Raw genomic sequence first — 57,671 nt, forward strand, 5'->3', positions numbered from 1 at the left:
ACCAGCCCCACAAACCCACCGGCGACCTCCTCCCTCAAGGAACCCATGTCGCGCCGGAGTAGGGCAATCTGTGCGAGACGAAAATCCATACGATCCACTAAAGGCTGCATGGCACTGAGGTTCGTCAGTGATAGCCCAATCTGTCCCAAGCGGACATTGAACATATCCAGCCTGGCGTGCAGGCTTGACAACTGACTAACGTGCTCAGATTCTTGAGTCCGAAGCAAACCGCAAAGTTCCTCGTAGAGCTCGTGCAGCTGACACACCGCGGCCGCAGTTGAACCGCGGGATGCCTGACCTTGGCGAGCGAGAAGCCACGTAAGCACCGCAACTATCCCCAGTAGCAAGCAGCAAAAAACTGCCAGCAAGACGACAGGCGCCTCCTGCGTGCTCATCACGTTGCGCCTCCTTTCCGCGTTCCCCTGCTTGTAGGTCGGCATGAGCGGCCAGGGCAGATCACAACTCGTTCCGAGGTTGGTGACAGCCTCATACCGTGACGTGCTCGGTGGGATCACCAAAAAAGGCAAGCGTCGACTTCTTTGCCAAGAGTTGACTATCCGAGATCGTCCACGTATGACCAGAAGTGACAGCCGATCGTCGAGAAACGAAATTGAAACGATCGCTGGAATATACTCCGCCCCCCCGCGCCGCCACCTTTTCGAGAAACGTCGTGTCCACCCGGCGCGGCAGGTCTTCGAATTGGATGTCGAGCGCATCTTCTCGGGAGGTCACAATGGTTCCGCCCTGGACCAGTTTGGTGAAACGCTTCTCCGCGTAGGGAAAACGCAGCAGTGTGGTCCCCGACGAGGCAAGGTGAGCGTAGTGAGCCCACTTACCTACGACGGTTGCATCGGTGAAGTGGAAGGCATTGACGAGATCCTCGAGATAGTGCACCCCATAGTAGTTGTCGTCGTCCATCTTCGCGACATACCTGCCCGATGACGCACCCACACCCAAGTTCATGCAAGTCCCAAGCGTCACGTCCCCCTTCGCCCTTACAAACACAACCTTGTCTAGGCCAGCCTCCCTCATCCGCCCCCGAACGTTGTCTTCGTTAACGTCGAAACCGTGAAGCACGATCACGACCTCCTTATCCTTCAGGCTTTGAGACGAGGCGAATGAAATGACATTCTCCATCATGTCGGGACGCCGCGTTGGAATAACCATCGAGACCGACCGATCGGGCACCTTTGTTGGGATTCCAAGGACGCTCAGTACCCTATTGACTCGCTGACCATAGGTATGCTCACGCATGACACGCCGATGAGCCTTTAGCCCTATCCGAGCACGCAGCTCTTCATGCTGCACCAAACTGGCGAGTAACTCATCGGTCTGCCCCTCACTCTCCGACACGAGTACGTCTGCCCCAAAGAATGGAGCGACCGAGGCTGCCGGCCCCGAAATGACTGGCGTCGCGGCAGCCGACAGCTCGAAGAGCCGTCGCGAACACATGGAAGGGGAATCCGTCACCGTGTTGACGTTGAGGAACACCTTGTACTGGGTGTAAGCGGCAAGCATTTCTTCGTAGGGCAAGGATCCCACGATGTGTTCACGAAATTTCTCAGGGAAATGATAGCGCTCGTCCTCATTCTGCATGCGCGAGTAGATTTCGAGCCCGTGCTTGCGGGCTGGTCCTAAAATATATTCCATTTGGCCACGTCGCTCGCTATGTTTCTCATTGAAGTAGCTACCTGCGAAAGCCACACCGTGCGACCGACCATCCCCCGACTCGACTGGGTTGTGGATACGTGGCTGCGCGGCGAACGGGAGGACCTCGACCCGGTCGTGTCCAAGGTCACGGCGATAGTCCGGAATTTTTTGGGCATCGACGGTGAAAACAAAGTCCACCAAGCGCGCGGTCTTGATAAATCGGTCGTAGTTCGGAGGGTCTTCCTTGTTCCACAGTACCGTTGGGATGCCTATAGACTTGGCGAACTCGAGAAGGTCGACGAGTGCCTGACTGACACCCTTCTGTCCCGTCATTGCCAGGCGCCAGGCGCCCCGATTGCCTTTCCAGGCCGACTCCAAAAAAATTAGGTCTGGCTTTTCATCAACTATTTGCTGTCGCCAGTCGACAGGTGAGAGAAGGACCTGCCTCCATTCGTACTGTAGGGCGAGCTCGGAAAACGGGTCTAGAATCACCGCTGCTGTGATGTCTGGACGCGCCACCGGCCCGTCTGGAACGTGCACTCGACCTTGCACCTTGACGTGATGTTCAGAAGCGCCCTTCGCGGCTGACGCTGCCTCGCTTTGCTGATCTATCTTCCGCGTCTCGCCAGCACCTGGCTTCCCCCGGAGCACGGCTCCCTCGATGGTCTCAGCTACCGCAGCCCGGATATCGTCCAAAGACAGCCCGACTCCACTTGTGGGCTCTACTGGCTGGGTTTGGGCGACGACCCGGCCCAATCGCCTCTCCAAGCTGCGCAAGCGCCTGACCGCGTCGACCTCATCACGGCGGGACCGGCCCCAGATCCTCTTTGTCTGCAGTGCGCTGGCACTAAAGGCGGCCACAGAAAGCGAAATTAGGGCCAGAGACAGGGGTGCACTACGAAGACTAGGAAGGCTCACCGCTGCCCCTACGAGCGACAGAGCGCCAATCACGACGAGAACGACTCCGGCCGTCAATTTGCCAATCAATCGAGGGTTTCCGGTATAATTTTTCATTTACTTCCTTTGATTGTTGTTTAATTCCAATTTCTCAGCACTATCTATTGCGTGTCGCGGATAGATCTTCTATACACCTCTGCAATCTGGCTGGCCGCAGCCTGCCACGATCTCGTGGTTAAAGGCTCTTTGGGAAGAGAACGTGGGCCAACCTCCATTCGACCGTCAACAAACTCGCTCATCGCACCGGCGAGTTCTGCCGGTTCTCCCGGCCTGCAGAACCTTACTTGCTTGGTGAGGCAGCCTATCGTCTCAACTATAGGAGGCAGAGACGTCGTGATCAGGGGAATCCCCATGGCGATAGGTTCCAGCACCTTAAGAGGTGGAACAACGTCGGTCACCCGGGTCATTCTTCGCGGCATCACGACCGCATCGCACAGCGAGTAGTAGGCAGGAACGTCTTCTATAGGTACTGACCCCACGAACCGGACCCTTTTCTGCAAGCCAAGACGTCCGGTAAGGCGCCATAGGCGCTCACTAGACTTTCCCTTAGCGCCGATGATGACAGCGGACGCATCCCGGCCTCGCCGGCGGAGCAGCCCCATGGCCTGAACAAAGTCCTCAAGGCCCTCATATTCGACGATCGAACCGACGTAGCCGAAGATTGGTCCCGCTTCCAGGCCAAGTGACGCCATGAGGTTATGATCCTTTTCGCGTGACCTGAAGTGACGCGCGTCGACGGCGTTCTTCACCACATCGATCCTCTCGGGGGATACTCCCCTCAGAATGAGCCAGCGCTTCATTCTTGTGGACAGCACGATGACGCGAGTCGCTCCACCGGCCGCTTGCACCTCCATCTCTTCGCAGAAGTGGTACTCGTCGCTGTACTCCCATTCAGGGTCGCGGGCTGAACGCGATAGGTGCCACAAACCGCGCATCTCGTACACGCAGGGGAGACCGAGCTGCCGGGCTGCCTGAATACTCGCCAAACCTTCTGCAAAGTTGGAAGCCGCATGGATGACAGCGGCTCTATTCTCTCGCGCGTGCCGCGCCAGCAACCCCGCGTAAGCTTCCACGTAACGGACGAAACCCCGATCCTCGAAAGGCGCAAGACGGTGATACGCGATGGCCTGGTCGCTACTCGGTCCCGAATCGTCATTCGCCCACCCGAATCCAGGTCGTGTCACGGCGGAGACATCCCAACCCGAGGTGCGTAGGGCATTGCGCAGATACTCTGAACGTACGGTGTAGCCGTTCTTCACATGGGGCTGCGATTCGTGAAGGACGTACACGACCCGGTCCGTCCCCGAGGGCCTAGAGGAATCTCCCCCTCTTAGGGGATAGCCCCCTCTGATTAGCGAAGCCCGTTCTCGCTTCACGTCACGGTCCCGAACCATCCTCTGCAGCTCGTCCCGCTTGGTCTGGACCCATTTGTCCTGAGGTCGAGCCGTGAGGTAAGCCTGTGCCAGACTCACCAAGTCTTCAGCGGTCTCGGCCTCGACCGGTCGCTGCACTTCAGCCCGGATCGAGTCGAGCACCTCGTCCGTCAGCGGTTCTGACGACAATCGGTGAGGAAGCAGATCATACCGCCTGGCCAGCACTGCAGCCTGCAGCCAGGCCGCCCGTGCATCCGGATCCGTGGACGGCGGAGCGGGCGGGTCGTCGCCCTTGCGAAGAGCAATAACCATCTCCAGTTGCGCTCGCAGGTGACGGTCAGCGGTATGGGGGACAAGCGATGTCAAGTCTGCGGTTGAGATGAGGCCCCAGACTCTGCGACTTTGGGCTATGCCCAACCGAGAACCCCTCACCGAACGCAGGAGGGCCGCCGTGCGGCTAGAAAACTCCGCCACGGGAGGGTGGATGGCGTCCTCAATCTTCCCGAGGAGCTGGACAGCCTCCGCGTTACCCGGATTCAGGTCGAGAGCGTTCTTGACCGCCTCGTAGGCCGCGCGTCCATTATTCTCATTGACGAGTGTGGTGGCGTAGGCCAACCAAACCCGATGATTGCTCGCGGCTCCGCTGCGGAGCAGGACGCGCAGTCCGTCCGCGTCCGTAGGCCATTGAGAGGCCTTGATAGACCGTTTTGGACGCAGCCAACTATCAGGTGACCTCACGATGCGACATCTCGCAGGTTCCTAAACAGCCCTAGGTACACGTCCCATCACCGCCAAGCGCCTCGGGTGTCGACGACCGGGACCTCGCGTCCGGGCCCGGCTAGCTCCTTGAACTCCTTGTGATCGACGAGGAGCACGATGACGTCGGCGCGCTTGAGAGCGTCGGAAAGCGGGGCGAGCTGCACATTGGAGAGATCGGCGAGCCGCGCGGGCAGCGCCTCGACGTTTGGTTCCACCGCGAGCACCGTGCCCGTCGGCAGCCGCTCCGCCAGACTGTGCGTAATGTCCAGGGCCGGCGACTCCCGCATGTCGTCGATGTCGGGCTTAAAGGCGAGCCCCAACGCCGCGACCGTGGGCGCCTCACGACCCTCGACGTGAGCAGCCACTTGGTTGATGACGTACTCGGGTTTGCTGTCGTTCACCTCCCGCGCGGTTCGGATCAACCGCGCCTGCTGGGGCACGGAGGACACGATGAACCAGGGGTCCACGGCAATGCAGTGCCCACCAACGCCTGGACCCGGCTGCAGGATGTTGACGCGAGGGTGCTTGTTGGCCAGCTCGATGAGCTCGAAGACATCAATGCCGACCTTTTCAGCGATGATCGACAACTCGTTGGCGAAGGCGATGTTGACGTCGCGGAACGAGTTCTCCGTCAGCTTGGCCATCTCTGCGGTGACGGCGTCGGTGAGGAAGATCTCGCCGTGGCAGAAGCTCGAGTAGAGTTCCTTCGCCCGCTCGGCAGCCTGCTGCGTGAGCCCGCCAACAATCCGGTCGTTCTCCACCAGCTCGATCATTACGCGGCCAGGTAGCACCCGTTCGGGGCAGTGCGCAACGTCGACGTTGGACGGGTCACCCTCCGCGTCGGTCGAGAGCTCCGGGCGAGCCGCAGTGATCCGGTCGGCCACGTGCTGCGTGGCACCGGGTGGCGACGTGGACTCGAGGATGACCAGCTCGCCACCCTTGAGTTGCGGGATTATGCCGTCGGTAGCGGCATCGATGTAGCTGAGATCCGCGCTGTAGCCCTCAGCGAAGGGCGTGGGCACCGCGATGATGTAGACCTCGGCGGCCGGGGTCTCCTTCTGCGCCGACAGCGCGCCCCGGCTCACCGCTCCCGCGACGTGGGTGCTGAGGTCAGGCTCGACGAAGGGGATACGTCCGGCGTTCACCGCGTCGACGTGCCTGTCGCTCACGTCGACACCGAGCACCCGGTATCCGTGACTGGCCAGAATGGCGGCCGTGGGAAGGCCGATGTATCCGAGGCCGATGACGGCAACGCTCTGCGACATGAAAGAACGGACCTCTCAGTGGGGATGGGGATCGTTGAACTCTACAGAAACCGAGCACTCCCTCGACCGTCCTCAGGTAAAGACATGGTCAATTCCGGCGCCGTAGGCGACCACCCGGCCGTTGGCCAGCAGCTCGGCATCCGGGGCGTCCCAGGTGTGACCGCGCCCTCGCCGCACCTGGATGAAGTTAAAGCGGTCCGCGGCGTAGATCGCGCCGCCGCCGGCTAGGACCGTCCGGAGGAAGTGGGTGTCCTCCCCGGTGGTGCGTGCAGCGAAGGGCTCGGCCCGGAGTAACTCGCGCCTCGTCATGACCGTCGGCCCCATGACGAGGTCGGTGAAGCGGTTCTCGTAGTAGCCGAAGCGCACGATCAACGCGCCCGTGGACTGCAGGAACATATGGTGCGCCCGCTTGCCCACCACGTCGGCGCCGGAGAAGTCGAGCGCCCGGCGCAGGTCGGCGAGGTAGTGCGGCCCGTAGAGGTCGTCGTCGTCGAGCTTGGCGACCAGGTCGCCGTCGGCGGCCCGCACACCCCGGTTCAGGCACTCGCCGAGCGTCAGGTCGGGGTCGGCGGCCAGGAGGGTCAGGTCCGTGATGCCGAGGTCCCGCGCTCGCGTGGGCAGGTCCTCCGGTGCCTCGAAGCCGTGGGTGACGAGGACCAGCTGCGGCGTGACCTCCCGCTGGCCGGCGACGGACCCCAGGACGTGGTCGAGCTGGTGCGGACGGTTAGTCGAACACACGACGCTGACCGAGGGCTCGGTCGAGGTCGCGTCCTGAAGCCCAACCCGTTCTAGCAGCTCGTCGACCCGGCGTGCATAAGTGTGGTCGGTGAGCACCTTGCGCGCCGCCAGGTGCCCCATACGGTCGCGCCATTCGTCGTTGCCCACCAGCCCGCGCAGCACCAACTCGGCCTCACGGTTGTCGCGGACCGTGACCATCTCCTCGGGCGCGAAGTAGGCCTCGATCGCCGGCGTGGGCGTCGACACGACCGGCGTGGTGCAGGCGCTGAGCTCGAAGATGCGTCGGGGGCACATCGTGGCGCTCTCCGGCACCGAGCTGACGTTGAGGAAGACCTTGAAGTCGCGGTACGCCGACAACATCTGCTGATAGCTCAAAGCACCCTTGACTCGATCGCAGACGTCCTCGGGGAACTGGTATCGCTCGTCCCCGCCATGGAAGCGCGAGAAGATCTCCAGGCCGTGGCTCATCCGGGGTGAGACGCGGCGGGCTGCCCCGAGGAGCAGGTCCATCTGCTCGCGTCGCTCGGGGAAGCGGTGGCGGTAGTACATCCCCGCGAAGGCGATGTCCCGCGCCGGGAGCCCGCGCGGACGCATCGGGTTGTGGATCCACGATGCAGCGGCGAAGGCCATCGGCGCGACGCGCTCGTGGCCCAGCTCGGCGACATACCGCGGGACGCTGTCGGCGTCGCTGGTCAGGACCCAGTCGAAGAGGCGGGCCGTGTCGAGGAAGTCCTCCAGGTGGACGGGGTCCTCCTTGTTCCAGAAGACCGTGGGTATGCCTCGTGCCCGGCAGTGCGCGACCAGCTCGCGCAGCGGCTCGCTCGGCGCCTTCGACCCGGTCAGCTGGTACTGCCACGCCCCGCCGTTGCCGTTCCAGGCAGACTCCACAAAGAGCAGATCACGCCCCTCCACCTGCTGGCGCCACCGGTCGGGCGTGAGCAGCGTCTGGTCCCACTCCCATCGCAGGCACAGCTCGGTGAACTCATCGGCGATGACGCCCACCCGCAGCGCCCGACGCGGCGCCCGGTGGGTTGGCAGGTCCCATTCGCGGGGCTGGTATGCCTCAGCCACCACGGGGGTCGCAGGAGCCGGGATACGATGTGCGGGCGGGATGTGACGGCGTGCCCGGTGGCGTCGCCACTGCGCGATGCCACCCCGTCGTAGGTGCCAGAGCTGGGTGCGTAGTGATCGCAGGCTCACGCGCACGACCCCAAGGCCCAGGCCGGGCGCCGGCATACCGGCCCTCAGGACGGACCCGATGGCTGCTGGCCCGCGTGCTCGCCCAGCACGAGGTGACGCATCTCCTCCTCGTCCACCTGCCGGCTGGTCGGCAGACGCACGAGGTAGAACACGACTCCCAGGACCACCCAGATCCCGAGCGCCACCCACGAGGGCGTGCTCAGCTGCGCCGGCGATCCGGGCAGCAGCAGGAGCCCGAGGAACAGCAGCCCGGTGAGCACCCCGAGACCGCTGAGCACCTTGCGGGCGGTGGACCGGGTGTCCGGGTCACCCAGGTCGCTTCCGGACCACTGCCACAGCCGGTATGCCGCCAGGCACGTGTAGGTGTAGGCGATGGTGACGCCGACGGAGGTCATATCGACCACCCACAGCAGTGCCTCGCGGCCGAAGAGCGGCGCGATGAGGCACAGGCCGGCGGCGAACCACACGGCATGACTGGGCGCGCCTGCCCCGTTGACCTTCGCGAAGAACGGCGGCAGCACCTTGGCCCGCCCCATGGCGAAGAGCAACCGGCTCGCCGAGACGTAGAAGCCGTTGAGGCCGGTCGAGACCCCCATCACCACGGCGATCGCGAGGAGGACCAACCCGACGGGACCGAAGAGCGTCTCGAGACCGTCGGCGGTCCCCCACGCCGGCGCCTCGGCGACCATCTGCGGCCAGGGCTGCGCGACCGCGGTGGCCACCACCATCGCGACGTAGATGCCCGCGGCCGACACGATGGCCAGCACGATGAGACCGAAGGCCTTGGTCGGGGAGAAGTCGAACTCCTCAGCCGCCTGCGGGACGTTGTCGAAACCGACGTACGCCCAGGGCGCGATGGCGACGATCACCAGGACGGCCGCCAGCGGTGACACGCCCTCGGGGAAGCCCGGCTCCAGGTTGGCCAGCGGCGTGTCGGGGTGCAGCCACGTCGCGACGAGGATGCACGCGACCGCCGCCAGCATGACGAGGCAGAAGGCATACTGCACCCGACCCGACAGCGTGCCACCGCGCGCGTTGAGCAGCGCGAAGAGGACCAGCGCCGCCGACGCGACGACGACCTCCCCCAGATAGACCTGCCATCCCGCGACCTCCCACAGCGGCACCCACTCCACGACCGGGGGCAACAGCCGGCGGAAGAGCAGCGCCAGCGCCGAGGCGTTCAACGCGATGATCGAGATGTAGCCCAGCACCAGCGCCCACCCCGCGACGAAGGCGTGGGTACGACCGAAGAAGGTGTAGGCGTAGGCATACTCGCCTCCGCTCACCGGGAAGTGACGGATGAGCAGCCCGTAGCTGACGGCGATGACGCACATGAGCGCGCCGCCGATGACGAGGCCCAGGCTGGCGCCCAGGGGTCCTGCCTGCCCCAGAAGGTCTTGTGGCAGCACGAACGCGCCCCACCCGATGGCTGAGCCCAGCGCCACCGCCCAGACCCACTGTGGCTTGAGCGTTTTGCTCAGCTCCTGCCGCTGCGCGGGAGACCCCGCCTGCTCCACCATGCTGGAAGTGTAAAGGCAAGGAACACAATCCGCGGGGACGTCGACAGAATGGCCTCACCCGTCCTGGGTCTCCAGCCGGAAGCCCACCCCGCGCACCGCGGTGATCCGCACCGGGGCGTCCGCCCCCTCGAGCTTGCCCCGCAGGCGACCGACGGTGTTGTCCAAGGTCTTGGTCGACCCGAACCAGTTCTCGTCCCACACCTCGTTGATGAGCGTCTCCCGGCTGACGACGGCTCCGCGGCGTGCGGCCAGGAGGGCCAGCACGTCGAACTCCTTGGTGGTGGTGGGCACGTCGACCCCGCGCACGAGCACGCGTCGGGCGTCGACGTCGATGTGCAGACCCCCGTCGGCCGGACGGGGCTCGGCCCGCGGGGGGTCCGGAGCCCGGTTGATGGAGCTGCGCCGCAGCAAGGCCCGGGTGCGTGCCTGCAGCTCGGCGAGCCCGAACGGCTTGGCGAGGTAGTCGTCGGCCCCCGTGTCCAGCCCGACGACCCGGTCCAGCTCGCCGTCCCTGGCCGTGAGGATGATGATGCCGCCGAGGTAGCCGGCCTCCCGCACCGCGCGGCAGACGTCGATCCCGTCCATGTCGGGCAGCCCCAGGTCGAGCAGGACCAGGTCGACCTGTGGATCGGCGGCCACCACCCGGTCGACGGCCGGTTGCCCCTGGTCGAAGCGGTCGACGGCATGGCCGTCTCGCTCGAGGGTGCGCACCAGCGGGGCGGCGATCTTGTCGTCGTCCTCAACGACCACGACCGTGGCCATAGGAGGAATCCTAGGCAGCGCGAGGCTCATGGTGACGGCACCGGGGTATGCCGCGGGTGTCGCGGCCCGGGTGGTGCGCGGTCCGTCGGACCACGGCGCTCCACGCCTCACGCGCATACCTCCTCGGTCGACCTTCTCCGATCGGGGTCGGTGGCGGCAGTCGATCCCCGCGTCATCCGCGGCACACCCTCCTCAGCGCAGGAGGACGGCTCAGCAGCTGGGCTGCGGGGTGTCGCCGCCGTCCCTGACGGCGACGCCCCGCAGCAGACAGGGGCTCTGTCGCCGTCACGGAAGGCGACAAAGGCCCCGGGGCCTGGCCCGGAGGGGGACCGGCCCTGGCCTGACGGCTGTCCCAGTGCCGTCAGGTTGCGGTGGAGCTCGCGTGAGCGAGCAGTGCCGTGGCGCCGGCGGGGCCCGTCCTACGGACCTGCTGTGACGCCACGTGTCCAGCTGCGTTGCGTGATGTCTCCGACCTTACGCAGCGCTTCTCCACGGCTGATCCACGCCAGATCCTCATCTGGTCCACAAGGTCGCCACGGTCGACCTGACTGACTCCGCGGTGACGCTCAGGTCGCGTCGTGGCGGTCCGCGGCGGGCGCGTCCACGGGCAGCTCGAACCACGCGCGGGTGCCGGTCTCGGGCGCCGGCTCGAGGCCGACCCGCCCGCCGTGCGCGGTGACGACGCGGTGCACCGTGGCCAGCCCGATCCCGTGCCCCGCGGCCCCGGCCACCCCCTCTCCCCGGGCCCGGACGAAGGGGAGGAAGACCTCGTGCTCGTGGCCGGGGGGGACGCCGGCCCCGTTGTCGGTGACGCAGATGCGCCACCAGCCGGGTCTGGCGACGGCGTGCACCCGCACCTGGGGCGGGACCCCGTGCCGGGTGAACTTCAGGCTGTTGTCGAGCAGGTTGAGCAGGACGGAGTAGAGCAGGGCGGGGTCGGCTCGCACGACCGGGAGGTCCTCGACCACCACCTGCGCGTCCGCCTGCCGGACGAGCGGGCTCAGGTCCAGCAGGACCCGGTCGACGACCTCGCGCAGGTCGACGTCCTGCCACGTGGGCCGACCCCCCTCCTGCGCGACCGAGAGCACGTCGTGGATCATCGCGGCCATGCCCCGCGCCGCGTCGGCGATCCGCTCCACGGCGGCCGCCAGCTCGGGGTCCTCACGGACGGCCGGCTCGCCCGCGAGCACCTCCGCGTTGGCCCGCACGGCCATGAGCGGGTTGCGCAGGTCGTGGCTCACCTGGGCGGCGAAGTGCGAGAGCGCCACGTTGGACCTAGCCAGCTCGTCGCGCGTCTGGGTCAGCTCGTCCAGCGACGCGCTCAGCTGCCGGGTGCGCAACCGCAGCTCCAGGATGTCGGTCGCCCTCGCCGCCAGGAAGCCGAGCGCGTCCCGCTGGGCGTCGGAGGTCCGCCGGGGGCGGTGGTCGAAGACGCACAGCTGGCCGACGAGGACGCCGTCGGGGCTGCGCATGGGGGCCGTGGCGTAGAACCGGATGCCGGGCCGCGCGACCACCGTGGGGTGGCCCGCCAACCTCGGGTCCCGGCGGGCGTCCGGCACCACGACGGCGTCGTCGATCTCCACCTGGGAGCACAGGGACTCACCCAGGGCGCACACCGACGGCTCGGTCCCGGTCGCGGCGATCCGGTGCTCTCTGGTGGCGGTGAAGATCGTCACCGCCGCGCCGGGCGCGCCGAAGATACTTGCCGCCAGGTGCGAGAGCGACTGGAGCTCGTCGCTGGACGGGGCGCCGACGAGCCCGTAGCGGTCGGCCTCGTCCGTCGGCACGCGCCCGTCCGGTTCCGAGGCTGTCATGACCGCTCGCGGGTCAGTCCCGGATCATCCCCGCGCCGACGGTGACGCCGGAGGCCTGGTCGATGAGGATGAACGACCCGGTGATGCGGTTCTGCTCGTAGAGGTCGACCATGAGCGGCTGCTGGACGCGCAGTCGCACCCGCCCCATCTCGTTGAGACCGATCTCCTGCGCGTCCTGGTCGCGGTGCAGCGTGTTGACGTCGAGCCGGTAGTCGATCTCCTTGACCAGCGCCTTGACGGTGCGGGTGGTGTGCTTGACCAGCAGCTTGGCGCGCGGCTTGAGCGCACCCGGCGACATCCAGCAGACCATCGCGTCGAGGTCCTGCGTCTGCTCCGGCTGGTTGTTGACGCGGGCGATCATGTCGCCGCGGCTCACGTCGACGTCGTCGGCGAGGCGCACGGTCACCGACATCGGGGGATATGCCTCGTCCACCTGGGTGTCGAAGGCGTCGATGGCCTCGATGGTGCTCGTCATGCCGCTGGGCAGGACGATGACCTCGTCGCCCGGCTTCATCACGCCCCCGGCGACCTGACCGGCATACCCGCGGTAGTCGTGGAACTCGTCCGACTTGGGGCGGATGACGTACTGCACCGGGAAGCGGACGTCGCGCATCTCGCGGTCGGAGCCGATGTAGACGTGCTCGAGGTGGTGCAGCAGGCTGCTGCCGCCGTACCACGGCATCTTCTCGCTGCGGGTCACGACGTTGTCGCCCTGCAGCGCCGAGATCGGGATGACGGTGAGGTCGGGCACGTCGAGCTTGCGGACGAAGTCGGTGAACTCCGCCTCGATGCGGCGGAAGGTCTCCTCCGAGAAGTCGACCAGGTCCATCTTGTTGACCGCCAGCACGAGGTGCGGGACCCGCAGCATCGACAGGATGACCGCGTGCCGCCGTGACTGCTCGGTCATGCCCTGGCGGGCGTCCACCAGCACCAGGCCGAGGTCGGCGGTGGAGGCGCCGGTGACCATGTTGCGGGTGTACTGCACGTGGCCCGGGGTGTCGGCGATGATGAACTTGCGCCGCGGGGTCGCGAAGTAGCGGTAGGCCACGTCTATGGTGATGCCCTGCTCGCGCTCGCTGCGCAGACCGTCCGTGAGCAGCGCCAGGTCGGTGTAGTCGAAGCCCTTGTCCTTGGAGGTCCGCTCGACGGACTCCAGCTGGTCCTCGAAGATCGCCTTGCTGTCCAGCAGCAGGCGCCCGATGAGCGTCGACTTGCCGTCGTCCACGGAGCCCGCGGTCGCGAAGCGCAGCAGGTCCATCCCTGTCTCGGTGCCGGTACCCATCAGAAGTAGCCTTCCTTCTTGCGGTCCTCCATGGCGGCCTCGGAGAACTTGTCGTCGCCGCGGGTCGCGCCGCGCTCGGTGATCCGGGAGGCGGCCACCTCTTCGATGATCTTGTCCAGGTCGTCGGCGTCCGACTCCAGGCACCCGGTGAGCGTCAGGTCGCCGACGGTGCGGAAGCGGACCTGCCGCTCGGTGACGGTCTCCCCGTCGCGCAGCGGGTTGTACTCGCTCTCGGAGAAGAGCATGCCGTTGCGCTCGAAGACGCGCCGCTGGTGGGCGTAGTAGATCGACGGGATGTCGATGGCCTCGCGCCGGATGTAGTCCCACACGTCGAGCTCGGTCCAGTTCGACAGCGGGAAGACCCGCATGTGCTCGCCCTCGTGGATGCGGCCGTTGTAGAGGCTCCACAGCTCGGGCCGCTGGTTCTTGGGGTCCCACTGGCCGAACTCGTCGCGGTGGGAGTAGACGCGCTCCTTGGCGCGGGCCTTCTCCTCGTCGCGGCGGCCGCCCCCGAAGGCGGCGGTGTAGCCCTCCTCCTCGATGGCGTTGAGCAGGGTGCCGATCTGCAGCCGGTTGCGCGGCGTCTTGCCGTCGTCGACGACGACGCCGTCCTTGATCGCCTGCTCCACCGAGGCGACGTGCAGGCGCAGCCCGAGCCGCTCCACCCAGCGGTCCCGCGTCGCCAGCACCTCGGGGAAGTCGTAGCCGGTGTCCACCTGCAGCACCGGGAAGGGCACCTTGGCCGGGTAGAACGCCTTCTCCGCCAGCCGCAGCATGACGATGGAGTCCTTGCCGCCGGAGAACATCAGCACCGGCTTCTCGAACTCCGCCGCCACCTCACGGAAGATATGGATCGACTCGGCCTCCAGCTCGTCGAGCTGGGAGAGTCGGTAGTTGCCGTCGACTGTCACTCCTGCGCCTTTCCCCTACGGATGCTGCGGGCTGCACGATATCGGACATCGCCGCAGCTTCTGGCATTGTTACGCCGCCGACCCCACCTGGCCTAGGGTTGCGGCGTGACCACGACCCTCCCCTCGTCGCCGATCTTCCCGGGTGTCCCCACCCTCGACGACCTGGAGCTGCTGCGCCATGGCCTGCTCCCCGCCGACCTCGTGGACGTGCCGGCCGGGCCCGTCACCCTGGTCGACGCCGAGGGGGTCCCGGTCGCCGACGTGGACGCTCAGGGTGGGCTCACGTGGCGCTCGTCCCGCTCCTCCCGACCGTTCGAGACCTGGCACCTGACCGCCGCCGACGTCGACCTCCCGGCCGTGGTGATCGACGACCCAGATGCCTTGACCGGGATCCCGGAGGGCACCCGCACGGTCGTCGTGCTCGCCTCGACGGACGGGGACGACAACCAGCGCGACCTCGACCTCGTGCGCGCCGCCCGGACCCAGTCGCAGGATCAGGGGTATGCCGTGTCCGTCGCCCCGGTGGGCCGCGGCGCTGCGCGGCGCGCCGACAAGGTGTCGCACCTGCAGCAGGTGCTCGGCGGCCCCGACCAGGTCCGCGACCTGACCTCGCCGGCGAGCGGCACGGCATACCTCGACGGACGTGGTGGGGTCGTCGTCCTCCTGACCGGGCTGTCCGGCTCCGGCAAGTCGACCCTGGCGCGGGCGCTGCGCGACCGGCTCGTCGAGGACGAGGGGCGCACGGTGTCGCTGCTCGACGGTGACGTCGTGCGGCGTCACCTGTCCGCCGGGCTGGGCTTCTCCCCCGAGGACCGGGAGACCAACGTGCGCCGGATCGGGTGGGTCGCCGCCGAGATCGCGCGGCACGGCGGCACCGCGATCGCCAGCCCCATCGCCCCCTTCGACGGGACCCGCCGTGCGGTGCGCGGCATGGTGGAGGGCCGCGGCGGGCGGTTCGTCCTGGTGCACGTGGCGACGCCGCTGGAGGAGTGCGAGCGCCGGGACCGCAAGGGGCTGTATGCCCGGGCCCGCGCCGGCGAGATCCCGGACTTCACCGGCATCAGCTCGCCCTACGAGACACCGACCGACGCGACGCTGACCCTGGACACGACCGACCGCGAAGTGGACGAGCTCGTCGACCAGATCCTGGCGGCGATCGCGCCCGCCGACGACCACCCGCTGACCTCCGAGGGGACACCATGACGACCGACGACCACCAGCTCGCCCGCGAGCTCGCCGACCTGGCCGGGGAGCGCCTGCTCGCCGTCCGCGCCGACCTGCACGCCCAGGGGGTGGAGGGTCGCGACCTCAAGGACGCCGGCGACGCCGCCTCCCAGGAGCTGCTCGCGGCCGCGCTGGCCGAGCGGGCGCCGGGCGACGCCGTGCTGAGCGAGGAGGCCGCCGACGACCACGCCCGGCTCACCGCCGAGCGCGTGTGGATCATCGACCCGCTCGACGGGACGCGCGAGTTCAGCGAGGTGCCCCGGGACGACTGGGCGGTGCACGTCGCGCTCTGGCAGGCCGGGGAGCTGCTGGCCGGTGCGGTCGCGCTCCCCGCGCGGGGCGTCACCTACGGCACCGACCCCTCGTCGCTGCTCGACCTGCCGGCCCGTCCGGCGGGCGACCCGCCGCTGCGGCTGGCCGTGAGCCGCTCCCGTCCCCCGGCCTTCGCCGAGGAGCTCGGGCGGACGATGGGGGCCACGACGGTCCCGATGGGCTCGGCCGGCGTCAAGGCCATGTCGGTCCTCGACGGGTCGTCAGACGCCTACGTGCACGCCGGCGGGCAGTACGAGTGGGACTCCGCCGCGCCGGTGGCGGTCGCCGCGGCGCACGGCCTGCACACGAGCCGCGTCGACGGCAGCGCGCTCGTCTACAACCGGGAGAACCCGTGGTCCCCCGATCTCGTGGTGTGCCGCCCCGAGGTGGCGGCCGAGCTCATGGCGGCGCTGGCGACGATGGACCTGGGCTGAGGGGTCAGGGCCAGAGCAGCGGCGTGAGCAGCACGGTGGCGATGACGACCATGAGCGTCAGGACCCACCCGAGCCGCGCGTAGTCGGTGAACCGGTAGCCGCCGGGCCCGTAGACCATCATGTTGGTCTGGTAGCCGATCGGGGACAGGAACGAGGCCGAGGCCGCCACGGCCACGGCGATGGCGGCACCTCGCGGGTCCAGCCCCACCGACTCCGCCGTGGCCACCGCCACCGGCAGCATGAGCAGGGCCGCGGCGTTGTTGGTCACGAGCTCGGTGAGCACGATGGTCGCCAGGACGAGCCCGAGCAGCACCCCGAGGGTGCCGAAGCTGCCGAGCGAGGCCACCAGTCCACCCGCCAGCGCCTCGGCCAGGCCGGAGACCTGCATCGCGCTCGCCAGCCCGAAGGCGGAGGCGATGACGAGGATGACCTCGAGGTCGACCGCGCGCCGGGCCTCCTGGGCGGACAGGACCCCCGTGGCGATGAGCGCCACGGCGCCGAGCAGCGAGCCCTGCAGGATCGGCATGACCCCGAAGGCCGCCAGCCCGACGACCAGCGCCAGGACGGTGACCGGGATCCACGCCCGTGGCGTCGCGGCCGGGGGCGAGCCGTCCAGGCCGGCCACGAGCAGGAAGTCGGAGTGGTCGCGCCACCGCTTCCGGAAGTCGGGGTCGGACACCACGATGAGGGTGTCACCGAGCCGGATCGTCTGGGCGCCGAGCTTGCCGTCGACGAGGTGGCCCGACCGGTGGATCCCGACCACCGCGGCCTGGTAGGTCGACCGGAAGTCCGACTCGCGCAGGGTGCGGCCCACCAGCGGCGACTGGGAGCCGACGACGACCTCGAAGTACTTCGCGCTCTCGCTCTTGAGGTCGAGGACGTGCTCGAGCTCGGCCGAGCGCAGTCCCGGCATGAGCTGGGCGTCGACGACCTTGCTGACCGAGCCGACGAAGTGCAGGCGGTTGCCCCCGCGCAGCACGGTGTCGGGGCGCACGGGGGCGATGACGGTGTCCCCCCGGTCCACCGACACGAGGAACAGGCCGGGCAGGGACCGCAGCTTGGCCTCCTCCACGGTGCGGCCGTCGACCGGTCCACCCGGCTGGACGATCATCTCGATGGAGAAGCGGCGGCCCTCGCTCTGCAGCTCTTCCCGCGCGGAACGGCGGGCCGGGAGCAACCGCGGCGCGACCGCGACGAGCACCAGGAGCCCGAGGATCGCGATGGGCAGACCCAGCCGCCCGATCTCGAAGAAACCGATCGCCTCGAGGCCGAGCTCGGTCATCTGCCCCGACACGACGAGGTTGGTCGAGGTGCCGATGACGGTGAGCAGTCCGCCGAGCACCGCCGCGAACGAGATCGGCATGAGGAACTTGCTCGCGGACCGCCCCCGCCGCTCGCACCAGGCCGTCACCTGCGGGATGAGCATGGCCACGATCGGGGTGTTGTTGAGCAGTGCGGACGCCCCGACGGTCGGGGTCAGCACCCGCAGCAGCGGCAGCCGGTATGCCCCCCGGTCACCCAGGGTGCGCTGCATCACCGGGGCCAGGGCACCGGTCTTCTCGATGCCGGCGGCCACGACGTAGAGCGCCGCCACGGTGATCGGCGCGGGGTTGGAGAAACCGGTGAAGGCCTCGGCCGGGGTGATCACCCCCAGCACGAGGAGGGCGATGACCCCCCCGAGCACCACCACCCAGGGGCTGGTGCGCTGCCGCACCAAGGCCAAGAGCACCCCGAGAAGGACGACGACGGTGATCCACGCATCGACAGCCATCACCGACAGACCCTTTCACGACAACCGCTCCACCCGCGCGCGGCTTCACGACGTGGCCCGCAGAGCAACCATGAGCATACGTGCCCGTCACTCAACGGGCTGAGTCAGCGTCAGACGGCAGCACCCGTGAGATAAAGGGGTGGACCTCGACTACATCTCAGTTATCGATGTCCAGCATGGGATCGCTGACGACGCCATTGAACTGGTCCGTGCTGCCCTTCACGACCTGTCCGCTTGCGGTGAGCTTTCCGCCGATCGACAGGGGGGTGGACCGGTTTGACCACGACAGATGGCCGGTCGCACCCCGGCCCGTCGACGTGCCGATTCTCGTCTTGTCCCCCGCGAGGTGCTCCGTCACCGTCAGAGTCACTGCCGTACCGGATCGCTCGCAGGTCGCGTCGTACCACCTGCCCGGCTGAACGGTGACCCAGGACCTGACGAAGACGGCTCCCCTGGACCCAGAGACACGACACGTCAGACGATCATCATCGACCTGCAACTTGTATTGGGACTCGCCCCACGTCCCTCGCTGCATGATGTTGTTGCCGTTGTCGATCTTGGATCCCGTGGACACGCGGTCGAGGTTGAAAGACGCGCCGAAGGCAAAGTCCTTGGTGCCTGGTGCCAGAGGGTCACCACTCCTCGCCTGGTGCCTCACTCTCACGACGGCCCTCGGCATAGAGCTGCCCTGCTGGAATGCCGGTAGGCGTACTGCGACGTCGCCAGCGCGGTCTCTATCGACCCGTGCTGTTCCCCCATCGAGCTTGGCGACGTCCACGGTCACGGGTAACGTGCCGATGTTGGACAGTCCGCTCACCGGGCGACCTGATTCGGGGGACCCATTCACCTCAACGTGAACGTCACGCACAGGGGGGGTCGCTGCGCTCACTGAGCTAGCAGATGCGCACGTCACTGCGAAGAACAGAGCAGCCGATACGCGCACGATACGAGAAACCGTCACGGGGTCTTCTCCTTGATTGAAGTTGCGTCATGCTAGCCGCGAATTGCTGGACCGGCCACCGGGCGCGGCTCACCCCCTCTGGTCAGTCACCCACATGCCGGTCAGGCCCCGGAAGTGCGCGATGAACTTCTCGTGCTCGTGCGCCGGGTAGTGGCCGCGCACGGTGTCCACCAGGAGGCGGTCGAAGTCCTCGGAGGCCACCCAGTCCATGACCCGCTCGGGTAGGTGCGCCAGGTGCTGCTCGCACCACTCCCAGTAGCGGTCGGTCTCGAACTCGGCGTCCGCGAGCTCGCGGTAGGCCTGCATCTTCTCGGTGTAGGTGCGGTCCGGGTCGTCCCCGATGGCGAAGTAGTCCCGCGGGTTGCGCACGCCGATCGCCGACTTGCGGCCGGTGACGAGGCAGTAGGTCGACCACCGGACCAGGGCCGTGATGGCCCACGGGAAGTAGTAGTGCAGGGAGGTGATCGCGACGTCCGGGCAGGCGTTCGCGTAGTCGATGGGGTAGACCTCGTCACCGGCGACGAGCATCTCGGCGGAGTTGAACTCCCAGCCGAAGAAGGCGTTGACGACCTTGCTCACTGTCTCGGCCTCCCACCCGGCCTGCGGAGAGAGGAAGTCGTGGGTGACGGCATACCTGTTGTGCATCGGCTCGTCGGGCCGGAAGTCCATGACCATCGTCTCCGGACCGATCGTCAGGGCCCGGGCGAACTTGTCGTAGTCGACCGTCGCCTGCAGGTGCATGAGCATGTTGCCGGACTCGTCGTAGGCCTTGTGCAGCCCCTCGACGTCCTTGACCTTGGAGACGCCGCGCCAGCCGCCCCCGTCGAAGGGCTTCATGAACAGCGGGTAGCCGATGTCGGCCGCGATGGTCTCCAGGTCGAACGGGTCGTTGTACTTCGCGGCGGTGTAGGCCCACCGGACGTTGTCGATCGGGTTCTTGTAGGGGACCAGCACGGTCTTGGGGATCTTCATCCCCAGCCGGAGCATGGCGACGTAGGCGCTGTGCTTCTCCATCGACTGGAAGGTGAACGGGCTGTTGAGCAGGTAGGTGTCGTTCATGAGCGACGCCTTCTTCAGCCACTCGCGGGGGTGGTAGTACCAGTACGCCAGGCGGTCGATGACCAGGCCGTGGCGCACCGGGTCGGTGAGGTCGAAGGGATGGATCCGCACGCGCTCGCTGCTGATCGAGTGCGTCGCGCCGTCGGCCTGCACCGGGCCCACCAGCGACATGATCGACTCGAAGGCGCGCGGCCAGTCCTCCTCCGCGCCGAGCAGCAGACCGATCAGGTGGGTGCGCACGTCGTTGGCCATGACCGGAACGTTAGCGCCTCCCGCAGGCCCCGTCACGGAGCCCGTGCACAGCGTCCGCGACAGGTCGGCGACACTGGCACCGTGACCCCTCCTGGACCTGGCCGGCTGCTCCGCGTACTCGCCGACGCCGAGGCGGTGACCTGGTCGCTCCTGCTCATCGGGATGGCGTTGAAGTACCTCACCCGGACCACCGACCTCGGGGTGAGCATCGCCGGCCCGATCCACGGCTTCGTCTTCCTCGCCTACTGCGTGGTGGTCGTGGTGGTGGCCGTCGACCAGCGCTGGGGCGCCAGGACGCTCGTCCTGGGGCTCTTCAGCGCGGTGCCGCCCTTCGTCACCATCCCGTTCGAGCAGTCCGTGCGCCGTCGGGGGCTGGCGCCGGCCGAGTGGCGGCTGCGGGAGGACGGCGTGGCCCGCACGCTCCCCGAACGCGCCCTGCACGGCGTCCTGCGGCGCCCGCTGGTGTGGGCGGCCGTCGCTCTCGTGGCGGTCACCGTCGTGTTCGTGGTGCTGCTGCGCCTCGGGCCACCGGTCGGCTGACGGGCGCTCCCGACCGGTCCGACCTCAGCAGAAGCGGGGCAGGTGGTGGGCCAGCTGCTTGCGCCACCAGGGCCAGTCGTGGGCGCTGTCGTGCCCCCACAGGTCGAGCTCGTGGGGGATGCCCTTGTCGGCCAAGATGCCCGCCATCCGGTGCGCGCCGGGAAGCGACTGGGTCGGGTGGACCTCGAAGGCTCCCTGCCCGACGACGAGCAGGATGTTGGCGTGCTGGCGCACCCACTGCAGGTGCTCGCCCTCCATGCCCGCGACGTAGGCCGTGGGGTTGGAGAAGTAGGTCGCCTCGCCCAGCTCGCCCCACCCGTGCCACGAGCTGGGGTCGAAGTTGCCGGACAGGCTGATGCCGACGCCGAAGACGTCGGGCCGCTTGAGCGCGAAGTTGACCGCGTGGAAGCCGCCCATGCTCGCCCCGACGGTCACGATGCGGTCGTGCCCCGGTGAGTCCTCGTCGACGAGGGGCACCACCGTGTCCAGGATCCAGCGCTCGTATGCCCCGTGCCGGCGCGCCCGCTCCTCGGTCGGCAGGCTGTTGTCGCTCCAGGTCAGGTGGTCGAAGGAGTCGACCGCGTAGAGCTTGATCCGTCCGTCGGTCAGCAGCGGGGCGACGGCGTCGAGCATCCCGTTGTTCTCGAAGTCCCACGCCCGGCCGGCCTCGGAGGGGAAGACCAGCACCGGCCGGCCCCAGTGGCCGTAGCGGATGACCGCGCCCCGTCCGACGCCCTCGGTGTCGAGATCGATCTGCTCGCGCTCCATGGCTCTCCTCACCCGGCTCGACCGCCGGCCGACCCGACGTGGGGGCAAGCCTGCCACACCTCATACATCTCGCACCGGCGGTTCACAGCAGGCACATAGCCCCGGGCGGCGGAATGGACTCACACCACCGCACACCGCCCCCGAGGAGCACCCATGAACGCCCTGATCCTGCCCGCCGTCGACCTGCTCGCGATCGTCCTGCTGACCTTCGCGATCTACCTTCCCCGGCACCGACGCACCGAGCTGGTCCCGGCCTTCCTCGGGGTCAACGTGGGGGTGCTGGCCGTCAGCATGGCGCTCACCTCCTCAGCCGCGACGGTCGGTCTCGGCCTCGGGCTCTTCGGCGTCCTGTCGATCATCCGGCTGCGCTCCAGCGAGCTCAGCCAGCGCGAGATCGCCTACTACTTCGCCGCGCTCACCCTGGGTCTGCTCGGTGGCGTCGGGGTGACCAGCCTCGTGGTCGGCATCGGCCTCATGGCGCTCGTCGTGCTCGCCCTCGCGGTCGGCGACCACCCGCGGGTCGCCGGGCCGCAGGAGGAGCTGCAGCAGCAGCTGGTCGTGCTCGACCGGGCGGTCACCGACCCCGACGAGCTGCACGACCGGCTGGGGGCGCTGCTCGGCGGCGAGGTCGTCACCGCCCGCACGGTGCGCCTGGACCTGGTCAACGACAGCACGCAGGTCGAGGTCGGCTGGCGGGCGTCCGGCGGGACCTCGTCGACGGTGCAGGCCCCGGCCGGCGCCTCCGTGACCCGCGAGGCGGTCGCCCGATGAGCCCGCTCGCCAGCCTCTCCCCCATCTCGCTGACGGACCTGGTCGCCGAGTCGGCCCTGCTCACCCGGGTGGACCGCAAGTACCTCCTCACCACCGCCCAGGTCGACGCCGCCCTCACGGACCTGCCCGCCGGGACCCGCGTCCTGGAGATCGAGGGCCTGCGCCGGTTCGACTACGCCTCGACCTACTTCGACACGACCGACCGCGCCAGCTACCGCTCGACGGCGACCGCGCGCCGCCGCCGCTGGAAGGTGCGCACCCGTTCCTACCTCGACACCGGCACCTGCTGGCTCGAGGTCAAGACCCGCGGCCCGCGCGGCACCACGGTCAAGACGCGCCAGCCGCACCCCGTGGGTATGCCGTCCGCCCTCACCGCGGACGCGGCCGGCTTCGTGGCGCGCACACTGCGCGACCAGGGGGTGCCGCTGCCCGGGGACGGCTGGGACGCGGCGCCCGCGCTCGACACGGCATACCGCAGGACGACGCTCGCCCTCGCCGACGGCGCCCGAGCCACGATCGACACGGCGCTGCGCTGGACCTCGCCGGACGGCACCGAGCTGGCGCCCGAGGGCGTCGCCATCGTCGAGACCAAGGGCGGGTCCACCCCGACCTCGTTGGACCGCGCGCTCTGGGCCGCCGGCCACCGGCCGGTGCGGATCAGCAAGTTCGCCAACGGCCTGGCTCTGCTCGACCCGACCCTGCCCGCGCACCGCTGGCACCGCCTGCTCTCGACCACCGGCCCGCTGGCCGCCTGACCCACCACCCACCGAAGGAGAACCACCATGAGCACCACCCGCACCCGCCTGCGCACCACCGCCGCCAGCCTCGCCGTCGCCGCCCTGATCGCCGGCTGCGGCGTCCAGGGGACCACCGGCACCACCGCCGCCGGCAGCACCGTCAGCACGAGCACCTCCGACAGCGAGGGCTCGACCGAGGAGACGAGTGGCACGGCCGAGGAGAGCGCCGCGGCGCCCGAGGACGACGAGGCCGCCGGCGAGGACACCGAGGAGGCGATCGGCACCGTCGGCCTCACCACTCACGCCGACGGCGACGAGGCCGACTACGACGCGGCGAGCGCGGTGTCGGTGGAGCTGGCCGACGACGGCGGCAGCAGCAGCGCCGGGAGCGGCGTCGAGGTGAGCAGCACCGAAGAGGGGACCGACCTGGTGACGATCGCCGAGGCCGGCACCTACGTCCTCTCCGGGACCCTGACCGACGGCCAGGTCGTCGTCGACGTGCCAGAGGAGGACGACGTCACCGTCGTGCTCGACGGGGTCGAGATCACCAGCTCGCTCGGGTCGGCGCTGCAGATCAGCTCCGCCGAGGACGCCACGGTCGTGCTCGCGGACGGCTCGGACAACGCCCTGACCGACCCCGAGACGTATGCCCAGACCGAGGCAAGCGTCGATGAGGAGACCGGCGAGGAGGTGGACGCGCCCAACGCGGCGCTCTACTCCACCGCCGACCTCACCATCGCCGGCACCGGGGCGCTGACCGTCGAGAGCTACGGCGCCGACGGCATCACGAGCAAGGACGGCTTGGTGATCCTCTCCGGTGAGATCACCGTCAACGCCGTCGACGACGGGATCCGCGGCAAGGACTTCCTGTCGATCCAGGGCGGCACCCTCACCGTCACCGCCAACGGCGACGCGTTGAAGTCGGACAACACCGAGGACGGCACCGGCATCATCGCCGTCTCGGGTGACTCGACCGAGATCACCGTCGCGGCCGGTGACGACGCCGTGAAGGCCGAGAACGTCATCGACCTGGTCGACGGCACCCTGACCGTCACCCAGTCGCTCGAAGGACTCGAGTCGGCCCGGATCGTCGTGGAGGGCGGCACCACCGAGGTCACCGCGAGCGACGACGCGCTCAACGCCGCCTCCGACACGGTCACGCCGAGCGTGGAGATCAGTGGCGGCGAGCTCACCCTCACCTCGGACGGTGACGGCCTCGACTCCAACGGCACGGTCACGATGACCGGCGGCACGGTCGTGGTCAACGGACCCACGATGGACGGCAACGGCGCCGTGGACGTCGACGGTGACTTCCTCCTCTCCGGCGGCACCCTCACCGCGGTGGGCAGCGCCGGGATGATGATGGCACCTTCCACCGACAGCGAGCAGGCCTCGATCGCCACCGCCCTGTCCGGCTCGGTTGCGGCCGGCGAGACGCTCACCGTGACGGACGCCGACGGCGCCGTCGTCGCCGAGGTCGCGGTGACCAAGGACACCGCCTCGCTCGTGCTGTCCACCGCCGACCTGGTGGCCGGAGAGACGTATACCGTCACCGCCGGCGGCACGGAAGTCGCCACGGCGACGGCGGGTGAGTATGCGCAGATGGGCATGGGCGGAATGGGCGGCGGCTCCCGGCCCTGAGTCCCCCGCAGGACCGACGGTCTCCGCCATTGACCTCACGGAAATCCGTCTGCAGGATGACGCCCCGGCCTGGTGACCACACCAGACTGGGGCGCGTGCAGTCACAGGATCACGTGCGTGTCGTCGAGGGAGATGCAGAGGGACACTCTGGCCGGACCCTAGGTCAGGCCGAGCTGGTCACCTCGGACCTCGCCGTGATGCGGGTGGGTAACAGGGAGCCCGCCCCGACCCTTCCGCTGCATGTCGTGCCCGCCCCTGTCGCGGCAGGGGGCGACAGGGACGGGCACGACCGCATCGACGTCGTCGAGGTGCTCTCCGCCGAAAACGGCGAGAGTATGGTGGCGCTCCGCCTCGCTCACGCCGTCCCCGGCTGGACCGAGCCGGAGCCGACGGCGGCCGGTCTGGCCACGCTCACCTCGAAGCCGTGGTGGTGCAAGCTCTTCCCCTCGATGTGCTAGACCCGTCATCTGCGTTGATGACGAACCACGGAAGGAGTGGTCGTGACCGGCACTGCTCCTGAGGTACGACGGACCCCGGCGCAGCAGCACTGGCGACGAGCAGGTCAGGCGGCGAACGTGCTGGCCGTGCTGACGGCCGGGCTGCTCGACCTCGGGACCGCCGGAGTGCTGTCCGGTCCGCTGCGCACCTTCGGCGGCATGGAGATCTCGGGTCTGGCCATGGCGCCACCCGTGCTCGTCATGGTCGCTCTCCTCTTCGTCAGGAGGCGCTATCCGCTACCGGTCCTGCTGGCGACCACCGGCATCTCGATCGCCGCCATGCTGGTCTTCACCACGGCGCAACCGCTCTTCTGCGTCCTGGTCGCCCTGCACGCAGCATCGCGACGGGGCAGCCTGCGCCGTTCGCTGCTCGCCCTCGGGATCGCCCTGACCACGGTTCCCATGGTGGTGCTCGCGGTGCACAGGTCCTACGACGACCCCACGCCGCTCGACTGGATCTTCCCCGGCGTGTTCTTCATCGTCGTCGTGATGACCGCTTGGGGGGTCGCGACCCGCGACCGACTCTCGCACGAGCGCAACCGGGACCTGCACGGTGAGATCGACGTCCGCGCCGAGGAGGCCGCGCACGCCGAGCGGCAACGCATCGCCCGCGAGCTGCACGACATCGTCGCCCACTCGGTCAGCGCCATGATGATGCAGGCCGCCGGCGCCCGCGCCATGAGCCAGTCCGTCGCGAAGGACGCACCGGACGACGCACGGCTCGACACGGTCCAGCGCGCCCTGGGCACGATCGAGTCGACCGGGGCGCAGAGCATGCGCGAGCTGCACCGGCTCCTCGGCGCGCTGCGCGAGGACCAGATCCACGACCACCTGCCCAGCAGCCTCGACCTCGACCACGCCCCCAGCGCCCAGCCCGGGCTGGACGACATCGACGCCCTGGTGGAGGTGCCGCGCAGCAGCGGTCTCATCGTCGAGGTCCACCGCTCGGGACACGCGCGGACGGTCGACCCGTCGGTGGGCGCGGCGGCATACCGGGTGGTGCAGGAGTCGCTCACCAACGCGCTCAAGCACGCCGGGCGCGGTGCGCTCGTGGACGTCTACCTCGCGTGGCAGGACACCGAGCTGCAGGTGCAGGTCCGCTCCCGCGCCAGCCACGGGATGCGTCCGGCGACGCCCAACGGCGGCACCGGGCTCCGCGGGCTGCGCGAGCGGGTGGGGCTCGTCGGCGGGAGTTTTGAGGCCGGGTGGTCCGGTGAGGAGTTCATCAACACCGCCGTCCTGCCGGTGCGGCCGCCCACGAGCGGCGGCCCGGCCGAGCGGCCGGCACCCGGCACGGCGGGGCGGGAGTGAGCATCACGGTCGTGATCGCCGACGACCAGCAGGAGGTCCGCGAGGGCCTGGAGATGCTGCTCGGCGTGCACGGCGACATCGAGGTGGTCGGCCTCGCCGCGGACGGCGACGAGGCGGTTGCGCTGACCGAGCAGACCTCGCCCGACGTCGTCGTCATGGACATCCGGATGCCGGGGACGGACGGCATCGAGGCGACCCGCCGGATCGTGCAGGAGTGTCCGGAGAAGGGGGCCGTGACGACCGTCCTCATGCTCACGACCTTCGACCACGACGACGCGCTCTACGGCGCGCTGCGGGCCGGAGCGTCGGGCTACATGCTCAAGGACGCCGCCCCCAGCCGGCTCCCCGACGCGATCCGGCAGGTCGCCGCGGGTGAGTCCTGGATCGACCCGAGCGTGGCCGGCAAGGTCATCGAGACCCTGCGCGACACGGCACCGCGGGACGCCCGGGGGCTGCCGGACCTCGACCTGCTCTCCCCGCGCGAGCTCGAGGTGCTGAAGCTCATGGGTGACGCGCCCTCCAACACCGACCTCGCCCGCCAGCTCTACGTCTCCGAGGCGACGATCAAGACGCACATCTCCCGGCTGCTCATGAAGACCGGCAGCTCCGAGCGCGCCCAGCTCGTGGCCCTGGCCTACAAGACCGGCCTCGTGCAGCCCTGACCCTTCTCTGAGAGCCGCGCGGCGTACCAAGTTCGTCGCCTCGTGCGGGAGGACGGGGAGCCCTGACCGCCGCCCCGCAGGAGATCGTCCGGCCTGCGCGCTGATCCGCAGGAAATACGCCCTGACCTGCGAAAACGCCGTTTGCGAGGCTTCCGTGAGCGCCGACATACTCGTCCGGTGCCCACCCGCATCGGACTCTTCGGCACCGGACGCCTCGGCTCGGCGATCCGGCGGCTCGCCGACTCCCGGGACGACGTCGACGTCGTCTGGGCGGTGCGGAGCAGCGACCCCGAGGCACGGGAGGCGGTGGACGTCGCGATCGACGTCAGCACCGGCACGGCCGTCGCCGCGCACCTCGCGTGGGCGCAGCGCAGCGGCACCGATCTCGTGGTCGGCGCGACCGGCTTCGACCCCGCGCTGCTCGACACCGAGCTGGGCGTGCGGGTGCTCGTCGCACCGAACTTCTCCCTCGGGGTCGCCCTCGCCCGCCGCGTGAGCAGGCTGCTCGGGGGGTATGCCGCCGCGCACCGCGCCGCGGGCATACCGGTCGACCTCGCGGTCACCGAGACCCATCACCGCCACAAGGTCGACGCACCCAGCGGCACCGCGCTCTCCCTGCGCGACGCGCTGGCCGACGCTGCCGGTGCCGGCGCAGCGGACGTCCAGACCACCAGCCTGCGACTCGGGGAGGTCGTGGGCGAGCACGAGGTCACCCTCGCCTCCCCCACCGAGACGATCACCCTCCGGCACACCGCGCACGACCGCGACCTCTTCGCCACCGGGGCCCTGACGGCCGCACTCTGGCTCACCGACCGGCCCGGACCGGGCCTGTTCACCCTCGACGACCTCGCCGAGGACCACCTGAAGGAGACAGCATGAGCACCAGCCTCACCGCAGCACCGTTCACCGGTCTCGGCGTCGCCCTGGCGACGCCGTTCACGACCGGGACCGACGCCGTGGGCGGCTCGCGAAAGCCCGCTGTCGACCACGACGCCTTCGGCCGGCTCGTCGAGCACGTGATCGCCGACGGGCGGGGGATCGACTGGCTGGTCGTCCTCGGCTCCACCGGCGAGGCCGCCACGGTCACCGACGTCGAGCGGCACGCGCTGGTGCGCCAGGCCGTCGAGCTGGCCCGCCGCGACGACCGCCGCATCCCGGTCGTCGTAGGGGTCGGGCACAACGACACCGAACGCACCTGCGAGCTCGCCGGGCAGGCTGCGGCCGCCGGTGCCGACGCCCTGCTCGTCGTCACGCCGTTCTACAACAAGCCCCAGGTCAGTGGCCTGGTGGCGCACTACCGCGCCGTCGCCGACGCGGCGCCTGGGCTGCCGATCATCGCCTACAACGTGCCCGGCCGCACCGGCTGCAACATCACTCCCGAGGCGCTGCGGGCGATCTGGGAGATCGACCAGGTCGTCGCGATCAAGGAGAGCTCGGGCGACCTGCGCCAGATCGCCCGGATGTGCCAGGAGGCGCCGCAGGGCCGTGCGGTGCTCGCCGGGGACGACGACCTCGCGCTGGCCGGCATCGCCGTCGGCGCGCAGGGGCTGGTCTCGGTGTGTGCCAACGTGGTGCCGACCGAGACCCGGCGCCTCGTGCACGCCGCGATGGCCGGTGATCTGCCCCTCGCTCGCGAGAGCGCTGCGCTGCTGGCACCGACGATGGCGGCGATGTTCGCCGAGACCAACCCGGTGCCGGTCAAGGCCGCGCTGGCGTGCCTCGGCCTGGCCACCGCACAGGTACGGCTGCCGCTCTCCCCCGCCGAGCCGGACACCTGGTCGCAGGTCCAGACCGCGCTCGCCGACCTGCAGACCTCCCGCCGCAGCGACTCGGCGTCGATCGGACGGCTGCCGGAGCGGGTCGCCGTCCCGCACGACACCTCGGCGCTGGCGTCGTGAGCACCGTCGGCACCATGGAGTCCATGACTCAGCAGGACACGACCGACGGCACCTCGCTGCGCCAGGTCTTCGCCGAGGGCAGCGGCATCGACCCGACGGTGGAGCATGTGGAGCAGCTGCTCGCCGGGCTGGAGGACGGCTCGATCCGGGCCGCCAGCCGGTCCGCGGACGGCGACTGGACGGCGCACGGCTGGGTCAAGCGCGGCATCCTCGCCGCCTTCCGGCTCAGCGAGACCGTCGAGCTCGACTGGCCGGGCGGCAGCGTCGACAAGTCGCTCGTGCCGGCGCGCCGGATCACGGCGGGCGACGGCATACGCCTCGTGCCCGGCGGGACCTCGGTCCGCCGCGGTGCCCACCTCGCCCCGGGCGTGGTGGTCATGCCGCCGAGCTACGTCAACGCCGGGGCGCACGTCGGTGCAGGCTCGATGGTCGACAGCCACGTCCTCGTCGGCTCGTGCGCGCAGGTGGGTGCAGGGGTGCACCTGTCCACCGCCGTGCAGCTCGGCGGGGTGCTCGAGCCGGTCGGTGCCCGCCCGGTCGTCGTCGAGGACGACGTCTTCGTCGGGGCGCAGTGCGGGCTCTACGAGGGCGTGGTCGTGCGTCGCGGTGCCGTGCTGGCACCGGGCGTCACGCTGACCTCGGGGACGACGATCTACGACCTGGTCGAGCAGCGCGAGCTGCGCGGCGAGGTGCCCGAGCGCGCCGTCGTCGTGCCCGGCTCCCGCCCGGCGCGCGGCGACTACGCCGACGTCCTCGGGCTCTCGCTCTACGCCCCCGTGATCGTGAAGTACCGCGACGCCGCGACCGACGCCGCCACGGCGCTCGAGGAGTCGCTGCGGTGAGGACGGCCTCGCGGGTGGCGGGCCAGGGCCTGTCACCCATCCGACGCATGGCGCTCGGAGCCCCGCCGGACGCGATCAACCTCGGGCTCGGCGAGCCCGGGTGGCCGCTGCCGACCGGACAGGCCGTGCGTCCGGACGAGGGTCCGGCCGACCTGTCCTACGGGCCCAACACCTCCGACCCGGCTCTGGTGGCGGCGATCGCCGGCTACGCCCAGGCCCGCGGTTCGGACACGGTCGGTCCGGACGGGGTCATGGTCACCGCCGGCAGCCAGGCGGCGCTCTTCGCGCTCTTCCAGGCGTATGCCGAGCCCGGATCGGCCGTGCTCGTGCCCGACCCCGGCTTCGTCGCCTACCCCACCCTCGCCCGGCTGTGCGGCGCGACGCCCGTCGGCTACCCGCTCCGCCCGGACGGCGACCTCGACGCCGAGGCGCTGCTCGCGGTGCTGGGCGAGCACGGGCATACCTCCCTGGTCGTGCTCAACCACCCCGCCAATCCGACCGGCGGGTTGGCCTCTGCCGACGCGCTCCAGCGGGTCGCCGAGGCGTGCGCGGAGCGCGACGTGCTGCTCGTGAGCGACGAGGTGTATGCCGAGCTCTGGGTCGACGAGCCGCCCGCCTCGCTGCGTGATGTCACGGACACGGGCGTGGTGCTGGGGTCGATGAGCAAGGCCTTCGGCGCGCCCGGACTGCGGATCGGCTGGGCGACCGGCGAGCCCGAGGTGCTCGCGCCCGCCCGGCTGGTGCACAACGCGATGACCACGGCCCCGTCGCGGCTCTCCCAGCGCGCGGCGCTCGCGCTGCTCGGGGCCGCGGGCGAGGTGCTGCCCGCGGCGCGCGAGCAGCTCCGCCTGCGCTGGGACGCGGTCGAGCGACTGGCCCCCGGGGGAAATGGACATAGCTTTCTGGGCGACGGGCACCACATTCCTATGTCCAGAACGGCGACGAGGGCCGGGTTCTACCTCTGGCTCGCCCTGCCCCACGACCTCGACGACGACTCCACCTCGCGCGACGACCCTGCTGTCACCGAGGCGTTCGCCCTGCGCCTGCGCGACGAGGCCGGGGTGACGACGATCCCCGGGACCGCCTTCGGACCGCGAGGAGCGGGTTTCCTCCGCGTGAGCCTGGGTGGTCCGGTGGACGCGCTCGAGGAAGGACTCCGGCGCCTGGCGCCCTGGTGGAAGGCATGATCTTGACCGCTGCGACGACTGACCTCTTCGCCTTCGACGAGGCGAGGCTCGACGAGCTGGCCACCTCGCACCCTGGCCCGTTCTTCGCCTACGACCTGGCGGCGGCACGCGAGCGCTTCGACCGGCTCCGCGCCGCCCTTCCCGCGCGGGTCCGCCTGGCGTATGCCGTGAAGTCCAACCCCGGGTTGCCCCTGCTCGAGGCCTTCGCCGGCCGGGGCGCGTGGTTCGACTGCGCGAGCGCCGGTGAGGTGTCGGCCGCGCTGGCCGCCGGCGGCACCGGCGCCGGAATGGTCTTCGCCGGCCCCGCCAAGACCGAGCGCGACCTGCAGGCCGCCCTCTTCGCCGGGGCCCGCGTCCAGGTCGACGGCATCGAGGACATCGCGCGGCTGCACGCCCTGCACACCGGCGAGACCCCGCTGGCGGTCAACGTCCGGGTCAACCCTGCCGGGGGTGTGTCCGAGGTGGCGAGCATCATCGGTGGTGTCGGGCCGAGCGCGTTCGGGGTGGACGAGGAGGTGCTGGAGGCCTTCGTGACCGAGGCCGCGCGCTTCGAGCGGGTCGAGATCCGCGGGCTCCAGGTCTTCTCGGCCAGCAACGAGCTGGACGCCGGGCGGCTGCTGGCCAACCACCGGACGGCGCTGCGCATCGGGCGACGGCTGCAGGAGCTGCTGGGCCGCGAGCTCGACCTCGTCGACCTCGGCGGCGGTCTCGGGATCCGGTATGCCCTGACCGAGCCCAACCTCGACGTCCGGGCGGTCGGTGCGGGCCTCGGGCGCATCCTCGGCGAGAACGACTGGTTCACCGGCGAGCTGTTGCTCGAGCCCGGCCGCTGGCTCTCCGGACCCACCGGCGTCTATGCCGCTCGGGTCGTGCGCACCAAGGTCTCCCGCGGCGAGCGCTTCGTCATGCTCGAGGGCGGCATCAACCACCTGCTCCGGCCGCTGCTGACCGGGCAGTCGTTCCCCACCCTGGCCGTGCGCCCCGGCGAAGGCGTCGTCGACGGCGAGCGGGCGACGACGACGCTGGCCGGGCCGCTGTGCACCTCGCTGGACCGGGTGGGCACGGGTGACCTCCCGGTGGACCTGCGCCCGGGAGACGTGGTGATGTTCGGGCAGACCGGCGCCTACGCCTACACCCAGGCCATGAGCCACTTCCTGTCGCACGCCCTCCCGGAGCAGCACTGGGTGTGCTGAATGGACGGGCGGTGGCCCCGACCCCGCTCTGATTGACCGCCGGCCCCATTCGATCTAGCCACAGATCGCAAGTGCGGGTAGCCTATCGCTTGAATTACTAGGGCTACCCGGGCAACGCTCGGCTAGTTCAGAGGAGAGTCGTGACCCCTCACATGTGGCTGGTTCCCGTGCAATCTGATCCGGGCACTCTGCGCCTGACCTCTGAGGTGCTGCGTCATCAAGGGTCGGAGGTAGATTTGCTGTCCCCTGATCGGCTTCGCCTGCAACTCGAGCAAGGCCTACGGCAAGCCACAGTGATCCACGGGGGGCCCGTCACGACACCACTGCTCGATGTACAGCGATGGTTGCAAGAGTTCGACGTGCCAACGACCGTCTTGGTGGAGTCCATCTCTGACCGACATAGGTCCACTCTTCGCAGGCGTGGAGTCTGCGATGTCCTGAGCCTCCCCGCGTCTCGAGAAGATCTTGAGACCATGGCTGAGCGGCTGGCACGCATGGCCCCTTCGGCGAAAAGTCCACGCTCTCTTCACGTTGGGGACCTTGAAATCTCGCCTGATCGTCACATCGCCACCGTTGCGCATATCCCTCTTCATCTGACCAAGTCGGAATTTGCGATCCTCCAGACACTCGCGCTCCAAGCGGGTCGGGCTGTGGCAAGGTCCGACATCAAGCGCGCGCTCGGCGAAGACTATTCCGCACGGGCCCTTGAGTCACACATCAGCCGGCTCAGACTGAAACTGCGCAACGCAGGGACTGCTAACGTCATCACTCCGGTCAGACACAGGGGCTATCGACTGGAAGCGCGGTAGCGGCGACCTAGCCTACGGGGAGGCGGGCAGCCTCCAGAGCGGCTGTCGTCGTACCCGTGAGGGACTCGATGCGCCGCCGTTCACTGTCCGTGACTTTGTGGTGCCATTCTCGCGCGACGAGTTCAGGGGACCGATGAAAATTGTGGAGCGAAGAAGCCGCCGTCGATGCGCCCCCCTTTGCATTCAGATCGGCTTCTACGCCCGCACCCAAGGCCAAGCCAACCCGATCGAACAGTGTGCGAACACCCGGCATCCCGGCGCCAGCCAACTCTTCGTGAGAGACCACGACGGTGCTGGGCTCGCGGCGCAGATCTGCCAGAGCTACGCCGTATAGTGCATTGTAGAACCACGCCATTGCCGCAACCGTGTCGTCGTTCGACGGCGGAGGGCCGAGGGCCTCCGACAATCGGTTGCCTTGGGCGAATGAGGACAGTGCCAGGGCCAACTCATCCAGGTCTGGTGACCATCCCATTCGCCTATAACTCGCCAATGCGGCACCTGGGTGACGATAGACGAGAATAGCCTGCGCGCCGGTGACCCGCCTTATGGTAGGAATGGACAACATGGCGAATGGGTCCTTCACGACAACCCGGAAGGCAGGCAGGGGAGCCAACCACTGGCTCCGCCCGTAGCGACTATAGACGGCCAGGTTTAGTCCTGCGTACGACGATCTCAGGGCAACCCGTTGCCGAAGACTGGGCTCCTCTAAGCGTGTCCATCGGGAAAGAGTTCCCGCGAGGCCGTACTGCCGCCCTCTGGGGTTCATTGGCTCACGCCCGGTCAAGGCTGCCTCGGGGGACGCCGCCAGCAGACGGGCCAGCCAAGTTGTCCCAGACCGTGGCATGCCGGTCACCAATAGGGCGGTTCTGCCAGATCTTCGACGAAGCGAAGCGGGCCGCTGACCGCGCATGACTACCGCCTACTTCCTGGAACTGGAGGATGACATGCTACCTGAGAGTCGTGCCATTGCAACGCGAACGGCTCAATCGCTAATGGGAATCAGCGATTTCAACCCCGCAACGTCGCATTCCTTCTTGTCGTGAGCGATGAAAAGAGACTGCGACCACGTGTGTATCGGCGGACTCTCAACTGCGAGGGTATGAGCGAAATCGACATCAGTAGCCCCCTACTGTACCTGCCCGCGAGACGAGGAAAATCTTGTTTCAGGCGGTAAACCCACTCCAGCCCAAGGCGCTGCAAAACCAGTGGGGCCCGTCGTTCTTCACCTGCCAAGAAGCCGAACCAGCCACCGCATGTCACAACGATGGAGGGCGGAAGTTCCGATCGGTTCTGAACGCTCCACACGGCCTCGAGCGGCATCCCCAGACCTAGAAAGATAACGTCGGGCCTCGCCTCGCGCAACGAGTCCAGCATTTCGAGGTCGTCAGAGAAGTATCCATGGGAAGTAAAAACGGTGTGCGCTGGCGACTTTTCTTGCAGGACTGACGCTGCAGAATCAGCGAGACCCGGGGGCCCTCCTATCAATGCTACGCGAACAGGGCGCTCTAACGTCTTCGCCATTTCGCGGAGAATAGATATCCCGATGTCTGTTGTGGGCGCCCGTTCGATGACTCTAGCTCCGCCAATGCGAGCCAACAGTACGATCGCAATTCCGTCAGCGTAGACAAGCGAGGCCGCGTCCATGGCTTCACGAAAATGCGGATTGGACAGCTCCAACAGTCCACCGACATGGAACGCGAAGGCAAGTGAGGCCGGCCTTCTTGGCGACTGAACGATCTCCCGCACGACGTCCGCCGCGCGAAGGTCTGCCACACGCACCCCACCTACGCGTACCGAAGGCAGGGGCCCGCTTCGCCGCGAACTGAGAGACCTCGACTCTGATTGCCTTCGCACGCACCCATGCTAGCGGGACTGCTGCACGATCAGGTGACAGTGGTTAGTCACGCAACCTGATCGGCTGGTGTGGTCATGATGGTCTCGTACTCGATGGGGGTCAACCGGCCGAGAGCGGCTTGGCGTCGGCGGCGGTGGTAGGTGTCAACGGCCAGTTGGAAGTCCCCGGTTTTGGCCAGGTGGAAGTCCCCACCCTCTGCGGGTTGATCAGGGGGTGGGCAGCTCACCTCCTCGGCGTTGACGTGCTTGGCGCATGCGGTAGGACTGGCCGTTGGTGAGCACGGTGGTGGCGTGGTGCAGGAGGCGGTCGAGCATGGACACGGCGGTGGTGTGCTCGGGCAGGAACCGTCCCCAGTCCTCGAAGGAGTGGTGGGAGGCGATGCCGAGGGATCGGCGTTCGTAGGCGGCGGCGACGAACCGGAACAGCAGCTGGGCGCCGGTGTCGTCCAGGGGTGCGAAGCCGATCTCGTCGACGAGGACGACGTCGTTGCGCAGCAGGGTCTCGATGGTCTTGCCGACGGTGTTGTCGGCCAGGCCGCGGTAGAGCGTCTCGACCAGGTCGGCCGCGGTCAGGTACCGCACCCGGTGGCCGGCGAGGACGGCGGCGTGACCCAGGGCGATGAGGGTGTGCGACTTTCCTGTGTCGGCGGGCCCGATGAGCGCGACGTTCTCCCTGGCCCGGACCCACTCCAGGGACGTCAGGTACGCCCAGGTCGGGGCCGGGATCGAGGAGGCGGCCAGGTCGAAGTCCTCGATCGTCTTGAGCACCGGGAACGCCGCGGCCTTGAGGCGTGCTCGCTCGTTGGAGGCGTCCCGGGCGGCGATCTCGGCCTCGACCAGTGCCCGTAGCACTTCCTCGGGCGACCACCGTTGGGTCTTGGCCGTGACGAGCAGCTCGGGGGCGAGCTGTCGCATCGCGGCCAGCTTGAGCCGGCGCAGCCCCGCGGTCAGGTCCGCATCCAGCACCGGCACGGTCGAGGCGCTCACGAGGACACCGCCTTCGGTGCCGGGGCGTACTCGGCCAGCGACCGTCCCGCAGTCGTGGGCAGGTCGAGGACGAGAGCGTCCCCGGCCGGGCGCGGGGTCGGGAGCCCGGTGCCGGCGGCCAGGATCGAGCGGACGTCGGCCGCTTTCCACCGCCCGAACGCGGTCGCTCGCTCGAGCGCGGCGACCATCGTGGCCTGCCCGTGGGCGGCGGTCAGGGTGTTGAGCTCGGCCAGCTCGGGACCCAGGCGGGTGTGCCCGGCCCCGGCGGCACCGGCGATGAACGCCTGCGCGGCCGGGCCGAGCGCGCAGAACTCTTTCTCCGCCGCGGACCGCGGGCGGATCGCCCGCACCGGTGCCGCGGGGCGGGCACCGCCGTAGTGCTCGTCCAGGACCGAGGCCTCACCGGGCGCCACGAGGGGGTGCTCGGCGTGCACCTGCCCGGTGCCGGGGTCCAGGACGAGCACCCGGGTGCCATCGACGAGCACGCCGACCTGGGTGCCGATCAGCGCGGTCGGAACCGAGTACCGGGCCGAGCCGAGGCGGATCGTGGACAGCTTGTCGACCTTGCGGGTGACCGGCGCCGGCCCGATGACCGGGCGCAGCGAGGGCAGCTCGGTGAGCAGGTCGACCTCGGTGGCCAACCGGTCGGATGGGACCGCGCAGGTCTCGGAATGGACCGCGGCGTTGACCTCCTGGCACCATGCCGCTGCCCGCTCGTTCGCGGCACCGAGGTCGGCCAGGACCCGCGCGGCGCCGGCGGCCAGGCCACCGGCGCCGGCGTGCTCGAGCAGCAGCGGCAGGGCCAGGTCGTCCTTGCCGTACCGGACCAGGTTCTCCACGATGCCCTTGGACTCCGGGTCGGCCGCCTCGCAGAAGTCGGGCCGGAACCGGTAGTGCGTGGCGAAGCGGACGTACTCAGCCGTGGGGACGACCCGGTTGGCGACCACGCCACCCTTCAGGCAGCCCATCCGGTCGGCGAGCACCACTCTTGGTGTGCCGCCGAGGACCTCGAAGCACTCGGCCAGCATGGCCATCGTCGTGGCCGCCTTCTCGTCGGCGGCGAGGCGGACGAACCGGAACCGCGACCAGGCCAGCACCGCGGCGAAGACGTGCACGCCGGCGATCACGCCCCAGTCGATGACCAGGTGCTCACCCGGGGACCACGACGCCGGCCGGTGCCGGCGTCCGTGCTCGCTGCGGTACCGCGTCTTCTCCTGGGCGACGAGGCGGCGGAAGTTGCGCGCCGAGCCCGTGAACCCCGCCGCGCGGGCCGTGGGCAGCAGCCGCTTGGCACTGATCCGGCCCCGGGTGTCTTTCACGTCCCCGGCCACGAGCGCGCGCACGGCCTCGTAGTTCGCCGGCCGCGGCGCCCTGACCGGGCGGCCCTGACCGGCGGTGTGACGTTCCACGACCCGCTTGACGGTCTTGTGCGTGGTGCCGCAGATGTCGGCGGCCCCGCGGTAGGTGCCCACCTTCTGGTAGGCGGTGATGATGTCCAACTCTTCCCTCATGTTCTTCAATGGAGCTCCCTGGGCGGTGCGGTGACTGGCTTGACACCGCCACCGTTCACCGTCCAGGGGCTCAGCTCATGGACGACACGAGCAGAGGGTGGGGACTTTTACTTGGCCACCAGCGGGGACCTCCCGTGGCCACCAGTGGGGACTTTGCCACGGCCATGGACAGTAGGTCCGCTCGATCCAGGTCACGATCGCGATCCGCAGGTCGTGGCGAGTGGCCCAATGGGGCTCTTCGTCTTTGAGGGTGGGGTGAAGGGGGCGCGCCGACGCGCTGGGTGTAGGGGGTGATGGGGGTCGAGGTCCCCGATGATCAGAGGACTTCTACCTCTCCTGATCTCCAAGGACCTCGACGTGAATCACCCTACGTCGTCCTGCCCTGCCCTGGGCGCCGGCGGCGCGTACTGCGACACCTGCGACCTCCTCCTGGGACTTGAGGAACTGCACGTGACCGCGGTCGAGCGCGGCGAGCAGCTGCTGACCGTGACCGTCGAGTCAGCACCGGCACCAGCGGGGTGCCCGACCTGCGGGACGGTGGCCGAGGCGCACAGCCGCCGGGTGGTTCGGCTGGTCGACGCGCCCTGCTTCGACACCCCGGTCGTGCTGCTGTGGCGCAAGCGTCGCTACCGGTGCCGGGAGGACGGCTGCCCGGTGCGGACGTTCACCGAGCAGGAACCGGGCCTGGCCCGACCACGGGGGCTGCTGACGACACGCGCCGCGCGGTGGGCGATCGGCCAGATCCGCTCCGAGCACGCCTCGGTGCAGGGCGTGGCCCGCCAGCTCGGGGTGCGGTGGCGCACCGTGTGGTCGGCGATCAAGCCGATCCTGACCGCCGCGGCCGACGACGAATCCCGCTTCGGCGGGGTGGTCACCCTCGGGGTCGATGAGCACGTGTGGCACCACGTGTCCACCAAGGCGCCCGAGGACGGCGGGCGTGGTCCGAAGGAGTTGACCGGGATGGTCGACCTCACCGTCGATGAGAACGGGCAGGTCAGTGCACGTCTGCTCGATCTGGTCCAGGGCCGAACCCGGGCTGCGTACGCCGACTGGCTGGCGGCTCGCGGCGAGGGCTTCACCGCCGGCGTGGACGTCGCGACCCTGGACCCGTTCCAGGGGTACAGGGCCGCGATCGATGAGGAGCTGGCCGACGCGACCGCGGTCCTGGACGCCTTCCACGTCGTCGCTCTGGGCACGAAGTGCGTGGACGAGGTGAGGCGGCGGGTGCAGCAGGCGACCACCGGTCACCGCGGCCGCAAGGGCGACCCGCTGTACGGGATCCAGACGATCCTGCGCGCCGGGGCCGAGAACCTGACCGACAAGCAGCGGGGCCGGATCGAGCGGGCGTTCGCCGCCCGCGCCGAGCACGAGGTGGTCGACCTGGCCTGGCAGTGCGCCCAGCAGCTGCGCGCCGCGTACAAGCAGGCCGACAAGGCAGAGGGGCGCAAGATCGCCGAGCGGATCGTCGCGACCTTCCCCTCCTGCCCGATCCCCGAGATCGCCCGCCTGGGCCGGACCCTGCGCAAGTGGAAAGAAGCGTTCCTGGCCTACTTCGACACCGGCGCCACGAACGGCGGCACCGAGGCGATCAACGGTCTCATCGAGCTCCACCGGCGCATCGCCCGAGGCCTCACCAACTTCGAGAACTACCGCCTGCGCATGCTCCTCATCGGCGGAGGACTGAACCTATGACCCCACCCTCAAAGACGAAGAGCCTGATAAATGCTCTCGTGGCATAGCTGCATCCCAGGGTCGTCGGGGAACCGGGCCCGCAGGTGTCGGCTGATCTGCTGCGGGCTCCACCGCTGGGCCAGCAGCTTCCCGACCACTCGTCGCAGCTCGGCGTTGCTCTCCACGCGCCGTCGATGGTGACGACCGCATCGGCCGGTGGCGGTCCGGAAGGCCTCGAAGGGTCGGTACCCCTGCTTGCCGGCGTTGCGACGCAGCTCTCGAGAGATCGTCGACTTGTCCCGCCCGACTTGCGCCGCGATCGCGGTGACGGTCGGCAGCCATTAGACTGTACTTAGCAGCGCTCGCCGTGAGAGTTGGCTCGTCTCGGCGTCTGCAAGCGAAAGGCGTGTGCTGGGTTTACTTCAACGATCTCGGACCAACCTCCGTGCGGCTCAGGGGTTGCGTCCAACGCGACGCTCTGGGGGCACACCCGTTTGCTGCAGCAACTCCGGAGCTGGCAGCTCAACGACGGGCGGAGGCGGCGGAGACGACGGGTCGACCATATGCGGGCTACCGCGAAGCACCGCCCCGAACGCATCTTGCCTCTCTACGTGTCGCAGGTGCCACGTTCCAATCTCGTTGTTTAACCATGTGTTGAAGTAGGAAAATGCAATCCCATCGTTGAGTACCATAGACTTATAGGTCTCACGCATCCAATTAGGACGATAAGAGTGGGCCATCTCAGTGTAGCCAGTTTCGGCCAAGGCCCAATCTGTACCGTGTTTACGCGCAAAAGCTGAGACATGCTGAAAGTAGTGACTGCCCATGTCCACCCAGTCTAGGTTTCGTTGCCCATTCTTGACTGTTCCGTAATGCTGATAGATGTCAACTCCCAAGACGTCTACCATCTCGTCGCCGGGCCAGATGCTGTCGAATGAGTACTGTTTTTCCCCATACAGCTGGTGCCACCCTGTGACAATGATGGTGAACCCGACGTTGTCCGCACCGTCGCGCACCATCGGTGATAGGCGCTGCTGCATCGCGACCCATTCCCGAATCGGACCGTCACCTTCGGGCTCGTGATGGAAAGCCAGCCAGACTGGACCATCCAGTTCATCGAGCTGAGAGACTAGTTCCCTAACCCAGGCATCTCCCTTCCCGTTGGACATGTCCTCCCACGAATGTGGCAGTTTGAAGCTGATCCATGGAAGACGCCCGGCCGCCAAGTCGCTCTTGGCCACACGGACAGCACTAGACACCTGGCCAGGTCCGAAGAACGTTCGACGTATTCCGAGATGCTGTCCCTGCTCGCGCTCAAACTCTGACGGGTCAGTGTTCGCGCCATAGGTTGCGCCAAAATAGGCACCACAGTTGGGGATACCCCGCGTCGAGTAGGCGCAGCCGTTACTAAGGACGCCGCCTGGGGTGCGCGATCGAGGAGCAGTCACCGGTATCTCCCGAAGGCTCACGTCGTCAACGACAAGCGCCTGCCCTGGCGCCAGTTCCCATGCCATCACGTTCAAGTCGAAAGAACTACCGGCGAGACCGCTCTGTAGATCCATCGTTACGTGTGTCCAATCTTTGGATGTCAGCGCGAATGCTTGGCGATGCTGGCTGACCGATGATGGCCCCACCTCGCGCACCCGAATCTGCCCGCTCACCTCCCCCCCACCTTGCAAGCGCACCCAAGCAGAAGCGCGGTACGTGACCAGTGGTGACGATTTTACGACCGTCGCTTCGAGGTCGTTGAGGACAACATTCTCGGTGGTGGGAGCGGACAGCATGGCGCCGCGCGTGTCGCCCCTGCCACCATCAGTAGACTCTAGGACCGTCGACGAAAGATTAGTCTTCCAACCTCGGACGTCAGCGTCGAAGCTCCCATTAACAACCAGCTCGGGGCCCACCACCTGCAGGCCATCGTCGGATGCGATCGAAACATTCTCAGCCACGCCAACAGACGCGCCGATAGCCACTCCCGGTACGCAGAGTGCTAAGAGGGCGACAAGAGCCACAGCCCTACTTTGCCGCACGGAAGCGATGAGGGTGTGCAGAGATATGCCAGTCAACGGAGCCTCCAGGATCGACTACGCGCTCCGCCAGGCTGTGGGCCAGGCTCGCGACCCAGTGAGACACGGCAGGCCACCGGGTGGGTTCACCGCACGCTAGCAGTCTGCGGCAGCCCTTCCGGGAATCTTTGCCAAACGCGAACGGTATTGCGAGAAGTACCGCTCTCCTGGTGCCGTCCGGCGGCCAAGTCCGTCTGCCCGTGCTGACTTGGGGCGCCCCGAGAGCGGGTGACCTGCGCACCAGACCCAGGCAGCCCTCACGCGGGCCAGCCTCGGCCTAGGGCCGGGCGCCACTCGAAGATCTATGATCGGTCCAAGACCTCCATGCGCAGGAGCGCCATACTCGCCGCGGTCGACCGCTCTGTACCCGCCCAAGATCGGGGCTTTGCGCTGAGTCACCAGCCTCGGCGCCTTCGCTGGTCATTCAGTAGCGGACATGGCCCCCATCGGTGCCGACATCGATAGGTGTCATCGTCACCTTAGGACCGATCCGGCCTCGCCCTGCAGCACGAACCGGGGCACCGATGAGGTCTGGTCCCATCCTGACGCGCGCGGTGTCAGCCAAAGATCAGGAAGGGCAATCGACGGTTAGGGCAGCGTCTAGATGGGTGAGCGCCTCCGCCGCGTGCTCGTCAGCCAAGGACTCATCACCCGAACTGAGGGCAGCTAGCGCCGTCGACCACTCCCGTCTAGCGATGGTCAGCTGCTCGATAATCTGGTCACCCCAGTCGTGCTGTTCTGCCGCCGAGTAGACCTCCAACTCGAAATCTTCGACTGCGGGCAGTAACTGCATGACTGCTGGGACCTCATTTTCTACAGCCGCGGCACGGTACACCTCGATCCTGTCATGAATCTTTGCGCAGACCTGGGCCTCGTCATCTCCCGGTATTACCCCCGAGGGGAGGGTCAGCTCAGGCACATCTGGCAGCACCACTTCGGGTCTCTGCCCGCCATCAGTCGTGTCGGTTGTGGCTACTGCCACACCGGTTGACTCCGAATGACCGCCGCCCCCTGGCTCAGGGGAAGTACCCAGATCATCTGTCGGACCCAGGCTCTCTGCTGCCCCCAGCGAGTCCTCACCTGCCACATCGGGAGCCTCGTTTGATTCTCCGACTCGAGATTCAATCGACGCCGTCGCGGACCCCGAAGACCCGACATCCGCGCCAGTGCAGCCAGTCACCCCAAAGGAAAGACCCGTCGCCAATGCGAGACCGAGGCAGCGCATTGAGGGGCCCACCTCAGAGCCCACTCTGAACAGGTGGGATCACGATGGACCACAAGATGCCGCGACGGTCAGCCGACTCCGTTTCCGCGGTCAAACCACCCGCTGGTCCTACGCCCAAGGGCCCCGAGTCCGCGATCGCCTGAAGGATGTGCCCCGACCCGTCACCCACGCTCAGATCGCGCAACGTCGCTGGGGAGGAGATCTCCCAGGTGGTGTTCACGCTCGACTTGTTGCCCCACACGCTCACAACCGTGGAACCAGGCACAGTCACATCGACGACCGGTGTAGTTCGCTGCGTCCCTGACTCGGTGTCAAAGGCCTGAACCACCTCGCCCACGCCGGCCGCGTCGGCGTAAGCCACCAACTGCAGAGACGTCTTGGTGTATGCCGACAACGCGACACTCACCTCGGAACCGGCATCGTTCTCCCCTGCGGTCCGGACCCATGCCGCCGTCATGGCCGACGCCGTCGGGTCGCTCTCCTGCTTCAGCAGCGTCCACCCTTCCGGTCCGGTCAACGACCTCGAGTCAGAATTCAGCGTCGCCACGAGAACCATCGTGTCACCGGCCTCCACCGAGCCCGGGACAGTCACCTGAGCATTACGAGTGTTCCCGTTCGAACTTGTCACATCCCGGAACGACACCACCGCCGTCTGTTCGGGATCGACCACGCGCACGTCCTCGGTGACCGTGCTCTCCCCCCCACGGTCATCGACGACGGTCAACGCAACCGTGTACTGACCCGGTTCGGCATACGTATGACTCGTCGAGACACCCGCGCTTCCCTCGCTCTCATCGCCGAAGTCCCAAAGATAGTCGACAATCTGACCGTCCGAATCGACAGAACCCGACCCATCAAAATCGCAGTCCAACCCTGAACACCCGACCGTCAGCTCAGCAGTCGGTTCCACATTAGGAACATCCACACTCACCTGCTGGCTGACCGTAGCACTCTCACCTCGATCATCAGTCACCACCAAGGTCACCTCGTAGCTGCCACCCACGGCATACGTGTGAGACACCACCTCACCAGCACCAGCCGACGTCCCGTCCCCGAAGTCCCAGGCATAACGCGCGATCTCACCGTCCGAATCGCTCGACGCCCCAGCATCGAAATCACAGACAGCACCCTCACACGCCACATCAAACGACGCCACCGGCACCTCATTAGGGGGCTCGGCTCCGGCATAGACAAAGGTGTCCCGACCCGCCCACATCTCACCGTCAACTCCAGGCCCACTGACTTGAGTTCCAGTGCCTACAACAGGTGTCCCTGAGTAGGCAGCGGGAGAGAGGTTGCGGTTGTCTGCGGGTCCACCGTCCACGCTCCAGTCCCAACGGAAGAGTCGACCTTCCGCGTCCGATGTGTAAAGGTGATCATCGACCAGAAAAGCTCCGCGAACCTGGGACCAGTTAAGCCCTGGAATAGCACCTGGCCCAATCTGGCGCTCCGCGCCCACCACCTCTCCGTACCGCGAGAAGAAGCGGTAGTACAACTGATTCTGCCCGGCCTTCGTGAAGTAGATTCTTCCCGTCACATCATCGTAAAACATGGCCGTGACCTGCTGTGAACCCTGCAGATCCTGAGTACTAAATCTGTTCAACGAGGCGGTCTGCGCATCCGGGACCCAGGCGAGAGGAACATTCTCCAATTCGCCGTAGGTCGATCCATCGTAAGTCTGCTTACGGAACGTTCCATCCGACCTACCCGTGTACAGATAGCCGTTGAGCATGAAGGCACCGCGCACTCCAGCCCAATCTGGAGTGGCCACGACCGACGACCCCGTCACTGACGAGCCGGTGAAATTCCGCTTTGTGAGCCCCGAGTCCGTCACGGTGACGGTCTGGGTCGGGAGGTGTCCCGTGTAGTCAGCAGACACGGGCTGGCCACCTGCGAGCGGCATCAAGGCTAGGCGTGCCCGGTAGTGCCAGTTGCCGATTCGGTCGGTGTCGCTACCCACCCAGATCCCATCCGGTGTGACAAGGAACCCGTAGACTCCGTACCCACGCGTGCGCTTCGCATCCCAGGGAAGGACCGCCCCACTGCGTGGATCGTGAGCGCTCAGGCCCTCGCGGGTGATCGCCCCCGGCCCCACGCGGTCGGCAGCAAAAGGGTTGTTCATCCGACGCTGGTGCCCACCCGTGTAAACGGCCGTCTCTGTGACCGCCAGAGCTGTCAAGGTATCTCCACCGGTGTAGTTCGTCCAGGCGGGGTTGAGCGAGGTACCCCGGTCAGCGGTGTCCCAACGTGCCACCGTGTCGCACTGGTATGTGCTGCTGTAGGCACCGGTGGTGGCAACAGCGAAGTAAGACCCGTCTGGCGAGAATTCAACAGCCCGCATGTAGCTCAGGAACGAGCTGGAGCACCCGTCTCCGTACCGATTGGTCTGCCAGTCGCTGACAGCCACCCCACCGCTGCTGAGGTCAAGCATGGCGATTTGTGTCCTCGGGAGGCCTCCTACGCGCTGGAAGTTTCCGATGACCACCATGGTGGAACCGTCTGGAGTGATGTCGCTGCCGCTGATGGCCAGGTGACCATCGCGGCGGGGCTCCGCGAACTCGATAGTGACACCTGGATCGACCGCACCGGTCTGTGGGTCTAGAGCCGCCAAAAGGGTTTGCGTCCGATCCCCGACGTGCAGGAAGCGCCCGGTTACGTACAGGAGACCGTTTCGTAGCGCGATGGTGTGGATACGACCGTCAAAGGCTGGCGGATCGAAGGAGGACACGACCTCGCCTGTGTGCACGTTCATCTTCACGATACTGCGCTCGGTCTGCCCGTTGACAGAAGAGAACCCACCGACCACCCAGACGTTCTGACCATCCCCAGAGCTAAGGACCTGGAAGACTTCGCCGTTGAACGTAGGTGCGAAGCTCTTGATTTGACCACTGCTGCGATCGAAAGCGAACAGGAACGAACGTTCGACCTCAGTGGTCGAGTCGTACTCTCTGACCCGGCTGAAGTTTCCTCCGGCCACCATCACGTCCCCAACCTGGGCAAAGGACCTGACGTAGCCATCCAGTACGTGAGGCGTGCCGGCGACCGGGGTGGTGGATACGAGTTGTCCCACCTGCGGTGCCGAGGAGACCGCTCGAGCGGGCGCCAGTCCAACGGCTCCTGAGCCAGCCAACGCAGTCGCCAGCAGCATGGCTGCTACTACGACTCGTGCCAGCACACCGCGGGGCCAGATGGCTCCCGCCTCCCCACCTGCAACTTTACCAATCGTCACTGTGCCTCTACCCTCTGCTCAGATCCGCAAGATCACGGCGCGCTCGGTCACGGAAGAGAGGCGCATACTCACGGCAACAGCAGAAGTTTGGCAGAGGACAGCCCTGCACCGCAATGGCTTGCTTGATCCAGCTTCGCGTCGCCACCAGAGGAGCGACGTGCACCACCACCGGCGTAGATCAGACGTGGTGGCACGTCCGGCGCGAGCGGCTGGTCTACCATCGAGGACGCGACGGGCGGACGCTCCGCTATCGACGCAGATCGGCGCGTGAGTTGCGAGGAAGGGTCGTGCATACGTCAACCGCGGTGAAGCAGGCCCCAACTAAACGACACCCTTTACAGGACGAGGCGAGCGGCCACGCCCCCCAGCTCAGCTCACGCTTCCTGAGGTTGGGCGACAACTGGCCACTTTATGCCATTGTCGCCGGCTTTCCCGTGTGGTGGCTCTTTGGTCTTGCCTCTACCATCCCCATCCTTCTCGCCGTCCCAATGGCGTGGCAATTGAGGCGTATACCCAACCTCAAGGTTCCGCCCGGATTCGGCCTATGGTTGATCTTTCTGGTTTTCGTGTTGGCCAGCGGACTCATGCTCGGCGTCGACGCGCCAGGGGCCGTGCCCGGAGGCAGCCCGTCGCGCTTGCTTGTCTTCGCTTTCCGGACTTCGTGGTACTTGGCGGCTACCGTGGTCATGCTCTGGGTGATTAACCGCCCCCAGACTGAGTTACCCACCGGATCAATCAGTCGGCTGCTAGGGTGGATGTTCGTCATCGTCTGGGCTGGCGGCATGCTGGGCGTGCTGGCCCCCAACCTGGAAATCCGCTCTGCGCTAGAACTCGCTCTTCCCCGAGGCGTCAGCTCCAATGGATTCGTCAACACTCTGATCCACCCCAGCGTCGCAAGCATTCAGGACTTCCTAGGATACCCACAACCACGACCCGTCGCACCATTTCCATATGCGAATACCTGGGGGGCCATGTTTGCTCTATGCCTCCCCTTCTTCGTGGTGTCTTGGCTCGGGAGAAACGCGGGCTGGCGTCGGCCCGCTGCACTGATCATCCTGGCCCTATCCACAATCCCGGTGGTCAGTTCTCTGAACCGCGGCCTTTGGATGTGCCTCATCGTCGGCGCAATCTACGCAGCTGTTCAGCTGGCCCGCCGCGGGCAACTCATCCCTCTCGTCGCGTTCGTCGTTTTAGCGGCTATCGGGTCACTCGTCTTCCTGGCTAGTCCACTGAACGATCTACTGATCGACCGTCTTGACAACCAGCACAGTAACGATCGACGGTCCACACTTCTCATGCAAACGGTGCGGAGCACCGTTGAGGGATCCCCGGTGGTCGGATTCGGCAACACGCGCGACGTGCAGGGCAGTTTCGCCTCGATAGCTGGGGGTGCGACACCCGAGTGCCCAGCCTGCAGAGTCCCGCCGCTCGGCACTCAAGGCCACCTCTGGATGGTCATCTTCACCCAAGGGCTTCTCGGAGCGTTCTTCTTCCTCGCCTTCTTCCTCCAGGTTGCGATACGGCACATACGTTCTCGAAACACTGCCGAAGTGCTGGGCATATGTCTTCTTGGCTTTTTTGCACTCCAGATGCTCATCTATGACACCCTCGGTTTCCCTTTGTATGTTCTCATGTTGAGCATCGGGCTTATGGTGAGAGATCAAGGAACGGCATTTAACGTCACGGATGACTTCTCGGAAAGCAGGGACAATCTCGCTCCCAACACAACTGTGCATTCCCTTGCGTCAGCGATTGTGCCGCTTCGAAAACACTACCCTCTGATACTCTTGCTTGCCACCGTGGGTGGGGGTATCGGCGTCATACTGGGATTGCAACACCCACCGCAGTACGCCTCGACCGTCCGCATCCTTCTTTACCCACCTGCCACCTCCTTGCTTCCAGAGTCCGAGTTGCAGGTACCCGAAAGATCCACCATCGATACTGAGGCAGCGATCGTCGTCTCCACTCGGACCCTCAACGCCGTCCTGCAGGATTTTCCCGAGGTGTCGGAGGACGATCTCCGCGCGAATATCAAGGTCACGGCGGCTACAAGCACCGATATTCTCAGCGTTACAGTCCTCGACGTCCTCCCACACCGATCAGAGTTGCTCGCCGCCTCTTTGGCTGACGCCTACCTGAACACCCGGGCGGAGACACTCACCCAGCGTCGTGACCAATATGAGCAGTCTCTGCGCGAGCAGCTCGTGCAGGCACAACAACCGACCCCCGCCCGCGACCGCAGGGGTGAACTGGCAGAGACCATCAGGGACCTACAGCAAAGCATCGACGCGGTCGCTCTCGAATCGACCGAAGCTGGAGAAGTCGTCCTCGGTGGCCGTGCCCAAGTGGTGCGCCGCCAAGTAGAGGTGCCTACCGTCTCGGTAGCCATGCTGGGAATGCTGTCCGCCGTCCTATTGGCCCGCATCGGCCGTGACCCGCTCGCCCGGGGGTACCGGTGGCCGGGTAGGCGGAGCGGACGGGGAAACCTGACCGACCCCTCACGTTAGCCGTCCTGCTAGCATTAGCCGACCCACGTCAAGGAGAGACGCCCAGGACCCCTCGCACCGTCACTCAACCTGAGATTTGACCAATAACCCACTCCATAGGAGACGACGCCATGGTCTTCCCTCCAGTTTCTGCTGTCATCGCGACGCGAAACAGGCCGGAGATGCTTAAGAACGCTCTGCAAGCAGTTTGTCAGCAGACGTATCAGGGGAGCATCGAATGCATCGTCGTGTTCGATCGGACTGACATCGACGACTCCATTGTAAGTGAGAACCCCCAGCGCGCAGTGCGGGCTGTTACGAACACACGATCCCCTGGGCTTGCTGGTGCCCGCAACTCGGGCATTATCGCTTCTAACGGCGAATTTGTCGCCTTCTGCGACGATGACGACATATGGCACCCCACGAAGATCGAAAAGCAGATCGAGCAAATGGGCTCAGCAATTGCATCTGCGACTGGGGTTGTCATCGACTATGCCGGAAAGCAGTCCGTCCGAATTCCAAGCCGCGACACCATCACGCTGCAGCAGGTGGTCAGGCATCGTCGGATGGAAGCCCACCCATCATCAGTTCTGGTGCGACGGGCAGCCCTGACTGGAGAGTTGGGCATGATCGATGAGGCCTTGCCCGGCAGCTTTGCGGAGGACTATGACTTTATGATCCGCCTCCTGCAGGCGGGTCATGTGTCTATCGTGGAAGAGGCTTTGGTGACGATCCGATGGGGCCAGTCTCTTTTCGCCAAGGATTGGGCCACCATTGTACGTGCCATCGACTACCTCATCGCCAAACACGAGATCTTCAGCAAGGACCGACGTGCTTTGGCCCGCCTCTATGGCCAACGCGGATTTGCTGAGGCGGCGATGGGGAATCGGTCTAGAGCACTTCGAGATGTCTGGCGAACCGTCCGTCTCTACCCTTTGGAGAAGCGGACATCGGTTACGTTGCCTGTCGTCCTCGGTCTGATCAGCCCGGAAAGAGTCATGCACTGGGCCAATGAACGTGGCCGCGGAATCTAGACAGGCAGTGTGTCGATATCTCGCAGGACTGCTAGCAGGTCCATCAAGAAACGGGAATGGGTGGCTTACTGATGTCGCGTCCGACTGCCCTCTTCGAGTCCTGGCGCGGACGGTACAGCGATAGTCCCCGCGCAATCTCCGAGGCACTGGGCCATCGAGCACCGGAACTTCAGCGGACGTGGGTGTCATCGCCGGGAGTGACGTTCCCCGCGGACGTAAAGCTGGTACCGCGTCATAGCGCACGTTACTTCTCTGATCTAGCCACCTGTGACGTCCTGGTCACCAATGACCTCGTCACCCGCCACTACGTCAAGGGTCCCCGGGTCGCGTACCTGCAAACGTGGCACGGGAGCCCCCTCAAGGTGATTGGCTTGGACGAATCCAGACCGAAGTACCGTCGAGCGAAGGCGCATCTGAGACGAATGCGAAGGGATGTGGCAAAGTGGGACTATTTGCTGTCACCAAGCAAGGCCGTCTCCGACATATTTCGCGGCGCTTTCGCATTCGACGGCGAGATCCTAGAGTTCGGCTACCCTCGTAACGACGTTCTCGCCCGCCCCGATGAGCACGTTAGGCAACTGGCACGCGACCGGATGGGCTTGACAGATGATCAACTTGTCGTGCTCTATGCGCCTACGTGGCGCGATGACGCGCATCTAGAGGGTGGCGGCTTCTATCATCCCAGCCTAATCGATTGGGACACGCTGCTTTCGCAGCTTCCCGAGAAGACCGTGATATTGAGCCGAATGCATCAACATGTAACCACCCCCGTCACGCCAAGGTCACGAGGCGACGTGCGTGATGTCAGCCGCGTCGACGACCTGTCTGCTCTGATGCTCGCCTCGGACGTCCTTGTGTCGGACTATTCTTCTATCATCTTTGATTACGCCGTTTCCGGTCGCCCAATAGTGCTCCATGCTCCCGACTTGGTGCACTATCGTGATGTCGTCCGGGGCCTGTATTTCGACTTCGAATCATGGGCACCAGGCCCGGTCACGACGAACACTGGTGAATTGGCCGATGTGTTGAGCAGCGTCCCGAGCGCGGCAAAAGACCACTCAGAACGGTACCGCGATTTTGTGGCCACTTACTGCACCTTCGAAGACGGCCAGGCATCACGGCGGGTCGTCGATCTTTTGGTTGACCGGCATCTGACCTGATCGCCAACTCACAGTGCGACCAAGGATGTGCTCCAAGCGTACATCGTGGGGCTCGAAATGAACCTCCAGCCGACGACGCAAATCTTGCCGGAGTGGAGCCCGAGGAGCCGCGTTCCAGGCATCAGCTTTCACCTGGGCAGGCTCGTCGAGACCTAGCCAGCGGCAGAGCTGCGAGAATTCGGCGGCTGGATTGTCGAAGAACGCATCGGCATCGATCACATATACATTCTCTCTCCCACAAGAGTCGATCAACCTGGCGACTTGTTGCGCGTATTCTCCTCGGCCGACATATGCATGGTGCTGATGCGCGAAACTCACGTAGTATGGATCATCTTTGATGCGCTCGACTTCGCCGGCAAGACGGGTGGTCTCCAGACTCACGGCCGTCTCGAAATCTTCCGCCTCGAAGCCGCGACGCTGCTCGTGGCGGTGGGCAGAGTGCGCCCGGTCGACCGGGTTGCGCAGCATCATCACGACCTTGACGCCCGGAAGGTCATCTGCGATGCGCTCGTGCGCTAGGGGATGGAACATGTAGTAACCGCTACTCTCGAAAGTCACCACTCTTTTGGTCCCACGCATCAAGGCAGCGAGGGGCCGTATTGGGAAGTGGCTGATGTACCAGGACCAGGGCCGAGAGTAGTTAAGATCAAAATACCCGATGCCCTTGTCGAGAGTTGGCCGGACGACTTGCGGATGCGTCTCCAGCAACCGGAAGAGGCTGGTCGTGCCGGATCTCTGTGCCCCCACAACGAGAAAACTTGGCTTCATTCGCCAACGCACCGTTGCGACGCCCCAGAGAAGCGCGACGCGCCGGAGCATTCTCGAGAAAGATGAAGGCAACCTCATGCGCGCCATTCGAGCAACTCGACGTAGAGGTCGCACTGCCCTGCACCTCCGCTGGTCTCTAAGTGCCGCCCACTGGTGATCCGTCGCTGGCCTGAGCCTACAGCCTCGACGCGGTACTCACCCAAGGCCAGCGGCGGCCTGCGGCATGTCCAGCCACCGCTGCAATGCTCCCAGCATCAGCTCGGCCCGCGGCGCGATCAACTCCCCACGCAGGCCCGTTGATCGCTCGAGGTAGCGCAGCGAGATGGCCGCCAGATATGCTGTGACCAGCGCATCAACGTCAGTTCCATCATTCACGAAAGAACGCCGCGCGAGGTCGATGCCGGCGAGCACGACGTCAAAGGTGGGCGTTCTGCCTCTGGAGACGGTACTCACGGCGTAGTGGACGGCGTCGAGTCCGACTAGCCCGTCCACATCGAATCGCTCGAAATCCCATAATGCCAGCCGATCCCCGTTCCACGACATATTCCACGGAGTCCAGTCGCCGTGCCAACCTCCGGTTTCCACGACAACATCACCCACGCAGTGTTCAACTGCTGCCACCGCACTAGAGAAGTGCGGACCCAACGGGGTGCCTGCCAGTCGAGATGCGCCACTACGGACAGATGCCCAAAAGGGGGAGGCCTGAAGAGTGGTTGGCCCATTGCCAAAAGCCTTTGAGAACTGCTGCATGTGGCCCTGTGGCGGCTGGCCGTCCCTCTTCCGCGGCACACCAGGCTTCGTGCGCAGGGCCGTCATCGACAACACGGTTAGCCCCTCCCACGATGCCATGTCCAGCAGTTGCGGGGTGATGATGCACGCCGGTACTCGACCTTCCAGATGGTCGAAACTTCTCGCCTCTTGAGTCACGTCGTGACGAGATCCCTCGTCCACGCCCACCTTGGCAAATCCCAAGAGTGCCCCGTCTTGCCCGAAAACCCCGAGCACGGGCTTCCGGTTGGTCCGGGGGGTGCCGACCCCGATCGAGATCGCGACCTGACGGCCGTAGACACCCGCCAAGTGGTCGAGTATCGACTCCCGCCCCGAGTCCGTCACCTCTACCGAATGCGGGAGGAAGCGACCAGCACCCAACGTCAACCCCACTCCAGCTCCCCACCGCAACAACGCCTCCCGCTTCTCAACTGCGGCACTGAATCGGCGTACCGCTTGGGCGGTTGCTCGTCGTGGTCGCGAAGGCAACAGGAGGCGGGGTGATGCCGCATCAGGAAGAAAGGTCCAGGTCATCGCCGATGCAGTGGTGTGCGACCCTACATCGACGGAACATCCTGGAAACAGCGTTTCTAGGGTTTCGACTAACGCGGCGGCGCCCTCTGAGTGCTGCGTCGTCACCGCGAGTCACCACCAGCGTGGGCATGGGAGCGTTTGGTGGCCGCATGCAGTTCCTGAGAAGACCGCCCGGAGTCCACATGGTTGGCTGTGATGCGACCGCTCATGCGACGATCCTACAGGCCGGCAACGTGCCCGCCGGCCGTCTGCCGTGCTCGCGCCTAGGGCGAGGCCTTGGTGTCCGCTCCGCGTGGTCGGGTAGGTAGTGTTCCGACCGGAAGAGACACGTGCACCTCAGTAGGGGCCAGGATGAACGAAGCGGGTAATGGCTGGAAGCCGATCTAGGGCACCGAAGGTGTCGACACTCGAGGTCGCGGTCAAGCGGCATGTCATCGCAATTGTCGTCTGCGGGCTACTCGGAGGCGCCATCGGATGGCTAGCCGGGGTGAGCCGCAGCCATGACAAGGTTGCGAGCATGTCAATTCTGATCAACCCGCTGGAGGGCAACGCGTTCTCCCCACTTGGTAGGGGGGATGAGTTGATCAACATGCGCACAGAAGCAGAGTTGGTGCGCTCGATGGCCGTGGCTGAGATAGCGAATGACAGTCTCACAAATACATTGGAGCCAGAAGAAGTTTTCGAAGGGTTGTCAGTTAGCACTCCCGAGAACACGCAACTCCTTGACCTTGAATACGTCAGCGACTCCGAGGAAGAGGCCGTTGAGCGGGTCTCAGTAATCGGGCAAGCCTTTCTTGAGTACCGGAGGGTCCGCGCGCAGTCGCAAGCGGACGCCCAGACGTCCTCCGTGAAACAACAGATCGAACAAAGACTTGAAGAGAGGGAAGAAGCCAGTGTCGAGCTCCGCGACCTAGAACCTGGGTCTGTCGACGCTGGCTCCTTGTCTGACCAAGTTGCCTCACTGACAGCGCAGATCGACCTCCTGCGTGCTCGATTGATCGATTTGGAGACGGTCCCCCAGGATCCAGGCGAGGTAGTGACCCCTGCCACCGCTGATGCGCCACCGCCTATCCCGATCGCGGTGCTGTTCGGTCTCATCGGCTTGACTGGCGCTACTGTCACGGCGCTGGGTCTCGCGCTGCTCTCTGTCAGAGCAGCCGGCAGAATTCATCAACCGGACGACCTCGGACCGATCGGCATTCAACTCCTTGGAGAGATTGAGGCCGAGAATCGGGTCACAGACTACGCCTCACTCGCCGCTTACAAACCTAGCGAGAGCGCTCGTCGGCTTCGAAACCGTCTGCTGAGCATGACCGATAGCAGGTCCTTCTCTTTGCTCCTCAGTTCTCCCACCGGCGAATCTTGTGAAGACAACACGGCACTGGCGCTGGCCCAGGCCTTCGCGGCGGCCGAAATACCAACCGTCTTGATAGACGTCACGTCTGCCTTACCTTCGGACCCTGATGCTCAAGGCGCTACCGTCGAGGGTATTTCCGACATCTTGGACGGTGCCATGAGCCGCGACGCTCTGTCCACCTTCGCGACGCGCCACTTACAAGTCATCGGAGCGGGGAACGAGGGCCCGGGTAGCCAAGATTCCTACCTGGCTCCGGCAATGGTGGAACTTCTTCGCCAATACAGAGCAGATGGCAAAGTTGTGATCTTCCGGTCCTTTGAGGTGCACGATGTCAGCACTGTGGGCCTGGCCAGCCTCGTCGACTATTTCGTGCTACAGATCCATGAGGGAATCACAACCCGTCGTACTGTGACCTCATGCGTCGCTGAGTGTCAGACGTTTCCGAGCCGTTTTCTCGGCGTGGTCTACATCCACGGGGAAAGCCTCGACCAGCAGTCTCGCCCGCCAATCAAACCGCGGCACCTCAGGAGGAAGCCGGGCGAGCCCCCGCTTGCAGGTCCAACGGACTCCGACGCATCGTTGCGATGACACCGTCGACGCAAGCTCATCTTGAGCGAGTGGCCCGGGGTGGGTCAGTCAACCTGGCAGGCGCCGCCGTGGCCGCCGGCAGCCAGTTTGTCCTCGTCCTCATATTGACAAATTTCTTCGACGCCGAACTCGCCGGAGTTGTCTTCGCCGCAACCTCGCTGATTCTGATCCTGGCCGGACTTGCGGCCTTGGGGACAGACACCGGGCTCGCGCGCTTCCTCCTGAGGTTCGAGGAACTCGGGCGGCATGGGGATGTGCGCACGGCTGTCTGGGTGGCTGGTCTACCCGTGTTGGGCATCAGCGTCACGCTCGCCGCCGCCCTCTTCTTCGGCGCAGAAGCTCTCGCTCTGGCGATGGGTCTCGAGCGTGCAGAAAGTGCCCAGGCGTTGCGATTTCTAGCCTTGGTGCTCCCGGCCATTGCGCTAAATGACTTTGGGCTGGCTGGCACCCGTGCGCTAGGAACGATGCGGACCACTGTCCTTGTCGACAAGTTCATGCGAACCTTGATGCAGCCCCTCCTGATCTTGGGGGTAGCTGCCATCAGCGGAGGACTTCTCCTCGTGGTTTCTGCCTGGGCCATCCCTTATGCCGCATCCTCCTTGACCGCGCTGTTCCTGTTGCGCAGGATGCTGCACCGCAGGGGGGCATTGCGTATGCACCTCGACCGGATGCCGCCTCGGGCGGTCTGGCGGGAGTTCTGGGCTTTTACCTGGCTGCGTGGTGTCGCACGGTTCTTGCAAATCGTCTTGCAGCGGGCCGACATCGTCATCATAGGCGCTTTGCTGGGGCCGATGGAGGCGGCACTCTACACGGCGGCGACGCGCTTCGTTGTCCTCGGCCAATTTGTAGTCCAGGCCATCCAGAATGTCCTGCTTCCGCAGTTCAGCAAACTACTAGCCCGCCGAGAGAATGCAGTCGTCCAGAACCTGCTGCACATTGCTACCGCCTGGAGCAGCACTCTTGCATTACCCATATACGCGATAGCGGCCCTATCGGCTCCTCTTTATCTTGGACTCTTCGGCTCTTCTTACGCGAAGAGCGGTGGGGCCGAGGCGGTCGTCGTCATCATGTCCATCGCCATGGCAGTCTCGGTCATCGCCGGGCCCCTTGACACGCTCCTCATCATGTCCGGCCACAGTGGTGCCAGCCTGGCGAATATTTGCGTGGCGCTGGCCGTCGACCTCACCCTGTGTCTGTTCCTCATTCCTCAGATCGGTGTAGCGGGCGCCGCCATTGCCTGGGCGGCGGCAATAGTTAGCAAGAACCTATTGGCATACCTGCAGGTCCAGCGATGGCTCGGGATGACGCCGCAAAGTCTGGCAGGGGTGTTCGTAGTAGGAAGTGCGTTGATTGCCTTTGCACTTCCCCTCGGAATCATAAGAGCGTTCGATGTGCTGAGCTGGTCGAGCCTCGCGGCGGCAGTCGCAGGCGGCTCTACGGTCTACCTGTTGGCTCTCTTCTTGCTTCGTCAGCGCCTCCAGTTGGCCGCCCTGAAGGCGGTTGTGCGGCGCTGAGCGCATCGTAGAGTCTGGCCGCATAGCCGGGGTCTCGACTCCTCAGCGAACATTTATCCGCACGGCGATCTTGCCGCCCGGGCTGCCCTCCTGGGAGAGACGGTGCGCGTCGGCGATCTGGTCGAGGTCGAAGGTGGCGGCCACGGTGACCCGCAGCTCGCCGCGGTCCACGAGCTCGGCGAGCGCGTCGAGGTGCGCGCGCTCAGGACGGACGAAGACGTAGCGCCCGCCGATCTGGCCCATCTGCTCGGCATCGATGACCGAGGCGACCCGGGCGGTGTCCTTGACCTGCGCCGAGATGTCCGCCATCGCGTCGCCGCCGACGAGGTCGAGGACTGCGTCCACAGGTCCGCCGACGGTGCCGAGCTGCTCGCCGACCGGCCCGGCTCCGTGGTCGAGGACGTGGGTCGCGCCGAGCTCGCCTACGAGGTCGTGGTTGGCTGGCGAGGCGGTGCCGATGACCTCGGCGCCCAGGGAGCGGGCGATCTGGACGGCGAACTGGCCGACACCGCCGGACGCCGCGTGCACGAGCACGCGGTCCCCCTCGCCGACGGCCAGGGCCTCGGTCAGCGCCTGGTATGCCGTGAGCCCGGCGAGCGGCACCGAGGCCGCCTCCTCGAAGCTCAGTCCGGCGGGCTTGAGCGACACGGTCCGCTCAGGGGCGGGCACCAGCTCCGCGGCCGTCCCGGCGTGGACGTCGTCGCGACGGACGTAGCCCCATACCTCGTCCCCGACCTGCAGCCCGGTGCGCACGGCCGGCCCCACGGCCTCGACGACGCCGGCGACGTCCCAGCCCGGGACGATCGGCAGGTGGTGGGGGAAGGCGCCCTGCAGGTAGCCCTCCCGGACCTTCCAGTCGACGGGGTTGACGCTGGTCGCCTTCGCCCGCACCAGCACGGTGTCGGGGCCGACCGGCGGGTCGGGCAGCTCACCGACGGTGAGGACCTCGGGGCCGCCGTAGGTGTCGTAGCTGGCTGCGCGCATGACCATCTCCTCCTGGGATCGGGACGCCCGGACCGGGCTCGGGGAGGTCAACACCACAGCCTGCTCGCTATTCCGGCGAGAAGCGTCCGGGGCCGGACAGGACCGACGGCGCAGGCCGGAGGTCCGGGACTTTCCGCAGGGGCCACCCGGCCCTACCCTGGTCCTGTGCTCCTGGGGATCCCTGACTACGGGACGTTCTTCGTCGCCGCGCTGCTCATCGTCCTGCTGCCCGGACCGAACTCCATGTTCGTGCTCTCCGAGGCGGCCCGCAACGGGGTCCGCCGCGGCTGGGCGGCCGCCCTGGGCGTCTTCGTCGGCGACGCGGTGCTCATGGGCCTCACCTTCCTCGGCGCCGCCTCGCTGCTGCGCGGCAACCCGGTCGTCTTCAGCGTGGTCAAGTACCTCGGCGCCGCCTACCTCGCCTGGATCGGGCTGCGCCTCGTGCGCGCCGGGCTCGCCGCGCTGCGCCGCCCCGGCCGGGCCGAGGCCGAGCCGGCGCCCGTGCCCACGCGCCCCGGCGGCTCCTTCACCACCGCGCTCGTGCTCAGCCTGCTCAACCCCAAGGCGATCCTCTTCTTCGTGGCCTTCTTCGTGCAGTTCCTCCGCCCGGACTCCGCCCGGCCGCTGGCCGACTTCCTCGTCCTGGCGACCACGATGCAGGTGCTGAGCATGCTCTACCTCGGGGCACTCATCGTCGCCGGCACCGCCCTGGCCCGCGGCTTCCGGCAGCACCGACGCACCGCCGGCGGGCTCACCGGCGCCGTGGGGGCGGTCTTCGTCGGCTTCGGCGTCAAGCTCGCCGCCACCTCGCTCTGAGGCCGCCGGCCGGGCCCCG

Annotated in this window: 47 protein-coding genes; 22 read left to right on the forward strand and 25 right to left on the reverse strand. The window is 66.8% G+C overall.

The window, feature by feature from the left end; translation table 11 throughout:
• The 10 genes from AVL62_RS17750 to cysD form a co-directional block, all read right to left on the reverse strand.
• The coding region (locus AVL62_RS17750) for a hypothetical protein (protein ID WP_235585518.1) at positions 1-395 on the reverse strand (395 nt) is incomplete at its 3' end.
• Between the two features lie 91 nt (positions 396-486).
• On the reverse strand, positions 487-2,190 hold the full coding sequence (locus tag AVL62_RS03940; protein WP_235585520.1) for a glycosyltransferase family protein: 1,704 nt from the start codon (positions 2,188-2,190) through the stop codon (positions 487-489).
• A gap of 518 nt (positions 2,191-2,708) precedes the next feature.
• The gene (locus AVL62_RS16465) at positions 2,709-4,595 is read right to left on the reverse strand and encodes a glycosyltransferase family 4 protein (protein WP_153011652.1); all 1,887 of its coding nucleotides are present in this window, start codon (positions 4,593-4,595) and stop codon (positions 2,709-2,711) included.
• Positions 4,596-4,765: 170 nt separating this feature from the next.
• Positions 4,766-6,004: a UDP-N-acetyl-D-mannosamine dehydrogenase gene (gene wecC, locus AVL62_RS03945; protein ID WP_058890376.1), complete on the reverse strand. Its 1,239-nt coding sequence runs from the start codon at positions 6,002-6,004 to the stop codon at positions 4,766-4,768.
• Positions 6,005-6,076: 72 nt separating this feature from the next.
• Positions 6,077-7,813 (reverse strand): glycosyltransferase family protein, encoded by a 1,737-nt coding sequence (locus AVL62_RS03950; protein ID WP_235585521.1) that lies wholly within the window; start codon positions 7,811-7,813, stop codon positions 6,077-6,079.
• Positions 7,814-7,986: 173 nt separating this feature from the next.
• Positions 7,987-9,462 (reverse strand): APC family permease, encoded by a 1,476-nt coding sequence (locus AVL62_RS03955; RefSeq protein WP_058890378.1) that lies wholly within the window; start codon positions 9,460-9,462, stop codon positions 7,987-7,989.
• Between the two features lie 54 nt (positions 9,463-9,516).
• Complete coding sequence (locus tag AVL62_RS03960) at positions 9,517-10,224, reverse strand: response regulator transcription factor (RefSeq protein ID WP_058890379.1); 708 nt, start codon at positions 10,222-10,224, stop codon at positions 9,517-9,519.
• Between the two features lie 566 nt (positions 10,225-10,790).
• A complete protein-coding gene (locus AVL62_RS03965) occupies positions 10,791-12,038 on the reverse strand; it encodes a GAF domain-containing sensor histidine kinase (protein WP_083518664.1) in 1,248 nt (415 codons plus the stop codon).
• 13 nt (positions 12,039-12,051) lie between these two features.
• Positions 12,052-13,296 carry a sulfate adenylyltransferase subunit 1 gene (locus tag AVL62_RS03970; RefSeq protein ID WP_058890452.1) on the reverse strand — a complete coding sequence of 415 codons (1,245 nt, stop codon included), beginning with the start codon at positions 13,294-13,296 and terminating at the stop codon, positions 12,052-12,054.
• Between the two features lie 23 nt (positions 13,297-13,319).
• Positions 13,320-14,231: a sulfate adenylyltransferase subunit CysD gene (gene cysD, locus AVL62_RS03975; RefSeq protein ID WP_058890381.1), complete on the reverse strand. Its 912-nt coding sequence runs from the start codon at positions 14,229-14,231 to the stop codon at positions 13,320-13,322.
• Between the two features lie 105 nt (positions 14,232-14,336).
• Between cysD and cysC the strand changes: the two genes are divergently transcribed.
• Both cysC and AVL62_RS03985 read left to right on the forward strand, forming a co-directional pair.
• The gene (gene cysC / locus AVL62_RS03980) at positions 14,337-15,434 is read left to right on the forward strand and encodes an adenylyl-sulfate kinase (protein WP_058890382.1); all 1,098 of its coding nucleotides are present in this window, start codon (positions 14,337-14,339) and stop codon (positions 15,432-15,434) included.
• Complete coding sequence (locus AVL62_RS03985; RefSeq protein WP_058890383.1) at positions 15,431-16,201, forward strand: 3'(2'),5'-bisphosphate nucleotidase CysQ; 771 nt, start codon at positions 15,431-15,433, stop codon at positions 16,199-16,201. Before cysC ends, AVL62_RS03985 begins: the two co-directional genes overlap by 4 nt.
• A 4-nt stretch (positions 16,202-16,205) precedes the next feature.
• On the opposite strand, the gene AVL62_RS03990 is transcribed toward AVL62_RS03985, so the two are convergent.
• From AVL62_RS03990 to AVL62_RS04000, 3 genes are all read right to left on the reverse strand, one after another.
• A complete protein-coding gene (locus AVL62_RS03990) occupies positions 16,206-17,972 on the reverse strand; it encodes an SLC13 family permease (protein ID WP_058890384.1) in 1,767 nt (588 codons plus the stop codon).
• A gap of 157 nt (positions 17,973-18,129) precedes the next feature.
• Positions 18,130-18,789, reverse strand: a complete 660-nt coding sequence (locus AVL62_RS03995; protein WP_058890385.1) for a LamG domain-containing protein — start codon at positions 18,787-18,789, stop codon at positions 18,130-18,132.
• 213 nt (positions 18,790-19,002) lie between these two features.
• Positions 19,003-20,244 (reverse strand): ATP-grasp domain-containing protein, encoded by a 1,242-nt coding sequence (locus AVL62_RS04000; protein WP_058890386.1) that lies wholly within the window; start codon positions 20,242-20,244, stop codon positions 19,003-19,005.
• 81 nt (positions 20,245-20,325) lie between these two features.
• On the opposite strand from AVL62_RS04000, the gene AVL62_RS04005 reads away from it, so the two are divergent.
• A complete protein-coding gene (locus AVL62_RS04005) occupies positions 20,326-20,784 on the forward strand; it encodes a DUF3817 domain-containing protein (protein WP_058890387.1) in 459 nt (152 codons plus the stop codon).
• Between the two features lie 24 nt (positions 20,785-20,808).
• On the opposite strand, the gene AVL62_RS04010 is transcribed toward AVL62_RS04005, so the two are convergent.
• The gene (locus AVL62_RS04010) at positions 20,809-21,552 is read right to left on the reverse strand and encodes an esterase family protein (RefSeq protein WP_058890388.1); all 744 of its coding nucleotides are present in this window, start codon (positions 21,550-21,552) and stop codon (positions 20,809-20,811) included.
• A gap of 153 nt (positions 21,553-21,705) precedes the next feature.
• Here AVL62_RS04010 and AVL62_RS04015 point away from each other — a divergent pair, with 153 nt between their 5' ends.
• From AVL62_RS04015 to AVL62_RS18180, 12 genes are all read left to right on the forward strand, one after another.
• On the forward strand, positions 21,706-22,323 hold the full coding sequence (locus tag AVL62_RS04015) for a DUF4956 domain-containing protein (RefSeq protein WP_058890389.1): 618 nt from the start codon (positions 21,706-21,708) through the stop codon (positions 22,321-22,323).
• A complete protein-coding gene (locus tag AVL62_RS04020) occupies positions 22,320-23,078 on the forward strand; it encodes a polyphosphate polymerase domain-containing protein (RefSeq protein WP_058890390.1) in 759 nt (252 codons plus the stop codon). Before AVL62_RS04015 ends, AVL62_RS04020 begins: the two co-directional genes overlap by 4 nt.
• 27 nt (positions 23,079-23,105) lie before the next feature.
• Entirely contained in the window at positions 23,106-24,701 is a 1,596-nt protein-coding gene (locus AVL62_RS04025) for a carbohydrate-binding domain-containing protein (protein ID WP_058890391.1), read from the forward strand.
• 245 nt (positions 24,702-24,946) lie between these two features.
• Positions 24,947-25,159: a hypothetical protein gene (locus AVL62_RS16930; protein WP_153011653.1), complete on the forward strand. Its 213-nt coding sequence runs from the start codon at positions 24,947-24,949 to the stop codon at positions 25,157-25,159.
• A gap of 42 nt (positions 25,160-25,201) precedes the next feature.
• Entirely contained in the window at positions 25,202-26,509 is a 1,308-nt protein-coding gene (locus AVL62_RS04035) for a sensor histidine kinase (protein WP_153011654.1), read from the forward strand.
• 11 nt (positions 26,510-26,520) lie between these two features.
• The gene (locus tag AVL62_RS04040) at positions 26,521-27,171 is read left to right on the forward strand and encodes a response regulator transcription factor (RefSeq protein WP_235585522.1); all 651 of its coding nucleotides are present in this window, start codon (positions 26,521-26,523) and stop codon (positions 27,169-27,171) included.
• Between the two features lie 177 nt (positions 27,172-27,348).
• Positions 27,349-28,050, forward strand: a complete 702-nt coding sequence (locus AVL62_RS04045; RefSeq protein WP_058890395.1) for a 4-hydroxy-tetrahydrodipicolinate reductase — start codon at positions 27,349-27,351, stop codon at positions 28,048-28,050.
• On the forward strand, positions 28,047-29,069 hold the full coding sequence (gene dapA / locus AVL62_RS04050) for a 4-hydroxy-tetrahydrodipicolinate synthase (protein WP_058890396.1): 1,023 nt from the start codon (positions 28,047-28,049) through the stop codon (positions 29,067-29,069). The genes AVL62_RS04045 and dapA overlap by 4 nt, the downstream gene beginning before the upstream one ends.
• A gap of 23 nt (positions 29,070-29,092) precedes the next feature.
• Positions 29,093-29,911, forward strand: coding sequence for a 2,3,4,5-tetrahydropyridine-2,6-dicarboxylate N-succinyltransferase (locus AVL62_RS04055; RefSeq protein WP_083518684.1), 819 nt, complete (start codon positions 29,093-29,095; stop codon positions 29,909-29,911).
• A 47-nt stretch (positions 29,912-29,958) separates the two neighbouring features.
• Positions 29,959-31,098 carry a pyridoxal phosphate-dependent aminotransferase gene (locus AVL62_RS04060; RefSeq protein WP_153011655.1) on the forward strand — a complete coding sequence of 380 codons (1,140 nt, stop codon included), beginning with the start codon at positions 29,959-29,961 and terminating at the stop codon, positions 31,096-31,098.
• Positions 31,095-32,291 carry a hypothetical protein gene (locus AVL62_RS04065; protein WP_058890398.1) on the forward strand — a complete coding sequence of 399 codons (1,197 nt, stop codon included), beginning with the start codon at positions 31,095-31,097 and terminating at the stop codon, positions 32,289-32,291. Before AVL62_RS04060 ends, AVL62_RS04065 begins: the two co-directional genes overlap by 4 nt.
• A gap of 494 nt (positions 32,292-32,785) precedes the next feature.
• Entirely contained in the window at positions 32,786-33,100 is a 315-nt protein-coding gene (locus AVL62_RS18180; protein WP_419177482.1) for a winged helix-turn-helix domain-containing protein, read from the forward strand.
• A 7-nt stretch (positions 33,101-33,107) separates the two neighbouring features.
• Here AVL62_RS18180 and AVL62_RS18185 read toward each other — a convergent pair whose 3' ends face one another.
• The 4 genes from AVL62_RS18185 to istA all read right to left on the reverse strand — a co-directional run bounded on the left by AVL62_RS18185 (position 33,108) and on the right by istA (position 37,461).
• Entirely contained in the window at positions 33,108-34,010 is a 903-nt protein-coding gene (locus AVL62_RS18185; protein ID WP_083518667.1) for a sulfotransferase, read from the reverse strand.
• 98 nt (positions 34,011-34,108) lie between these two features.
• A complete protein-coding gene (locus AVL62_RS18190) occupies positions 34,109-34,744 on the reverse strand; it encodes a WecB/TagA/CpsF family glycosyltransferase (RefSeq protein WP_083518668.1) in 636 nt (211 codons plus the stop codon).
• A 417-nt stretch (positions 34,745-35,161) separates the two neighbouring features.
• Positions 35,162-35,941: an IS21-like element helper ATPase IstB gene (gene istB, locus AVL62_RS04070; protein WP_058890399.1), complete on the reverse strand. Its 780-nt coding sequence runs from the start codon at positions 35,939-35,941 to the stop codon at positions 35,162-35,164.
• Positions 35,938-37,461 (reverse strand): IS21 family transposase, encoded by a 1,524-nt coding sequence (gene istA / locus AVL62_RS04075; protein ID WP_083518670.1) that lies wholly within the window; start codon positions 37,459-37,461, stop codon positions 35,938-35,940. The genes istB and istA overlap by 4 nt, the downstream gene beginning before the upstream one ends.
• 441 nt (positions 37,462-37,902) lie before the next feature.
• Here istA and AVL62_RS04080 point away from each other — a divergent pair, with 441 nt between their 5' ends.
• Positions 37,903-39,144: an ISL3 family transposase gene (locus AVL62_RS04080; protein WP_058890401.1), complete on the forward strand. Its 1,242-nt coding sequence runs from the start codon at positions 37,903-37,905 to the stop codon at positions 39,142-39,144.
• 8 nt (positions 39,145-39,152) lie between these two features.
• Here AVL62_RS04080 and AVL62_RS18195 read toward each other — a convergent pair whose 3' ends face one another.
• The 4 genes from AVL62_RS18195 to AVL62_RS18035 all read right to left on the reverse strand — a co-directional run bounded on the left by AVL62_RS18195 (position 39,153) and on the right by AVL62_RS18035 (position 45,394).
• Positions 39,153-39,461 carry a helix-turn-helix domain-containing protein gene (locus AVL62_RS18195; RefSeq protein ID WP_083518686.1) on the reverse strand — a complete coding sequence of 103 codons (309 nt, stop codon included), beginning with the start codon at positions 39,459-39,461 and terminating at the stop codon, positions 39,153-39,155.
• A gap of 114 nt (positions 39,462-39,575) precedes the next feature.
• Entirely contained in the window at positions 39,576-41,072 is a 1,497-nt protein-coding gene (locus AVL62_RS16495; protein ID WP_161937830.1) for a carbohydrate binding domain-containing protein, read from the reverse strand.
• Between the two features lie 685 nt (positions 41,073-41,757).
• Positions 41,758-42,108, reverse strand: a complete 351-nt coding sequence (locus tag AVL62_RS16935; RefSeq protein WP_161937831.1) for a hypothetical protein — start codon at positions 42,106-42,108, stop codon at positions 41,758-41,760.
• A gap of 319 nt (positions 42,109-42,427) precedes the next feature.
• A complete protein-coding gene (locus AVL62_RS18035) occupies positions 42,428-45,394 on the reverse strand; it encodes a PKD domain-containing protein (RefSeq protein ID WP_268793631.1) in 2,967 nt (988 codons plus the stop codon).
• 638 nt (positions 45,395-46,032) lie between these two features.
• Between AVL62_RS18035 and AVL62_RS16945 the strand changes: the two genes are divergently transcribed.
• The 3 genes from AVL62_RS16945 (at position 46,033) to AVL62_RS04105 (ending at position 50,323) form a co-directional block, all read left to right on the forward strand.
• On the forward strand, positions 46,033-48,150 hold the full coding sequence (locus AVL62_RS16945; RefSeq protein ID WP_161937832.1) for a hypothetical protein: 2,118 nt from the start codon (positions 46,033-46,035) through the stop codon (positions 48,148-48,150).
• Positions 48,151-48,260: 110 nt separating this feature from the next.
• Entirely contained in the window at positions 48,261-49,163 is a 903-nt protein-coding gene (locus tag AVL62_RS16500) for a glycosyltransferase family 2 protein (RefSeq protein ID WP_083518673.1), read from the forward strand.
• Positions 49,164-49,234: 71 nt separating this feature from the next.
• A complete protein-coding gene (locus AVL62_RS04105) occupies positions 49,235-50,323 on the forward strand; it encodes a CDP-glycerol glycerophosphotransferase family protein (protein WP_235585527.1) in 1,089 nt (362 codons plus the stop codon).
• On the opposite strand, the gene AVL62_RS16505 is transcribed toward AVL62_RS04105, so the two are convergent.
• The gene (locus tag AVL62_RS16505) at positions 50,279-51,142 is read right to left on the reverse strand and encodes a sulfotransferase domain-containing protein (protein ID WP_161937833.1); all 864 of its coding nucleotides are present in this window, start codon (positions 51,140-51,142) and stop codon (positions 50,279-50,281) included. The genes AVL62_RS04105 and AVL62_RS16505 overlap by 45 nt on opposite strands.
• A 144-nt stretch (positions 51,143-51,286) precedes the next feature.
• Positions 51,287-52,168 (reverse strand): hypothetical protein, encoded by an 882-nt coding sequence (locus AVL62_RS16950; RefSeq protein ID WP_153011660.1) that lies wholly within the window; start codon positions 52,166-52,168, stop codon positions 51,287-51,289.
• Between the two features lie 622 nt (positions 52,169-52,790).
• Between AVL62_RS16950 and AVL62_RS04120 the strand changes: the two genes are divergently transcribed.
• Entirely contained in the window at positions 52,791-54,338 is a 1,548-nt protein-coding gene (locus AVL62_RS04120) for a hypothetical protein (protein WP_153011661.1), read from the forward strand.
• Entirely contained in the window at positions 54,335-55,852 is a 1,518-nt protein-coding gene (locus tag AVL62_RS04125; RefSeq protein ID WP_083518676.1) for an oligosaccharide flippase family protein, read from the forward strand. Before AVL62_RS04120 ends, AVL62_RS04125 begins: the two co-directional genes overlap by 4 nt.
• A 42-nt stretch (positions 55,853-55,894) precedes the next feature.
• Here the strand turns inward: AVL62_RS04125 and AVL62_RS04130 are convergent, their stop codons facing one another.
• A complete protein-coding gene (locus AVL62_RS04130) occupies positions 55,895-56,836 on the reverse strand; it encodes an NADP-dependent oxidoreductase (RefSeq protein ID WP_058890454.1) in 942 nt (313 codons plus the stop codon).
• Positions 56,837-57,001: 165 nt separating this feature from the next.
• On the opposite strand from AVL62_RS04130, the gene leuE reads away from it, so the two are divergent.
• On the forward strand, positions 57,002-57,652 hold the full coding sequence (gene leuE, locus AVL62_RS04135) for a leucine efflux protein LeuE (protein ID WP_058890410.1): 651 nt from the start codon (positions 57,002-57,004) through the stop codon (positions 57,650-57,652).
• Positions 57,653-57,671 lie beyond the last annotated feature (19 nt).

Origin of the sequence: Serinicoccus chungangensis, from assembly GCF_001483745.1 — a bacterium.
Taxonomy (GTDB): domain Bacteria; phylum Actinomycetota; class Actinomycetes; order Actinomycetales; family Dermatophilaceae; genus Ornithinicoccus; species Ornithinicoccus chungangensis_A.

Excerpts from the sequence above, each read along its gene's own strand:
- wecC (WP_058890376.1), bottom strand. The coding sequence starts at position 6,004 with ATGTCGCAGAGCGTTGCCGTCATCGGCCTCGGATACATCGGCCTTCCC.
- AVL62_RS03955 (WP_058890378.1), bottom strand. The coding sequence starts at position 9,462 with ATGGTGGAGCAGGCGGGGTCTCCCGCGCAGCGGCAGGAGCTGAGCAAA.
- AVL62_RS03960 (WP_058890379.1), bottom strand. The coding sequence starts at position 10,224 with ATGGCCACGGTCGTGGTCGTTGAGGACGACGACAAGATCGCCGCCCCG.
- AVL62_RS03965 (WP_083518664.1), bottom strand. The coding sequence starts at position 12,038 with ATGACAGCCTCGGAACCGGACGGGCGCGTGCCGACGGACGAGGCCGAC.
- AVL62_RS03970 (WP_058890452.1), bottom strand. The coding sequence starts at position 13,296 with ATGGACCTGCTGCGCTTCGCGACCGCGGGCTCCGTGGACGACGGCAAG.
- AVL62_RS03985 (WP_058890383.1), top strand. The coding sequence starts at position 15,431 with ATGACGACCGACGACCACCAGCTCGCCCGCGAGCTCGCCGACCTGGCC.
- AVL62_RS03990 (WP_058890384.1), bottom strand. The coding sequence starts at position 17,972 with ATGGCTGTCGATGCGTGGATCACCGTCGTCGTCCTTCTCGGGGTGCTC.
- AVL62_RS04000 (WP_058890386.1), bottom strand. The coding sequence starts at position 20,244 with ATGGCCAACGACGTGCGCACCCACCTGATCGGTCTGCTGCTCGGCGCG.
- AVL62_RS04010 (WP_058890388.1), bottom strand. The coding sequence starts at position 21,552 with ATGGAGCGCGAGCAGATCGATCTCGACACCGAGGGCGTCGGACGGGGC.
- AVL62_RS04015 (WP_058890389.1), top strand. The coding sequence starts at position 21,706 with ATGAACGCCCTGATCCTGCCCGCCGTCGACCTGCTCGCGATCGTCCTG.
- AVL62_RS04020 (WP_058890390.1), top strand. The coding sequence starts at position 22,320 with ATGAGCCCGCTCGCCAGCCTCTCCCCCATCTCGCTGACGGACCTGGTC.
- AVL62_RS04025 (WP_058890391.1), top strand. The coding sequence starts at position 23,106 with ATGAGCACCACCCGCACCCGCCTGCGCACCACCGCCGCCAGCCTCGCC.
- dapA (WP_058890396.1), top strand. The coding sequence starts at position 28,047 with ATGAGCACCAGCCTCACCGCAGCACCGTTCACCGGTCTCGGCGTCGCC.
- AVL62_RS04055 (WP_083518684.1), top strand. The coding sequence starts at position 29,093 with ATGACTCAGCAGGACACGACCGACGGCACCTCGCTGCGCCAGGTCTTC.
- AVL62_RS04060 (WP_153011655.1), top strand. The coding sequence starts at position 29,959 with ATGGCGCTCGGAGCCCCGCCGGACGCGATCAACCTCGGGCTCGGCGAG.
- AVL62_RS04065 (WP_058890398.1), top strand. The coding sequence starts at position 31,095 with ATGATCTTGACCGCTGCGACGACTGACCTCTTCGCCTTCGACGAGGCG.
- AVL62_RS18180 (WP_419177482.1), top strand. The coding sequence starts at position 32,786 with ATGGCCCCTTCGGCGAAAAGTCCACGCTCTCTTCACGTTGGGGACCTT.
- AVL62_RS18185 (WP_083518667.1), bottom strand. The coding sequence starts at position 34,010 with ATGCGCGGTCAGCGGCCCGCTTCGCTTCGTCGAAGATCTGGCAGAACC.
- AVL62_RS18190 (WP_083518668.1), bottom strand. The coding sequence starts at position 34,744 with ATGGACGCGGCCTCGCTTGTCTACGCTGACGGAATTGCGATCGTACTG.
- AVL62_RS18035 (WP_268793631.1), bottom strand. The coding sequence starts at position 45,394 with ATGGTGGCCGGAGGAAACTTCAGCCGGGTCAGAGAGTACGACTCGACC.
- AVL62_RS16500 (WP_083518673.1), top strand. The coding sequence starts at position 48,261 with ATGGTCTTCCCTCCAGTTTCTGCTGTCATCGCGACGCGAAACAGGCCG.
- AVL62_RS04105 (WP_235585527.1), top strand. The coding sequence starts at position 49,235 with ATGTCGCGTCCGACTGCCCTCTTCGAGTCCTGGCGCGGACGGTACAGC.
- AVL62_RS16505 (WP_161937833.1), bottom strand. The coding sequence starts at position 51,142 with ATGCTCCGGCGCGTCGCGCTTCTCTGGGGCGTCGCAACGGTGCGTTGG.
- AVL62_RS04125 (WP_083518676.1), top strand. The coding sequence starts at position 54,335 with ATGACACCGTCGACGCAAGCTCATCTTGAGCGAGTGGCCCGGGGTGGG.
- AVL62_RS04130 (WP_058890454.1), bottom strand. The coding sequence starts at position 56,836 with ATGCGCGCAGCCAGCTACGACACCTACGGCGGCCCCGAGGTCCTCACC.